Source organism: Phenylobacterium sp., from assembly GCF_030693625.1.
Classification (GTDB): Bacteria; Pseudomonadota; Alphaproteobacteria; order Caulobacterales; family Caulobacteraceae; genus Phenylobacterium; species Phenylobacterium ferrooxidans.
Map to the genome: position 1 here is coordinate 1 of NZ_JAUYAF010000035.1, position 55,305 is coordinate 55,305.

A 55,305-nucleotide genomic window follows, 5' to 3' on the forward strand; every position below is an offset into this window, starting at 1 on the left:
GCGCCGATCACACGCTCACGAAGATCAACTGACAGCGCCTTGCTCATAGGTGCCAGCCTCCGTCACCAGCACAGAGCTTGAATCAGAATCCGCGGGCCCTGGGAATCCCCAACGATTCAATCAGGTCGCAGAATGCTCTAGAGGCCGGAGAGGGATTGGCTGTCAGCAGCCTCGCCACCGCGCGCGGTGGCCTTAAAGCTGCTGATGTTTTGAACGGCCTGAAGGCTGGCGTTGAGCGGGGCCTTCTCAAAAATGGTCCCAACGGGTTTATAATGCTCACCGAAGCAGGCTTCGCCGAGCTCTGAGAACGGCGCTCAGGAAAAGAGCTACACAACACTGTGGGCGCCTCAGACGGGCAAGCTCCCGAACTCCTACACTGCGGCAAACAGCAAGCTGGACTCAAAAGGTTGGCTTCAGGCCGTCGACTATCTCCAAAGCTAAACGCGAGAGCACGCCGTCCGACCGGACGCCCCCCTTAACATTCAGCGGCGCTTCCCAGTCTTGGCCAGCGGGACCCGGCAGGCGCGCTGCGCCGTACCCATCCGGGGAGTGCCGCGGTTAGCGAGATTTGCGCGGCTTGCGAGCCCAACGTCCGACGACGCGTTGGATTGCGTCGTATCGATCCGTGGTGGGGTCGGCGATCGGATTGAACCTCGTCCCGAGGATGTCGAGGGCGTCGTGATGGCTCTCGTCAGCGGGGTCAGTGTAGGCCTGGACGAGATCGGCGTAGCCGAACGGCCCGCCGCAGTCTTCCGGCGGACATGGCCCCTTGGCGTAGGCCAGGAACGTTGCGTCGATGCCGGCGGGAAGGGTCTCGAACCGATCGAGCTTGACCGTGTGGCTCCAACCATCTCCGAAGTCGTAGAGGTAGGTGAACCGCTTGGCGCCCGTCTGGGTCAGCGCCTGCTGGAGCGTGGTCTTGCGGGCGTCGAGGGGACCATCCCCAAACAGATTGTCCGGGTCGGCCGGCCCCCATCCGAGATTACGGATTCGGATTTCCCACAGGTGGCTATTGGTCCATCCCATGGCCGCCTGCAGCACTTCATGGAGTCGATCCAGGCGGATCCTGAGAGGAACGACGATCCAGCGCTCAACCTTGGGCTCGACATCGTCGAGGGCGATCTTGAGGCGCGCGATCTTCTGGTCTGCGGTCATGCCGCCGTTTTAGCGCGCGCCTGGGCCGGGTCCCAGTCGCGGCAGGAGACTTTCTCGCGAACGGTCTGGATCACCTTCCACTGGCGCGGGATGACCTCCAGGGTCTCGGTGACGTCCTCGCCGAGCTTGCCTAGGCGCGCGCCGCCGCAGCAGGCGCAGGTCTTCGGCGCCTCGATCACCAATCGCTCGCGCGGCAGATGCCCTGGAAAGGGCTGGCGCGAGGGTGTCTTGCGGGTAAACGCCTTAACCGTGGTCGTGGCCCGAGCGGCGGCCTGCTCGGCGGCGAGTTCGTCCTGCGTGGCCGAGGCTTCCAGCTCCTGCAGCTGCAGCTCCAGCTGATCAAGCAGCCGGCTGGACCGCTCAGAAAACGTCCCGAACCGCTCGCGCTTGAGATTGAGCTTGGCGATCTGCAGCTTCAGATGGGCGATCAGCGCCTGGTCATCAGCGCGCTCGGCCTTGGCCGCGGCGACTTTAGCGATAGCTACGGCCGCATCCGCGCGGTCCAGATCACGATCGGCATGCGCCGCATCCAGCTCGGCCTGCATGCTGGCCAGCGCCGCCTTCAGCGCTTCGACATCCTCTGGAACCGGGGCGGCCGGCAACGATGGCGCTGCCCCCGAACGCCTCGTCCAAATCGCCAGCTTCTGCTCGTCGGTCCACGTCCGGCGGCGCTCGCCGGTCAGCAACGTGAGCTGGCTCATCCAGTGCTCTTACGCCCGCTCATACGACCGGCCATATGACCAGACTTAAACGCTCAGCATCGCCAACCGTCTCAGGCCGGCAAGGCGGCCCTCACCGGAGGGATACGCTGCGCCCCGCGCGGACCAAGGGAGAAGATGGGCGTCACTCAGAAGCGCGTGGATCATTTGGCATCGCTTAGCGACTTGGCACGTTGGCAGAACTCAGCAGCCTGCACCGCGTATCCGAGGTCCTATGTCAGACGAATCCACCCCCCCCCCGCAAAGCCGAAGGCCCGAAGGGGGTTTGCGGCGATGTCGCCCGAGCGGCGTCGGACAATCGCCATCAAGGGTGGGGCGTCTGTGCCAGCAGAAAAGCGCTCGTTCTCAATCAATCGGGACTTGGCGAAAGACGCTGGGCGCAAAGGCGGTTCAGCGGAAGCCAACAAGTACAAGCCGACCGACGAACCACCTAAGGAACCGACGCGGCGCAGACGCCCGTTCTAAGCTCACTACCGCGCGGTGAGTGGGCGCGCCTTTACGCCCAACCGGGATTTGTCTTCCATCCCCGCTAGCCGGGCGCCGCTGGAAATTGGGAGGAGAACGAGCGCCGCCCATTCCCTGTCAGCCGTCTATGAGTGATCTTCCCCCTAATTTGTGGACGGGGTTAAGCCGCTCTTCGTTCGGCGTCGGCTGGACTGATATATCCCAGTGCCGAGTGCAGGCGGCAGGGATTGTAGAAGCCCTCGATGTATTGGAACAGATCGCGCCGGGCCTGGTCGCGGGTGGCGTAGACCCGGTGATGGACCCGCTCGGTCTTGAGGGTGTGGAAGAAGCTCTCCATCGGGGCGTTGTCCCAGCAGTCGCCCTTGCGGCTCATCGACGGCGTGATCCCCTGTCGGGCAAGGGCTGAGCGATAGGCCTCGGCGGCGTACTGGATGCCGCGGTCGGAGTGGTGGATCAGGCCCGGAGCCGGCCTCTGGCGTTCGACAGCCATGTTCAACGCCTCCAGAGCGATCTCGGTGTGCAGGGTCTGGCGCATGGACCAGCCGACGATCTTGCGGGTGTGCGTGTCGAGGATCGCGGCCAGGTACAACCAGCCTTCGCCGGTGGGGATGTAGGTCAGGTCGGCGAGCCAGATCTGGTTGGGCACCGCTGCGGTGAAGTTACGGGCGAGCCTGTTCGGGGCGATCGGATAGCCATGACGGCTGTCTGTCGTCCGTGTCCGCCGCGGCAGGGCGGCCAGCCCGCGAAGCCCCGCGCGACGCATCAGCCGCTCGATGCGGCAGCGTCCGACGCGGCGTCCATGACCGCGAAGAATGGCGTGCACGCGCGGCGAGCCGTAGGTCCCGCTACTCTCGGCATGGATCAGGCGGATGTCGTCGAGCAGCGCCCGGTTGGCCGCTGCGCGCCGGCTCTCGGGCCTGCCCCGCCAGGCGTAATAGCGGCTGGCCGACAGCCCCAGGACCGCGCACATCACCCGAACCGGCCAGACCTTGCGATGCTCATCGACGAACCCGAATTTCATCGGGAGGTCGCTCCGAAGATGAGCGCGGCTTCTTTTAGGATGTCGCGCTCCATCCGCAGCCGGTCGTTCTCACGTCGGAGCTGGGCGTTCTCCGCGGCCAGATCAGACGGCGACGGGGCCACCGCCTGCGTGTTGGGGCGCCGCGAGGTCCCCGTCGCCTGCGCCCCGAACTGGGTCATCCATCGTCGAAGCACCGTCTCGTGCAAGCCCAACTCCCGGGCCACGGCGCCGACCGACAGGCCGCTGCTCCTCACACGATCCACTGCCTCCCGCTTGAAGGCCTCCGGAAAAGCCCGGCGCGTACCACTCATCAGACACTCCTCTCCAGCTCCGAAAAGCTAGCATGGGTGTCCACTGAAACGAGGGAGGATCAGAGCCAACCTCCTTCGGCCCAACGTTTCAGGCAGGACTCGCGCTCTTTGCGGCCCTGCCCGTGATCCCGCTCGCGGTCTGGTCAGCATGCCGCGTCGCCGCAGCTGTCCTGACGGTCGTGAAATAGCCGACACGCCACAGTCAGCCCCCCCCCGCCGGGCCTAAGCCTGTCGGCTTGGTAAGTGTCGCTGTCGTCCCGCAGGCGCGCCTCCCACAGAGTTTGCGGCGCTGGATTTCGGACCGCTTGCGCGGGAAAAGGCGGAGCCGTCAGGCCTTGGGTCCCTGCGGTGGTTTCCAGAGCAGGATGATAACCGACAACATCGTGGCCCATGCCCACAATTTCGCCGCGACGAACGTAGCTTGCGAAACTTCGGTGAGGTGACCGCGATTGTTGAGGAAGTAGCGCCCGAGCTCGAGTTTGCCCGTTAGGGCGTCCCCTGCCGTCAGCTGAACCACCATGAAGGAGATGATGTTAACCCAAATCGCGATGCGGAAGAATCGCCACCTGTTCATCGGGCCTCTCCCTTTCCTCAAGCGTCTACGACGTCCGGCTCGGGCAGACGGGTTTGTGAACGCAGTCTCGCCACAAAAGCCCGTTTTCGGCATGGCGGCGCTGACGCCGGCCCAAGCTGAATTCATTGATGGCGCGACTTGACCCGGCCTGCGCGCGCGAAGCAACCCAAGGGGTTCGGCTACTCAGCGGCTAATAGGTGGCGGACCACTCCGGCCTGGACAACGACGAGCAACAAACCGCACACGGCGACTAGGTTCACGGTCCTGAAAAGCCACACCGCGACGGGGTGCTCACTCCATTGAGCCTCCGCTGGCACGGCACGGCCTTGAATATCCCATTCTGACGTTGTCATGCTCGACCCTTCTGTTCGACGGAGGATCTGCTGCAATAAAGACGCCAGATAGGTGCAGCGTCTTGATGTCCAGCAATGGGGACCTGTTGGATCCGACACACAACAGGTGAGCGCTCCTTGCACCCGTCGAGCCACGAACAATAGAAAACGGCGCGGCCACAAGGCCGCGCCGTCCTCTACTTTAAGCCTCAGTCGGCTACCACTTGTAGCTCAAGCGGCCATAGACGAACCGGCCGTTGAAGCCGAAGGGCGAGTAGCCGGGGAAGCCGATCGATCCCGTGGCGCCGCTGATGCTGGTGGGGGTCGAGCGGGGGTACTCATCAAGGATGTTGTTGGCGCCAAGCGCCAGGGTCACCCCCATCGGGAAGGTGTAACGCCCCTCCAGGTCCACCAGGGTCGCCCGACCCGTGCCGATATCGAAGGCCGGATTGTTGCTCGGCGACAGGACACCGTCATAGTCGGTAACCTTGGTGCTGAGGGCCAGGTTGTTGCGAGTCCAATCAGCGCTAAACACCAGCTTACGTTCCGGCGTGCCCTCTTCGTAGGTCAGGCGATTGGCCCGGTCGAAGAGGAAGGCCGGCTGCGGTAGGGCCGACAGGGTCGGCAGAGCCGGGGTCTTGGTCACCTCCGTGGAATTGAAGTTCGCCGCCGCCGTCAGGTCCAGGCGGCTGTCACCCAGGTCCATACGGTAGCGAGCCACCACGTCGACGCCCTTTGTGGTGGTGTCCACGCCATTGATGAAGAAGCGCGCGGCGCTAACGCCGAAGGGGGCCAGCAGGGCGGTGATCGCCGCCGACGTCGCCGCAGGCGTGCTGGTGTTGGGCAAGTTCTCCGACAGGACGATGCGGTTTTCCAGATCGATCTGGTAGGCGTCGACGGTCAGCTCGAAGGCGCCCGCACGGTACACCATGCCTAGGGAGTAGTTGACCGAGGTTTCAGGCTCCAGCGGCTTGGCGCCAAGGGCGCGCGCCACGGGGCTGGACACCGGGAAGGTGCCCACCTCGATGAGCTGGAAGGTGGTGCCCACCAGCACGTTGTTGGTGGAGGTGTAGGTGAAGTACTGCTGCTGCAGGGCCGGAGCCTTGAAGCCCGAGGAGACCGCGCCACGCAGGGCGAAGGCCTCGTTGAAGTCGTAGCGCAGGGCAAGCTTCCCTGTGCCCTTGCCGCCGAAGTCCGAGTAGTCCTCGTAGCGGCCGGCGATGTCGAAGCCGAACTTCTCCGTAAGCTTGCCTTCCACGTCGACATAGACGGCGTAGTTGTGACGCGAGACGTCAACTTCGTTGGCGGGACGGAACCCGGGGAAGCCCTGGGAGACGCCAGCCTTGGTGGGGTCGGGACCCACCGTATAGGAGGCCGCCTCGCCCGCCCCGATCCCGAAGGACTCGTCACGGTACTCAAGGCCGCCCGCCACATTGAGCGGCTCCGCCAGGCCGACATCAAAGGTGCGCGACAGGTTCAGGTCGACGATCCACTGGGTGTACTCCAGGGAGCCGGCCCGGAAGGTTCTCGGCGAGGCCGCGCCATAGGAGGCGTTGATCGAGTTGACGACCGTGTATTCCAGCTCGTTCTTGCCGTAGTTGGCTGACAGATCGACCTTCCAGCCAGCGGTCTCACCCTTGATCCCGCCCTGCAGGGTGAGGTCGGCGATCTCGGTCTCGATCTGCGGCAGGAACCCGCCCGGATAGACCGCCGCCACGTTGTTGGCGTTGTTGTAGGCGCGCGCGGTGGCCGCGGCGTTGGTGTCGCGTTGCTGATAGCCCGCGAAACCGTAGACCGACCAGGTGTCGTTAAGCGGCAGGCCGGCATTGGCGAAGACCGTGTAGCTCTCAACCTTCGGATCGCCGTAGCGGCCGATGATGCGGCCGGGATTGTAGAGCGGAAGGGCGACGCGGTCGGCATAGTCGGAACGGTTGGTGGGGTTGCGCTTCACATACTCGCCCGACACCGTCAGGAAGCCGTCGTCGCCAAGGCCAAAGCCCTGCCAAGCCGCCAAGGACTGGGTGACGCCGTCCTTGGCGTCGCGCTTGCCCCGCGCTGTGCGCACCGTGGTGTTGTAGACGCCGTAGTTGTAGGTGGCGCCGCCACCGGAGGCGGCCTCGCGCAGGCGGATGTTCATGACACCAGCGATGGCGTCGGCGCCATACTGAGCCGAGGCCCCGTCTCGCAGAACCTCCACACGGTCAACGGTGACGGTGGGGATGGTGTTGAGGTCGAAGGCGGTGGAGCCGCGACCAATGGAGCCGTTCACCGCCACCAGGGCCGAGACGTGGCCGCGCATGCCGTTGACCAGCACCAGGGTCTGGTCAGGAGCCAGGCCGCGCAGGGTGGCCGGACGCACATGGTCGGTGCCGTCGGTGATAGCCGGACGCGGGAAGTCCAAGGCAGGCGTCAGGTTCGCCAAGGCCTGAGCCAACTCCGTAGATGCGCCTTGGCGCGAGATCGCCTCAGCGCCGATGACGTCGACAGGCGCCAGGGTGTCGAGACGCGAGCGGCCGACGGTGCGCGTGCCGGTGACAACCAGCTCGTCGACATTAACCTCCTCGGACGCGGACTGAGCGGCGGCCGCGCCGCTCCACAAAGTCATGGCGGAGGCGGCGGCGAAGAGAAGCGAGCGATAGCGCATGAGAGAACCCCAAGATCATCCGGACTCGGCGGATTGTTGTGCAGCTTCTAGTCCCTCTCGCCTCGCGCTAGGGGCGTATTTTTACAACAACTGCCAGAAACTTCGCAGTCGCATCGCATTCAAGTCAGGGCTTCCAGCGATCAACATTTCACTTTCTCCATGGTGACGCTTGTTTTGGCTTGGACAGATGCCCGCCGTTGGGCGGCGCCGCCCCGACCTGCGTAGACGTCATCAGGCCGGGCTATGCAGCTCGTGTTGGCGACTGGAGAACCAACAAAGCATCACGTGAAACAGCCCTGGCTGTTGCACGACCCCAGCCCGTCCGGGGGCTAGGTGTTCCCCCGAAATAGTGGACGGGGTTACGCCGCTCTACGTTCCTTCTCGGTTGGACTGATATAGCCCAGTGCCGAATGCACGCGCCGGGATTGTGGCCTCGGCCAACCAATGCATCCGGTCCGGATGCATTGGTCCGAGCGTGGACGGCCTCCTGGATCGCAGCCATGACGGAAGTCCGGAAAATCCGCATTTTACGGACTATGGAGGTCGCCATGATCGAAGTCCCTGCAACCGAGATCGCCAAGCGCTTCTCACGCTACCGCCAAGCGGCTCAACGAGAGCCCGTCGCTGTGACCCACCACAACCGCGTCACAGAGGTCTTGATGTCGAAACACGACTACGACGAGTTCGTACGGCTTAAGAGTCTGGCCACCCGCGCCCAATGGACCCACGAGTTGTCAGCGGAGTCGCTGGCGGCGCTCACCGAAGCGCGCGTCGACCCGGCGCATGAACACCTCGACGCCCTGCTGGACGAATAGGTCCCGTGGCCCTTCCGAAGCCAGAAATCGGCCTCGTGATCCGGTTCAACTATCTCTGGCGATGTGAATGCGACCAGGGACGTGACAACGCCCGCTACCCGCGCCCTTGCGCGATCACTCTGTCGCATCGGCGCGCCGCCGATGGGCTGATGATCGTCATGGTCGCGCCAATCACCCACTCCGCACCGACCGCCGACAGATCGGCCTTGGAGATTCCGCCGAGAGTGAAGGAACATCTGGAGCTGGACGATGCGCGATCTTGGGTGGTCGCCGAAGAAGTCAATGAGTTCGCCTGGCCCGGATTCGACCTAGAACCCAACCAGGATGGCGAGATCGCTTACGGCATCCTGCCTCCACGACTCTACAACAAGGTCAGAGACATGGTGATCGAGAGCGCTCGCTCCGGGAGCTTGGGTCGTATTCTTCGTTAGCGATGGCGGCGGCGATCGCCTCAGCGACGCTCGCCTGGTGCCGGCTCAGCTCCGCAATGGCGCAGATGATGTGGTAAAAGGAGCTGGCCGGTGCCGGCTCGTCGACGAAGGTCCCGTCGGGCCGGAGCTTGTCGTACCAGGCACCGGCGGCCGGGGTCTGCAGGTAGAGCCACAGGCCGTTCGCCGCCGCCAAGGCGTCGGCTTCCTGGCCCAAGGTCAGGGCGGCCTTCATATATTCGGTCTGGGGCCAGAGCCGGGCCTCCGGCTCGCAGACCATGAGGTTGTCCCACAGCGCGTTTACGGCGATGCCGCGGGCGTCGACGCCGCGCTTGCCGTGCTCGAACAACTTTCGGGCGGCGTCGAGGGCGTCCTGGCGGCACCGCAGCCGTCCCCAGCGCGACATCAGCCAGGACCACTCAAACTGATGGCCTGGCTCGACCCGCCGCCCGTCATCTCCGGCCGCAGGCTTCCAGTCCTCGTCGAAGAACTCCCGCAGGAAGCCGCCGTCCGCGTCGATGAAGGTGGAGAGCGCCATCTCGGCCATCTCGTCGGCGAGGCTGTCCCAGTCGCCCTCCCCCGCCTCGATCCAGGCCAGAGAGGCCTCCAGGACATGCATGTGGCAGTTGGACTGATTGGGATGGTCGTCGGTCTCGCGGAACCCGGCGTTCGGGTGGCGCAAGGCCTGCAGGCCCGAGCGGGTCCGGGCCGCTTCGGCCGGCAGGTCGCGGCCATAGCCGCCCGCCGCGTGCATCATCGCCATGCCCAGCAGGGCAAAGGCTTGGTCATAGACCGCCACACCGTCGTCCAGCGCCTGCCCATCGAGGGACACCAACTTGCGGACCAGACCATCTGGGCGTTGGAAGTGCTCGAAGGTGTAGTCCAGAGCGTGCCTCGCCGCCTGCTTCCAAGGCCCCGTCCAACCCAGGCTGCCGGCCGTCGTGAAGACATAGACCTGTCGGCCCTGCACCCGCCCGCGGCGCGGCGCGGGTGCAGGATCGCCCTGAACGGTGAGCGCTTCCAGGACGCCACCACGCTCATGGTCGACGCCGAGCCTCCACCAGAGCGGGAGAGCGGCGTCCTTCAGCCAGGCGTCGTAGGCGGCCAGGGCTTCGGAAAGCGTGTTGAAGGTCGCCACCTAGTCCTTCCCTCGCGCCGACTCGGCCTGATGCCAGCGCCACGCGGACTCTATGATGTCGTTGAGACGGTAGCGCGGGCTCCAGCCCAGGACCTCACGCGCCTTGCGGTTGTCGGCCACCAGGGCCGGCGCGTCGCCGGGACGGCGCGGCGCGGTCTGGGCATCGAAACCGCCGCCCGCCACACCCTGGATGGCGGCCACCAACTCGCGGACGCTGGTCCCCGTGCCGGTGCCCAGGTTGAACACATCACTCCCGCCGCCCGCCAACAGGTGGCGCAGCGCCAGGACGTGGGCATCCGCGAGGTCGAGCACATGAATATAGTCACGCACCGCCGTTCCGTCGGCGGTAGGATAGTCGTCGCCGAAAATCCTGAAGCCGTGGTTCGAGCCCATGGCCGCGCGGATCGCCAGGGGGATGGCGTGGGTCTCCGGCTCGTGTCGTTCGCCGATGCGCCCCTCGGGATCGCAACCGGCGGCGTTGAAATAGCGCAGGATCACCGAGCGGAAGCCAGAATAGCGGTCCAGATCGCGCAGGATCTGCTCCACCATCAGCTTGGAGTGGCCGTAGGGGTTGAGCGGCGCCTGGCGATGGCTCTCGTCCATCGGAACCTGCACCGGATCGCCATAGGTGGCGCAGGTCGATGAGAAGACCAGGGCGTTCACCCCGGCGCGACGGGCCGCCTCGATCAGGCTGACCGCGCCCGAGACATTGTTCTCATAGAAGCGGCCTGGATGCAGGACGCTCTCGCCAACCTCGATCAGGGCGGCGAAGTGGACGACAGCCGCGGGCTTGTAGAGGCTGAACACCTCGTCCAGACGCGCGGCGTCCCGGATGTCGCCCTCCTCCAGAGGTCCCCACTGGGCGAACGCCGCGTGGCCGTTAGACAGATTGTCGAACACCACGGGACGAAAGCCGGCTTCGGACAGCCTCAGGCAGGTATGCGAGCCGATATAGCCGGCGCCGCCGCTAACCAGGATTGTCTGCATCTCTCCCCCAGTCGCGGCGGCGATGACCGGCCTCTAGAAGAACCGTTCGGCGATCCGGATCGTGTCGCCCGGCGCAACCGGCGTGTTGGCGTCATATCAGAAGGTTTCGCGAAGTTCAGTGAAAATCAGACCTAAAAGTGAGCGGCCGTTCGCCTGACGAGCGAACCTTCACGCGCCCGCCAAGCCCACTGGGCAGGGCGTGTTTGCTTTAGTGGGGTTGTTGAGCGGCGTCCATCACGGCGTCCGGCAAGACGACCGAAGCGGCGCTTATGTGTTCATGCGCGCTCGACACAGCTTGGACTCCGGGTCATTTCGGGTCGCGGTCGCTACGCCCGTAGACAAATCGACCCAAAGCGGGACGCGCGCACCCCAATGCTATCGGTCCGCCCCGACCTAGGCCGGGATCTCGAGTTCCGCCACCTTCGCCACCCCGGCCGCCTCCAGCGCCGCGATCAGCTCCGCCACCGTCGCCTCCAGCTCCGCGGCGTCCCGCCCGCGCAGCACCAGGTTCGAGCCATAACCGCCCTCGCCGTAGAAGGGGTAGCTCCCCAGGCTCATGCCCGGGTGGGCCTTGGCCACCGCCTCCAGCGGCGCGGCGATGACACCTTCGCCCGAGCCTTCCACGCGCACCGTGCGGCTCAACACCACCGCCCCGCCCTTCAGCCGATGACCAACGTCCTCCAGCATGCCGCGCATGATCTGCGGCACGCCGGCCAGGACGAAGACATTGCCAATGGTGAAGCCAGGCGGGCCCTGGACCGGGTTCTTCACCAGGTCTCCGCCAACCGGCACCCGCGCCATGCGCCGGCGCGCGGCGTTGGGCTCGGCGCCCCACCGGGCGCTCATCATCGCGATGATGTCGGGGTGTTCGTAGAGCGCGACGCCGAAGGCCGCGGCCACGGCATCGGCGGTGATGTCGTCGTGGGTCGGACCAATACCCCCGGTGGTGATGACATAGTCGTAGCGGGTCCGCAGGGCGTCCAAGGCGGCGATGATGTCTTCATGCACGTCGGAGACGGTGCGGGCCTCCATCAGGTCCACCCCGTGGACGCCGAGATAGAGCGCGATGTCACGCAGGTTGGTGTCCTGGGTGCGGCCCGAGAGGATCTCGTCGCCGATGATCAGCACCGCGGCGGTCACCGCCCCCTGCCCCGCCGGACTACCCATCGCCGCTCTCCTCGCCTAGATCAGGCTTCCGCTTAGCGTATCGGACGAGCCGCGCCCATGGACTTCGACCAACCGCTCGTTCGTGGCCGCCTGGTCAGCCGTTACAAGCGCTTCTTCGCCGATGTGGTGCTGGACGACGGGACGGAGCTGACCACCCACTGTCCAAACCCCGGCGCCATGCTGGGGCTGAACACCCCGGGCTTCCCCGTGTGGATCTCGAAGTCGGACAATCCCAAGCGCAAGCTGGCCCACACCCTGGAGATCGTTGAGGTCGACGGCGGTTTGGTGGGGATCAACACCATGCACCCCAACCGGCTGGTGGCCGAGGCCCTGGACCTGGGCCTGATTCCGGAGTTGGCCGGCTACGCGTCGGTCCACCGCGAGGTGAACTACGGGGTCGCCAGCCGCATCGACTTCCTGCTGGAGAGCCCGGGTCGCCCGCCGTGCTGGCTGGAGGTGAAGAACAGTCACCTGAAGCGCGGCGGAACCCTCGCCGAGTTCCCCGACTGCGTGGCGGCGCGGTCGCTGAAGCATCTGGGAGAGTTGAAGGCCATGGCCGCCCAGGGCCACCGCGCGGTCATGCTGTTCGTGATCCAGCGCACCGACTGCGACGCCTTCGCCGCCTGCGCCGAACTCGACCCCAAATACGCCGCCGGCCTGATCGACGCGGCGAAGGCGGGGGTTGAGGTTTTGTGCTATGCTTGCCACATCGGTGCGGACGCGATCCGCATCACCCACGCCATCCCCTGGCGCGACGCCCCGGCCGTCGCGGAGTAACGAGCATGACCCTGACCGACGTCCTCGAGGCCGAGACCCGCACCGGCGAGATCCGCCTCCATGGCCCGGAAGGGTTTGATGGCATGCGCGCCGCCGGCAAGCTGGCCGCCGAGTGCCTGGACATGCTAACCCCGCACGTCGTGCCCGGCGCCGTCACCGACGACCTGGACCGGCTGGCCCGCGAGTTCATCCTCGATCACAAGGCCCTGCCCGCCTGCCTGGGCTATCGCGGCTACACCCGGACGGTCTGCATCTCGGTCAACCACGTGGTCTGCCACGGCATCCCCGGGGAGCGGCCCCTGCGCGAGGGCGACATCGCCAATATCGACGTCACCGTCATCGTCGACGGCTGGCACGGGGATCATAGTCGCATGTACGGCGTCGGCGCCATCGCCCCGCGCGCCAAGCGGCTGATCGACGTGACCTATGAGGCCATGCAGCACGGCCTGGACGCCGTGAAGCCCGGCGCCCGGACCGGCGACATCGGCTTTGCGATCCAGCAGTATGTCGAGGCCCAGCGCTGTTCGGTGGTGCGGGACTTCTGCGGCCACGGCCTGGGCCGGGTGTTCCACGATGCGCCCAACATCCTGCACTTCGGCCACAAGAACAGCGGTGAGCTGCTGCGGCCGGGCATGTTCTTCACCATCGAACCCATGGTGAACCTGGGCAAGCACCCAGTGAAGGTCCTCGCCGACGGCTGGACGGCGGTGACCCGCGACAAATCGCTGTCAGCCCAGTGCGAGCATTCGGTGGGTGTGACGGAGACCGGCTACGAGGTCTTCACCCTGTCGCCCATGGGCCTGTTCAAGCCGCCGGTTCAGGGCGACTGAGGCCTAGAAGAACATCGCCCGGGCGGCGGTGATCAGCAGGGCCCAGCCCGCGAGACTGCCCACGGTGATGAAGGCCAGGGACCGGCGCGGCGACCAGCGGCGGTCATCATCCTGGTGTTGAGAGAGACTGGCGGCCAGATCGGCCTGCAGCTGGCGGGCCGGACTGTCGATCGGATCAAAGGCGCCGTCCGCCAGGCGCACCGGCGATGGCGCGAGAACCCAGGCGTCGGCGGGAACCGGCGGAATGCCGAGGGCCTCATGGGCCGCTGCAACGCGTTTCTGTGGGCGGGCCATCGCTTGGATCTCCAAGAAGGACTCAACCTGACCACCTTGAGTCTAACAAATCATCTCCCTGCGTAGTTACTGAGCGGTTAGCTGCGTCGATCCGCCTCGCCCGCCCCGCGCCAATCTGGAACGAATAAGGAACATTACCCGGGCGAACCGTGGCGGAGCGGGTCCATGGCGGACGGTGGCGAACTTCAGGGCCTGGAGCGGGCGCCGACGTTCAGATGACCCGCGAGATCGTCGAGGCCGGTAAGACGCTGCGCATCGCCATCCATGACGACTTGGTAGTCGGCCGCGACGGGTGGCCAGCTTCAAGGGCGCTGGGATTGTTCTAGCGGTCGTTGCTCACCAACAGGTCGCCAAGCCGGGCCCAGTTCAGCGCAGAGTGCATCTGCGCGTAGATGGCGCTCATCCATCCCTGACGGCGCAGCAGCAGGAAGACCTCGTCGGGCAAGGCACGCAGCTTGGCCTCGTCGATGGTGGCGAAGCCCGCCATCTTCAGATCACCGCCGGTGGGTAGCTGGATGGTGGCCGCCCGACCCTCGAGAATGCCGCAGGCCACCAGCGCTTCGACGAAGGGCGCGGTGGCGAGGTCCGCCGCGCGCAGTGACTTGCAGAAGTCGAAAGCCGACTTGACGATCCGCGACGGCTCTCCGTCGGCGAACAGGGGCTGACCCGCACCCTGCACCAGGATCTCCGGATGATCCTCAATGCAAAGCTGAACGCCCCGCTCTTCGCCTTCGCCATACTCGGCCAGGATGAAGGGATAGCGGCGGACATAGGCCGGAACATAGGCGCCCTCCAGCCAGGCGCCCTTGGCGTCGACGAACAGGTTCTCGTCCTGCCGCAAACCCACCACGGCCACCGGCCGCGCGCCGCCCTCGGTAGTGAAGGCGATGGGATAGGACAGGGCGGCGATCGGAATCTCCGCCAGGCTGACGGGGATGGCGTTGGTCTTGCGCGCAAAGCCATAATCCAACGCCTCCGCCAGCCCCGCCGCGCCATGCGCGGTCGGGTGAAGGGCGACCGGATTCTGATAGAAAAGTGGTCTCATCACGTGACGAACAGCTCCCCCAAGCTATTCCGTCCGCAAACCTCAGGCGGCGGACGATTGCTCCTTTAATCATGGGTTAAGGACTGACGCCATCCCGCATGCCACAGCATGGGTAACAACGGTCGCCGACCACCCGGGCCGCGCTTCCGCCACCTTGGTAGGGACACCGGGAGTCGAACCCGGACGGGCTATGCCCAACGGATTTTAAATCCGGTGCGTCTACCAGTTCCGCCATGTCCCCGCGCCAGAAGCGCACTTACGAGCACGCAACAGACTGGAAAATCAGGCCTACAGCACGAAGCTTGCTGACGTCGAGAAGAACGATGCCGGCGACCTTACGGCAGGCCAGCCACCCGGGAACGATACCACAGCAAAAACAACAGACTGTCTGAAAATTCCGCTCGACTGCTCGGCCCTTCCTGAGCATCAATGTGCTTAGGACATGCCTTTGTTCGCGCCCCCGGGTTTTGGGGCTTCTGGCAGTGGGGCGCTCATCGCCGGCCAGGAGACGCTGCATGACGCAATTTCAGATCACTCAATCTCGAACCTGGGGCCACAACCTCACCGCGACGGTGCGCGAGAAGCCAAGACTGCTCGCCTTCCCCCCGCCCCTCGGGCAGGAAGAAATCCGCGAGATTCTTACCCTCCAGCAGGCCCTTGATCGGTGCCTCGCGCGCTGTCGTCTGAAGGGTCGATCCGAAGCCACGATCCAAGGCTACCAGGACGTCATCACCCGCCGCGGTCGCGATTTGGCTGGGCCGGACACTCGACGAGTTGGGGCGCCGTAGACGCGCCTTTGTCGCTTGTCATACCTAAGCTCAGCTCGGGCCCAACGACGGACACCAGTTCATGCGCGCCTTCCGGGCGATCTATCGGCGCGCGCGCAGGTTTGACACACATCTCTCGCCGCCGCCAACGGACGTGATCGAGTACAATCCCGGGCGTCGGCGTGAGAGATCATAACCGACCGCCCGGGTGGCTTGCGACGGTCGAAGGCAGAGGAACCCATCGTCAGAACCTGGTACCCTGCCCCCCCGCCCGCTACACCTATCTTAGATTGCTGCACAACTGCGCAACGCTGATCCCAAGAGCCTGAGCGAGCTTGAACATGCTCTTAATGCTAGCATTTCGCTCACCGCGCTCGACCAAGCCAACGTAGTTGCGGTGGAGATCGGCCCGCCCGGCCAGTTCCTCCTGGCTGATACCCTGCTGCTTCCGCCAATGGCGCAATGCTCGGCCAAATGCCTCAAGATCTGCGTCGCTAGTCACCCACCAAAGGTTGCTTTTCCGCGCACGCCGAACTACACACTGTGAGTGTGTATTTCACCACTTGGCAATTCAATGCACTCGGACTTCGGAAGGGCGCGCAATGAACGGAATGAGCGGCCATAGCTTGGAGACGGCGGGTATCACCGCAAGTTTCTTGCGGGAAGCCCAATGGCTCTCGCGCACCTTGCGTCAGCGTTTCAAGGTGCAGGGCGCTGAGGATATCGTGCAGGAGACCTACCTGAGGTTGGCCACTCAGACCGACGTCCAACACCCTCGCGCCCTCCTGCTCCGCGTGGCCGTCAACATCGCCCGCGATCAGCTACGACGGGCGATTGTGCGAGATCGTCACGCCGCTCAGGCTATTCGTTTCGGCGGCACTCTGTTGTCACCAGCCGATCAAGCTGAGACCCTACTGCTGAAACAGATCGTCCTCTCACTCCCCGCCGCGGATCGCGAAATCTTCGTTCTCAGTCGCTTCCGAGGTTTGACTTACGACGAGATTGCGCACCACTCTGGATTGTCCGTCAAAACGGTGGAGTGGCGGATGTCGCGATCGTTGGCGCATTGCGCAAAGCTGTTGCGGGACACCGACTAAGGCGACAGAGAGCGCGCCATGGACGAAACGGCCACGGACGACGCCCGCGCAACGAGTGAAGCAGCCGACTGGTTTGCTCGGCTTGGCGCGCGCTCCGTCACCAACAGCGACGTCGCGAACTTCGACATCTGGCGGCGAGATCCGCGCAATGATGCGGCATACGCCAGGATTGAAGCGCTGTGGCGAAAGGCCGACCGCCTGAAGGGCGATCCCGAGATCGAAGCGGTCGCCGAAATGGCGATCCGCCCTAAGGAGCCCCCTCCCCCTACAAAGCCTGTCTCCGGCTTGAAGCTCCCACCCGCTACGGTGAAGTGGACGGGCCTTACTGCCATGGCCTGTGCCGCCGTGGTGCTAGCGTCGCAGTCAATCTGGCGCGGCGAGCTCTACTCCACTGAAACCGGCGAACAGAGGGTCGTAAGCCTCAGCGACGGATCTCAGATCAAACTGGATACGCGCACGCGTTTGCGGGTGCGGTTCAGCAAGAGCGCGCGACAAATCGAACTCGAAGGCGGCCAAGCCTTGTTCACAGTGGCCCACGACGCCAAGCGCCCGTTCTTGGTGGACGCGGGGGATACGGTGGTTCGCGCCGTCGGCACCCGCTTCGACGTCCGCCGGGACAATCACGACGTGAGAGTTGTCCTCGTCCAAGGCGTAGTCGAGGTGCACGACGAGAAGGCGCCGGCGAGCGCGCCTGTACGGCTTCAGGCTGGAGAAATGCTGACGCCAAAGGCCACAGGCATGACCCCACGCGCCGCCGATATTGAGGCGGCTACGGGCTGGACCCAGGGCCGCATCGTGCTGCGCAGCGTGCCGCTTAGCCAGGCTGTCGCAGAGGTCAATCGCTACAGCCATGACCGGCTCGAGCTTGAACCCGGGCCGATCGGCGCGACGCAGGTGAGCGGTGTCTTCGACGCCGGCGACACCGAGGCGTTCCTGGCCGCGGTCAAGGACCTGCATGGCCTCGTGCCCGAGCGTCAATGGAACGGCGCCCTTCGTCTGCGGAGCCCGCCTCCGTCTAGCTAACCTTCAAGAGAATTCGTGGTGCGCTCCAGGGTCAAGCTCGAGCTGGCGCGTCTACCCCACTGATCCGACGCAAGAGCCGCCGCGATATCGCAGGCGCCGGCGGCGGCCAGAGGGGAAACCATCGTGCCAAACATGTCGCGTCGCCTGTCCCGAGTCCTTGCTCCCAGCCTGCTGCTGGCCCTTGCCGCGGCGCCGGTCGCCGCTGTGGCGGCGGAGCCAAGAATCGCTTTCAGCATTCCCGGCGGTGGCCTGGAGCAGGCCCTGGTTGCGTTTGGCGCGCAGTCACGACTGCAACTGCTCTATCCCTCCGAGCTGGTCCGCGGGCGCCGGACGAGCGCCTTGCAGGGCCTATTTACGGCCGAGGACGCCTTGGCGCACCTGCTGGCCGGCAGCGGCATCGTCGTTCGCCGCAGCCGGCCAGATGTCTTGGTGCTTAGAGAGCGAGGATCGGGCCTGAGTTCAGGAGACAGCCAGACCCGCCCAGTGCTCGCGAGCCTTGGCGCCCTTCCGACCGCGGCGGCGGCCGTGCCTGCGCTGACGGCTCCGGCCATTCTCGATGAAGTCGTGGTCACCGGCAGCCATATCCGCGGAAGTGGAGCTGGAGCCTCGCCGATCGTTGAGTTGAGCCGCGACTCTATCGACCGCTCGGGCTTTGCGACTGTGGCCGAGGCGCTGGGTGCGCTGCCGCAAGCCTTCGGTGGGGTCAGTTCTCCCACCAGCGCGATCACGGCGACCGACACGCTCGGCACCAATGGCGCGCTGTCCACGGGCGTCAATCTGCGCGGCTTGGGTAGCGACGCCACCCTGGTGCTGATCAACGGTCGTCGTATGGCCGGCACCGGCTCGCGCGGCGACTTCTCCGACGTCTCCGCTATCCCAACCGCGGCCATCGCCCGGGTCGACGTGCTGCTTGACGGCGCTTCAGCGCTCTATGGCTCCGACGCGGTGGGCGGCGTGGTCAACATCATCCTGCGCCGCGACTTCAAGGGCGCAGAGTCACGGTTCAGATTTGGTCACGCCGAGGGTGGCGCAGGCTCGGTGCAGTTTGGCCAAACCCTAGGGACCACCTGGTCCAGCGGCAGCGCCCTGCTCGCCTACGAATATGAGCAGCGGGAAGCCCTGCCCTATTCAGCCCGGGCCTACACGGCGACAGCTGACCTGCGAGGCTTTGGCGGGACCGACCACCGTACCTTCCTAGCACACCCCGGCAATGTCCTTGTGCTGGCGGGCGGCGCCTATCAACCGCGATACGCCATACCAGACGGGCAAGACGGCCGGGGGCTGACGGCGGCAAGCTTCTTGCCCGGCCAAGTCAATCTGGCCAATCCGAACGCCGGAATGGATTTGACGCCGCAACAGACCCGCCAGGGCTTGTACGGAAGTCTCACCCAGAGCCTGGGCGAGCATGTGGAGCTGGCCTTCGATGGCCGCTTCAGCCGCCGGGAGTTTGCTTACCGCGGCGCGCCATCCGTCAGCACCATCACCGTAACGCCCGCCAACCCCCACTTCGTTTCGCCGACCGGCGGAGCAAGCACGGTGGTCGGCTACTCCTTCTTCGATGAGCTGGGCGCGAGCCGTGGTGGCGGCACGGCGGAGAGCTTCGGCGTCACCGCTGGCGCCGACATCCGGCTGGCCGGATCCTGGCAAGCCCAGATCTATGGCGCGCTGGCGCAGGAGCACAGCCAGACCCGGACTCAGAACGTCATCAACAGCCTGCTGCTGCGTGAAGCGCTGGGCGCGACGCCCGACAATCCGGCGACCGCCTTCAACGCGCCGCGCGATGGCTACTTCAACCCGTTTGGCGCAAGCAGCGGCAACTCACGCGCCATCCTGGACTTCGTGGGGTCGGGTTACACCGCGCCAGAATTCCGCAGCCGGGTGACCACCCTGAGCGCCCAGGCCGATGGCGATCTCTTCACCCTACCGGCCGGCGTCGTGAAACTCGCCGTCGGAGCCCAGACCCGGCGCGAGACCTTCAAGCAGCACATCGTCACCTTCCGATCCACGGCGACCCCGCTCACCCTGGTGACGCCCGACACCAAACGGACCGTGAGCGCGCTCTTCGCCGAAGCGCGCGCGCCGTTGATCGGCCCGGCCGACAACGCCTCAGCCCCGCGCCTGGAGATTTCGCTGGCGGCGCGGTTTGAGCGCTATGACGACGTTGGTGACAGCACCAATCCTAAGATCGGGCTGATCTGGCGCCCAACCCCAGACCTCCGCCTGCGCGCCACCTATGGCACGTCGTTCCGCGCCCCCTCGCTCACGGAGGTCAATCAAGCCTATAGCGTGGGGCCGACCTTCCTCAACCAGGGGGCCGCTCGCATCCTGACCCTGATCCAGACCGGCGGGAACACCAGCCTCAGGCCCGAGAGCGCCACCTCCTGGACAGCCGGCGCCGACTACGCCCCGGCTGCAATCGCGGGCCTGTCCCTCGGCGCGACCCTCTTTGAGACGACCTTCAACGACCAGATCGGCCAGCCTGTTCTCGCCAACCTGGCAGGCGCCCTCAACGATCCGGCGCTCAGCGCCTTCGTCACGCCCCTGGACGCCAGTCGGCCAACCGACCTGGCTCTCATCAACGCCCTGATCAGCGACCCCAGCTACGGCGCCAGCACAACCTACCCGCCAGCGGCCTTCGGCGCGGTCCTGGACGCCCGTTTCGTCAACACCGCCAAGGTGCAGGTTCAGGGCCTGGATCTCAACGCGGGCCTCAGCCTTGACCGTGGCGCCGACCATTTCGATTTGGCGGCGAACGCGTCCTATCTCTTGGCCTATGCCCGCCAGCTGACGCCGACATCGGCCTCGAGAGACCTTCAAGCCGTAGCTGGCAATCCGGCGCGACTGCGGGCGCGGGCCAGCGGCGGATGGAGCCATGGCCCGTACGGCGCAACCCTTTCGGTCAACTATCTCGGCGATGCGAAGACCTCGAGTGGCGTGGCCATCGACAGCTGGACGACCGCGGACCTGCAGTTGCGCTGGGCTCCACAGAGCTCGAGCGGTCCTCTGGCCGGGCTGATGCTCTCGGCCAGCGTTCAGAACCTCTTCGACAACGACCCACCCTTTTACGATGCCCCCCAGGGCATCGGCTATGACCCGGCGAATGCCAACGCCATGGGTCGGGTCGTGTCCCTCCAGCTCACCAAGCGCTGGTAAGCGACCGGTCTCTCACGCCATTCGCCCGGGTCCCCACCTCGGCTCGGCGTGAGAGATCGGCATCGCGCTACCCACCATGTGGCAGCCCGTCAAACTCGTCTTACCCGTGCTTTCCCTGGCTCTGGCGACCCCGGTCATGGCGAGCCTCGATGTCGGTGGCTCTGGCATAGGCTCCCCTGCCCTGCCGGCGCGCCTGACAGCGGTCGACCACCGGCCAGGAGCGACCCGGGGCTGGACGCTCTCCGACATCGTGGAGGTGACCCGGATCACCAGCGTTGCGATTAGCGCTGATGGCGCGCGATGGGCTTTCGTCGTCAAACAACCGTCGCTCGATTTGGCTGAGAGCCGCTACGGCCTCTATGTCGGTACGGGGGACGGCCCTGCGCGCAAGGTGGCTGACAGCGCCTACCTGGCAGATCTGCAGCCGCGGCCAGGCCATAAGACCTGGACCCTACGGGGCGAGTTTGGTCACGGGGTGCAAGTCTACGACATCGACGATGCCGGCCGACGCACTCCCCGGCTGGTGCATCAACCTCTGTCGCAGGTGGGGGGCGACACCAGTCTTGCCCCAAGCGCTAGCGAACCTGCACGCGCCACAGGCGTCCTGGCCTTCGGCTGGAGCCCTGACGGTAAAGCCCTCTGGTACGCGACGCTGCGCCCCCGCTCGGCCAAACGGCAGCGGGCTTGGCGCGAAGAAGGTCTCGCCTATGTCGATGGCCGGACGACCGCGACAGACTTCTACGCTGAACCTCCCGCGGAGGCGGTAGAGCTCTGGGTGCGCGAGACACGGTCAGGTCGCGACCAGTTGGTTGCCCAATCACCCGGGGATCGCAGCACCGCCTCTGTGGCCTTCCGAGGCGGCTCGGTCTTCTGGGATGGCCCGCAGGGTCTGGTCTACCAGCGTCCCGGCCTCTCAGAGACTGGAGCACCAAACCAATCGTCCTGGCGCTTTGACGTAGCCACAGGCTCATCTGCACCTCAGCCGCAGAGCGGCGGTGTAAGAACCGCCTCAGGCCGGCTGAGGCTCACGCGGCTCGACGGCGGAAAATACGAGCTCTCCGAGGTTTCGTCCCTGGCGCGCGCGCTCACCTCCCTCGGGTCGGTAAGCTACAGCGGCATGGGCGGCGCGCTGGGGGTTTGGCGAAGCCCAGGCGGCCAAGTCCTATACGGTGTGCGGCAAGCCGATCGCCTTGGCTTGGCGGCTTACCCGGCGCAGACACCTCTCAGCCAGGTGAGGGAGAGTCTCCATCCCTGCGCATTCGACGAGAGCCTTCGGGTCGGGGTCTGCGGCCGCGAAAGCCTGACCCGCGCCCCGGAGTTGGTGAAGGTGGGGCCGTCCACCGGAGCTGTCCGTGTTCTTGCGCGGCCCAATGCGCGCTATGACACCATCTCGCCGCTAACCAGCGAGCCTGCGACGTGGACCAACCGTTTCGGCACGGTCAGCGGCGGCTACATAACTTACCCGCGCAACTACCAACCAGGGCGGCGCTACCCCGCCATTGTCATCACCCACGCGGCTGACGCCCGAAACCTGTTCGCCGCTGAGACTTTCCAGTGGGCCTTCCCGCTGCAAGTCCTGGCCGAGCGCGGCTATGTGGTGCTCTCCGTCAATGAGACGACCTCCGATCTGTCGGTCTCAGACGCCTATGGGTCGGCCCACAGCAATCTGTCTCCCGCCCGAATGCAACAGGGCATGGGGCTGGACGCCGTGGCCACGATGGAGGCTGCCGTGGCTGACGCTGTCGCCCGCGGTCTCGTGGACCCACAACGCGTCGGCATCGCCGGCTACAGCCGCGGCGGGATCGTCACGACCCTGGCGCTGAGCCAATCGAAGGTGTTCCGGGCCGGCATAAATGCAGACACATCCTTCTTCAGCGCCGGCGGCTTTTACCGGGGCGGCATGGTGCGAGAAATCTATCGCGGGCTGTTTGGTGGCCCTCCCCTCGATCCGAGATATGCCGCCGCTTATCGCGCCTTTTCACCCTCGGCGCGGGCGGACCGGTTCGCCGGCCCCCTCCTACAGTTGTTCACAGGCCGGTCTGCAGCCAGCGCCCTGGAGTTGGACCAAGCTCTTAAGGAGGCCAAGATCCCGACCAAGCTCATCGCCTATCCCGGCGAGACACACATTCTACATCGGCCACGCACCGCAATGGCGGCGATGAAGGCGAGCCTCACCTGGTTTGAAACGTGGCTCGCGGAAGGGGCAGATGGCCGTCAGGTTCTCCCGGTGGGGAGCGGGGCCGGCGACAAGGTGGCCTTCGACCTAAAACTTGAAGGCGGCGCGGGTGAGATCACCGCGATCACCAAACAGTAGGGTGCGATCGGGCTGGTTGGCGATGTGAGTTTGCCTGGAATGTCGCCAGCTTTAAGGCTCTGGGGTTGATCTAGCTGCGGCGGCCTTGATCACGGTCAGGGCGGCGGCGGTTCGGGCCGAAATCCCGGATAAACGAAGGCTCCCGATATCAGCTCGCAGTCGGGCGCGTTCACGCCGGCGCTGCGGGCGACATCGTACCACGTGCTCGCCACCCGCTGCTCCATGTCCGCGATGATGGCGGCAGCCTCGTCGGGCTTGAGCAGAAAGCGTGGGCTTTGTGAGATCAGGTTTTCCGCCGTGGCGATACGGCCAGCGTCTCCGATCACCAGCGCCAGATCACGGCGTTCCAGGCTGATCGGGGTCGATGGCGTCAGGTCGTAGGCCGGCGACAGCCGCCAATCCCTGGCCTTGGCGATCATCGCGTGATTGCGCGGGTGATCGTCGGCGTTGGAGATCAGCGCATTGAAGGCCATCCGGCGGAAAAGCTCGCGCGCATCCCTGGCGGGCTCGGCGCTGACCCGGCGCAGTTCCTCGGCCAGCAGCACATAGGACCATCGATCCCGCGCCCGATGGCTGTCCTCCGTCCGCAGGAGGGTCAGGGCGCTGATCATCCGGGCGCGGGTGTAGCCTGCCGCCACGCGGTCGCGGTCAAAGCGACGGACCATCAGAACGTCTCGCCGTCCCGCCAGCACGACCTTGCTGTCGGCGGCTTCCAGGCCGCAGGACCGGGCAAGCGTGAGCATGGCGTGTTCGACCCGGGCGCTGTTCCAGCGGTCATCCTGGCGATTGAACTTGGCGATCCATAGAGCGCCCTCGCCCTCGACGACGGCCTTGGGCCTGGCCCCGCCCATGGAGGTGCCGACCAGAAGCAGATCCTGAATCTGCTGGTTGGCGGCGTCGGGCGCCAGCTCTTCGTCGGCGATCAGGGCGTCGGCGATCCGCTGCAGCTTCTCCAGTGCGACGGTCTGGTTGAAGTCGCGGCGCGGCGCCGGGGGCTCCGCATTGAGGCCGAAACCCAGGGCGCCGGCGCGGTCGTCGGCGGAGTGCAGCAGGTAGTCGATTTCTGCGAGTTGCGGCTTGCCGGCATGTTTGTCGATGACGCGGCGGCCCCAATAGTCAGGGCTGGCGTCGCGCAGGGCGCCGAACACGCCGCCGAGCGCGGCGGTCTCGTAGGTGCGGGGTGCGAGCTTCAGCTCGACCGGATCGATTTCAACCGCTTCAGGATGCGCCAGGTAGCGTCGGCCATAGACGAAGCGTCCGACGGACGTGCCGGTCCTGTCGGTCTCCATGACAAAGCGACCGGCGGTGATCGGCTCAACTGCCCCTGGAAGGGTGATATGGACAAAGGCCTCTGGCATCGGCCTTAGAAGTCGTTGTCTAAGGCTTCACCGCGCCGCGCGCGGATCCGGGCCTTGGAGCGTGCAAGAACCTGTCCTTCCTGGTCGCGAGCTGGGTCGGCCAGGCTGTGCATGTCGGCCAGAAGGTCGAAGGCCCAAAGCAGGGCGGCATAGATCGCGACACTGGTTGTTGGCTTGCCACGTTCGGCGTCCGACACGGCGCGGCGACCCGCTCCAATCTTCTGAGCGACCTCCTCTACGGTCAGGTTTCGACGCAGGCGCGCTGTCCGCAGGTTCGCCCCGAGTTCTGTCAGGGCAAGCGCCACGGGATAGGGCGGCGCGAGGAGCAGCATGTTGCGGGCAGGCATGGGCGTTCAAGAGCCAGTTAGGAGACTTGTTGTGCGTCGAAACGCAAACCACAATTCCGCAGAGCTTGCAAGGCGCACGCTCTTGAACGTGCTTAACGCCGCCTATCGGGCTTTCAAGAGCGCATTACGAGTGATGGCCATAGGAGCGGGCCTTTTTTGGAGCGGGTCGCGGATGTCGGCGAGGGGAGCCCGCGCGGCCGGCGTTGTGATTGGCCCGGTCAGCTGGACTCCTAGGTCAGCGCGGGCATGGACGGGCACGTGGCCAAGCCGATAGATGCGGCAGTACTCTATGCGGCCATGGAAGCCGCGCTTGAACCGGCGGCAGGGCTAGAAGAGGCGACGTGAGTCGGCCGTAGCCGTGGCAGGCTCTGCAACCGCCGGTGAATAGGGGAGGCCCTTGCCGAAAGCGGTATCGGGATGTCCGCCTTGGGCGGATTGTGCAGGTACGTGGCCCTCGAGTGAAAACTTGTAGGACAGCGCCGCCTGATCGATCCGATCGATCACCCATCATGGCCGACTTTCCTTCCCGCAAAGGAAGTGAATCAGCGCCGCATCACGGCTTCAACCCGCCTTTTTCAACACAATCGGTGGATTGCCGCCCTTAGGCGTCGGTCCGGAGGCGCCGTTGCCGGCGCTGCGCATCCTTATGGCCGAGGACTCGCCCGATAACTGCACGATCGCGCTCGCCTATCTTGAGGACACGCCCTACATCGTCGACGTGGCTGAGACCGGCGTGCTGGCGTGCCAGATGTTCAAGGCCGGGCGCTACGACCTGGTGCTGATGGACCGCCAGATGCCGGCCATGGACGGCCTGACCGCCACGCGGACCATTCGAGCGTGGGAACAGGCGAACGATCGGCCGCCCACACCCATTATCGCCCTGACGGCGTCAGCGTTGAAGGGGGATCGAGAAACCTGCCTGGCGGCCGGATGCACGGCCTATTTGACCGAGATGTTGGCGTTTGCGGTGCCCGGGATTGTCTGGACAGGAATCTCCGCTGGCTAAGTGGGATCTCTGCCGGTTGTGTTTCGCCGGGGTTGGTGCGTCCCGCAGGGAGGGCCTAGCTCGACTGGAGTGACGCTCCAACCCCGGCGGCGAAAGGCTCATGCCGCCAGGGCCCTGGGGCTGGCGGTCGAAATTGGCCTGGTCCGGGGTGCGGGCGCCCAGGCTCGAATGTGGGCGCTTGCGGTTGTAGAACTCCAGATAGCGGCCGCTCGAGGCGCGGGCCTCGGCGACGCTGTCATAGGCCTTCAGATAGACTTCCTCATACTTGACCGATCGCCAGAGCCGCTCGACGAATACGGTGTCGCGGCCGGCGCCCATGATCAGTGGAATGCGCATTGAACACCTCCAGACTAGCGCTGACGATGGGCCGTTGACGCTTGTGGTTGTGTAAAAAAGTTGGTTAGCCTCGGGTGGCCAGATCGCTGCAAGCCGCCTCCCAGCGTCCAACCCAGGCCTCAAGGACAGCTGCAAATAGGATGGAGACGTAGTCCGCGCCCCAAGCCAACTGCTCAGGTGTAAGCACCGCCTCGAGCCTGTCGCGGTCAATAATCCTCTGCCCCGCCAACCGCCCGTCGAGCAGGAAGCCGCGTAGAAAAGGCAGGCTCGCGCTCACCCACCGACCGTAGTGGCTGGTCATATCTCCCTTAGACCTGCGGTGCAGCAAGGCGTCCGGCAGTCGCGAGGCGAAGGCTCCACGCGCAAGAGCACGGTCACGTTTAAGCCCGGTCAGTACGTCGATTGGAATGTTTAGGCAGAACTCCACCAGCGGCTGAGAGAGCAGCGGGTGAATGAGATCAGCCTCCCGCGACCTTCGGCAGTCGCCAGTCACCAACTGAGCTTGCGCCAGCCGCTCGATCTGCTGGCGCTTGCCAGGAGGCGTTTGGTCCTGCGCGCAAAGCCAAGGATGGACCTCCACCTGGGCGCGCCGCGCGCCATCGGTCATGAAGCTTGGCCCATTGCCCTCTTTGGCGGGCGCCCGCCGCGAACCTCCGGCCAGCGCTTGGCCCAAGACAGTCCACGCTGAGCTGCCGGTCCAGTCGGCGAGATCGCGCACGCTGCCTAGCCGCAAACTTCCCAGGCCCTCGCGGCGCAGATGGTCGGTGAGCGCCAGGGCCGTGAGCCTCTGGCCAAAGACCGCGTCTCCACCCTGGCCCGTGAAAATCGCGCTTGCGCCCGCGAGGCGGCGCCGCTCGGCCACGTCGGCGTCTCGAAGGTAATCAAGTCCGATCAGCGAAGGCCGTAGGGCGCCGGCGTTTATCGCAAGGCCCTGCGCATCAATAGGCAGGAACGGCTTGGCCACGCTTGTGATCGAGAAGCCATGCAAGGCGCCTAGCGCGTTCGCGTAGACCCGTTCGTCGCTCTCGGCGCCGTGGGAATAGTAGTTCAGCCACTGCCTGACCTCCACGTCGGTCCGCCTGGCGAGCGCCGCGGCGACAATCGCCGAATCCAGGCCACCCGACACCTCGGCGAGCACAGGGCCACGGCCGCTCGCCAAGGCGCCCACGACTTGGTCGGTAAGCCTCACCAGGCGCCCCTGGAGGATCGCAGGAGGTTCGTGATCGCCGGTGACAAAGGCGTCGGGCCGCCAGATGGTTGTGCGCACAAACTGGCTGCCCGCCTGCTGCAGCAACTCGCCAGGCGCGACGGCCGTGATCCCCCGCAGCGCGAGAGGTCCGCTCAGGCTGGTCGGCACAGCCAGGTAACCGGCGATGCGATCCCAATCGAGGGTCATCGGCGGGGCGAGCAGGTCGACCAGGTCAGCTGGGAGGCTAGAGGCGATCACCGTTAGTCCAGAGCGCGTCCAGGTGAACGCCTCCAACCCGCCCGACGGATCTCGTAAAATCGCTGGCCTGTCACCATCAGCCAGGATCGCCACATAGCGGCCCCAGATTCCCGCGCAAAGCGCACGGACCTGGGCTTCGAGAGAAGGACTGGCCAGCAGCTTGGGGAGGTCGAGCTCAGTGTCACCACCGCGGGTCCAAGCCTCGCCCACCAAGAGGCCGCGGCCATCGGGGAGCACTCGTGTGACCGGCGCCCTTTGGGTTCTAACCAGGACCGCTGCGCTCGACGTCTTCGTCGCCCAGGTCCAGCGGCCCGACGACGCCTCAGTCAGCGCCATCACAAGGATTGTGGCAGGCTCTGTGCTGAGATCTCCCCAAAGAGCGACATAGTCTGACATGCGACTAGGCGGTCATCAGCGGCTGATAGGCCGCCAAACCCGTCAAAGGATCGTCCAACACCGTGCTGCCAATCTGAAGCCAGCAATGGGCCTCAAACGGATAGGTGCGCACGCCAAAAACCCAAGCCGCGTCACACCCCGCCTGGCGCAGTTGGGTTAGAAGCAGAAAGGCGCGGTGTAGGCAGAGACCGCGACCCACGGCCCAGGGCCAGCGTCGCTGAAAGCTGCTCACGACCGCGATGGCCCGCTTGCAAGGTATGGCGCTGGGATCAGGCGCGCCCGAAGGCCGGCGACCCGCCCAACTGACCAGCTCGGAAAATGGCAGCCCGTAGCGACGTGCAGGCGCCGTCGCCCAAGTCATCATCAATCCGCTGAGGATATCGCCGCCCGACACCGGGCGTTCCTGCCGTTCTAGGGCTCGGTCTGCCGGCGGCGCCATCTGGCGGGCGAATATGACGTCGCCGGTCAACCCGGCCTGTCCAAGGGCCTCGCCGAGGGCAGGCTGCAGAATTTCGATCTGGGAGCCCCCATTACAGAGGCGCCCCGCCTCGGCCGCCCCCGCGAGGCAGACATAGGCGTCACGCGCCACATCGAGGAAGACAAGGTCGGCGCCGACCCTTGCCGCATGGATCGAAGCCGCCAATGGCGTCATCATGTTGAGGTCTCTTCAATTTTGCGCGGGAAGTTGGCGCCGGCTGTCGCCGGCGCCGGGCCTTCAGCCGAAGTAGAGCAGGCCTTCGTCTTCGACCTTGTTCCCCTCGATCTCGCCTTGCGTGAGACGCTTGGCGCTGCCGAGCCGAATGAGCTTGAAGATGGACATGGGAATGTCTCCTGTGGGCCGCCGGAATGACGGTCTCTCAAGCTGAGTGGCTCGAGCAGACATCTACAACCTATATCTGCACAATACTGTCACGCGATCCCAGGTCGCGCAGAACGCGCGCGATGAGTTCGGCGCCGTCGCGCCGTCTACGATGAAATCCAGCCACCGCGCGAGCCTGCTCACCGGGGTCGGTAGCTCTCGTAAGATTTTCTATGAGCCCGCGCGCTTCAGCCTCGACATCCCCAAACACCACCGCTTCGGCGCGCCGCGCCCATGTCAGGCGCTGGGCCAGACTGCGACGCCAGGCGAGTAAGACGTGGTTTCCGCAAGCTCGGACCAGGGCGTCGAAGGCGGCTTCGGTCAGCGCCAGAACATCGCCATCCTGGTCTTGCGCACTGACCACGGCGACACCGCGCGCCGGCTCGTTCACCAGCAGTCGCAAACCCGACAACAGGGCGCACAGATGAGCCTCGTAGAGGTCAGCCAAGTCTACAGCGTCGGCTGGCCAGAGACGGTAGCCGCCGCCCTGTCGCACCTCGATCAAACCCTCTCCCGCCAGTCTGGCTAAGGCTTCCCGGATCGGCGTGGGGCTGAGCTTCAGCTCAGCGGCGATGTCCTGAATGATGAGGGGCTGACCAGGCCAGACCGCCCCCGTCGCAAGCTGCTGGCGAAGATAGCCGATGGCCAAACCAAAAGGATCTCGACGCAAACTCAAAGCCGTCCCGCCACCAACCTTAGCGCCTCCCAAGCGATGAGACGGAAGGTTAGGCGGGGAGAACAGCCGACCGCTCATATATCTGGGAAATAGGTGCACTGCACCGCCAAGCCCTTGCGGGCCGTGTCTCAACCGACCGATCTTCCGCACATCCAGGTTGTAGACGCTTTGAGATAACGCCGCTCTCCGCGGACCCGGCGCGCGCCACCTCGCCCCCAACTCCTCCGCAACAATCTTGCGGAGTTCACTGACCCGCCTTGCAGGCGTAGCGGTTTGACCTTGCCGATGTGCAACGCCCCAGCGATCAGCGGCCTGGAACAACCGCAACTCGGCTTCAGAGAAAAAACACTCTAGGATTGTTCTGTCGCAGTATGATGCTTCTTTCGCCCAAGACCCTCTCGGCCGCCCTCAAGAGCGTTCGACGCCACCGCAGGCTCACCGTCCAGCAGGTGGCCGATCGGATGGGGCTCGCCAAGCGGACGTACGAGTATTTTGAATCTGATAAGGGCGGCTTGCGTCTTGATCACCTCGACGCCTTCGCCGAGGCCACCGACAGCGACGCGCGCGCCATTCTCGTCGCGGCCCTGAGCGGCGCGCCCGACTTTGCCTCCGCCTGCGCCGACACAAAGGCGATGGCGATCCTGTTCTCCACCGTGGCCCGGGTCGAACCCTACTTCACGAGCGCATTGGCGCATCTCACCACGCGCGACCTGGCCGGCGTTTTCAGTGCAGCCTTCGCCGACTTGATCGGCACCGGCCAGGAACGGCGGGACCAAACCGCGCCGACCACAGTCACGCCACAGACCCAATGTCCCGACGACCCACCTCCATCGCCCCCGCAACCCCCAGATCCAGATCGGAGCCGATCATGACCCCCTCTGGCCCGCCGCCACCCTACCTGCCGCAAACCTGGCCACGGGTGAGCACCCGCCAACTTCAGTGCCTGTTTTGGGTTCAGGAGGGCAAAAGCGCCAATGACATCGGCGCCATCCTAGGCATCTCAGGCCGCACCGTAGAGGGGCATCTGCAGCAGGCTTGCGAGTTGCTTGGCGTCCGGACGCGCTTCCAAGCCGTACTGCGCGCCCGGGATCTGGGTCTCCTGGCGCCTGAACATGGCTAGTGAGATGCGCCCATTGGCGCAGCTCGCTCTTCACGAGCCCCCGCCCTGGGCTGGCACACGACTATGGCCTCTCCTGCAGGCGCGACAACTGGCGCCCGGTCCCTGAAATCAACCAGCGGCGCGCTTGAGCGCTGCAAGCAAGCCCGTTCGCAGGAACCTCATTGCACCATAAACAGTGCCTTATCTGTCTTTAAGCGCTTTTTTTAGTGCGCATCTACGTTAGTCGGCTTGTAGGAAGCGGGATTGCACCATAAATGTTGCATTATCCTCATTAAGGCTCCTGTTTTGGTGCAATCATGAAGTCTTCCAAGGCCCAATCTGCTCTGCCATTGCCAGTTCGCCGCGCCCTGGCGAACCTCGGCCGTGATATCTCCACAGCGCGCCGCCGTCGCAGCATGACCATAGCCACCCTGGCCGAACGCGCCTTTGTCGGCCGCAACACCATCACCCGCGTTGAGAGAGGCGACCCAGGCGTGGGCCTCGGCATCTACGCGACGGTTCTGTTTGTCCTGGGCCTGGCTGATCGGCTCGGCGCCTTGGCCGATCCCGCTACCGACCAAGTCGGCCTGACATTGGCGGCGGAGCAATTGCCACAACGGGTTCGCACCGCGGCGAAGGTCCGCTGACGATGGACCGCGAGATCGACGTTCACATCGACTGGGCAGGCGCCACCCGACCCGTGGGCCGCCTCTGGGCGCGCGCCAGAGGCGCGCGTCAGACCTGCTCGTTCGCTTACGACCCTGCCTGGCTGGCCCTTGGTGGCGCCTTTCCGCTCGACCCAAACCTCCCCCTGGTGCGCGGTGACGCCCATTGGGACGGCGGGCTGTTCAACGCTCTCAGCGACCCAGCGCCCGACCGCTGGGGCCGAAATCTAATGGGCCGTCGTGAGCGTGCCGCAGCTGCCGCCGAAGGCCGGGCGCCCCGCACTCTTCTAGAGGCCGACTTCCTCATGTTGGTGGAGGACCAGACGCGCCTCGGCGCCCTACGCTTCCGTGATAAGGACGCCCAAGCTTTCCAGGCGGCAGGCACCTCTCCCGTGCCACCGCTTATCGCACTGCCCAAACTGCTCGGAGCAACGCGCCGGATCCTCGACGATAAGGAGACCGATGACGATCTGCGCTTGCTGTTGGCCCCCGGCAGCTCGCTGGGCGGCGCCCGGCCCAAGGCTTCTGTGCTTGGAACCGACGGCCAACTGCTGATGGCCAAGTTCCCCAGTCAGACTGACGACTGGCCCATCCCGACCTGGGAGTCGGTGGCCCTGACCCTGGCCAGACAGGCTGGCGTCCTTGTTCCCACCTTCCAGCTGCGTCAGGTGGCCAAGCGGCCGGTGCTCATGATGGCCCGCTTTGACCGTGCGCCGGACGGCCGCCGGCCGTTCTGCTCGGCGCTCACAGCGCTCGGCGCCGCCGACGGCGAAACACGTAGCTATATGGAACTTGTCGATTTCCTTCGGCAGGACGGTGAGGACGCCCCAGGCGACGCCGCTCAGCTTTGGCGGCGGATGGTGTTCAACATTCTTATCTCCAACACCGACGATCACCTGCGAAACCACGGCTTCTTACGCGAGAAGGGCGGATGGCGGCTATCGCCTGCCTACGATCTGAACCCCATGCCCACGGACGTAAAACCCAGGGTGCACGCCCTGGCTCTCAATGAGACCGATCAGGACGCCTCACTCGACACAGCTTTCAGCGTCGCCAGCCACTTCAGGCTTAGCAAGGCAGAGGCGAGCACGATCGCAAAGAGCGTCGGCCAGGTGGTGGCGAGGTGGCGCGATACGGCGGCCCAGCATAACCTTACCGTCAACCAGATCGAGCGGATGGCCAGCGCCTTCGAACACGACGATCTGGAGGCCGCCACAGTCTGACTTGGCCAAGAGCGGCGCCTCGGTTCGTCATCGCCGCCCGCACACTAAATCCCTACACGTTCATCGGTCTGACGCCTCCTTCGATCAGCAATGATGGCAGGTTGGCCGAGCCCCTATGACCTGGCAAAATCTAGCAGAGGGCCGATGTCATGGTTGTCGGCTGCGCGAACGGCTGCGATGTAGCGTTTTCGCAACTGATCGGCAGCGATCAGGCCGCCGCCGCCCCAGCTGAATCTGTCGCCGCCGAGTTGAACCGATAACAGGTCGGCCGCGAGACGGGCGTGTCGACCGTTGCCGTTCGGAAATGGATGGATCCAGGTAAGTTGTGCGTGAAAGCGAAGGGCTATCTCATCACGTGGGAAGGTCTCGTGCTCGATCCAATAGCCAACGTCATCGAGTAGCCGTCGCAGCTCGACGGCGATCATGTAGGCCGGCACTCCGATGTTGCGCTCCGTGACCCTGAAGGCGCCGGCCCACTTCCAAACGGCGTGAAACATCGTCCTGTGGAGTTGGAGGAGGAAGCGTTCGTCGAGCGCATCACGTTTGCGGCTGAAAGCCCAGCGGTCCGCCTCAGCGATGCCGAGTTGCTCAATCTCGTTCAGTTCGTCCCGATTGGTGATGTAGCTTGGGATGAGGTCATGTCGCTCCTCTGGATCGAGGGGCGTTGAAGCGTCGTCCTCCGCATCGATCAGCGGGTCGATCATAGATCCGCCCAGAGGCGCCGATCACTACGCAATAGTTCGCCCGCCAGCGCTTCGCGCGCGCGTTCCATGCGCTGCTTGCTCACCCCTTGATTCTCAAGGTGCATCGTGTGGCTGGTGCGCTCGAGCTGCAGCTGAGCGACATATCGCGCGCGGTCTTTCACAACGTCCTCAAGGGGTTTTCGAGGAACGATCGCATAGACGAAGTCGCAATCGAGCGCCTCGGCCGCCTGGCGCAAGCTTTTGAGGGTCACCACTTCATTGGCTTCGGCGCGCTCAAGCGCAGCGACGCGTGGCTGCGAGACGCCTAATCGCGATGCGAATTGACCCGTCGTCATTCCGATAGCTTCTCGAATGGCGCGAATCCAACCGCGGTCAGGCCGAATAGGGGGCTTTATGTCCCGCATTGGCTTGAGCTGGACGTCTATCGCCCAGCGCGCGAGCGGGTTCGAACTACGCCTCGCAGAACTCATAGATTATACCTTTCGGGATATTTTATAATCTATGAGTTCCAATAATGCAATTCAAATTGAATCTGTAAGTTATAGCCCTAGTCCGCAATTGGCTTGAAATGACGCTTTACACACCGTCGCAGAGCGCGAGCACCTAATCAAAATGAAGGCTGCAAAGGGCCTACTCGAAGAGCAGACGGGACGCTCCGCCCGATGGCATCGGCTGGGCTCTTGGCCTTGGGTCATTTGGGCACTGTTAAAGCTCAGCGGACCCGGCTTCGGTGAGCATTACGAACCCATTGGGGCCATTTTTGAACAAGCCGCGCTCCATTCCAGCCTTCAGCCCAATGAGGATACCAGAGGTTCTGAGGCCTTGCTGGCTGTTGAGCAGCATTCCCTCTCCGGGCTGCAATTTGCGAGCCTTGAAGATATCAAGGACCATTCGCAATCCTTCGTCGGCGGTGGGCAGCTCAGCCATTTACTCCTCCATGCTAAGAGCAAGCATACAGGAGCCGATCCCGGCGAGCGAGCAATAGCCTCGTCAAGCCGGCCCCATTTCAACTGAGACACCACCCGGTGGGCAGCTTCGACCTCGGCGCAGAACCGAGATCAGGCCAGCCGCAAATTTCGCTCCATTGAGTAAGGCAACGATCGGGGCATCGAGGTAGTGAAGCGCAGAGGGCAAGCGGTGCGAGGTCCGCCTCCCCGCCTCGAGGTGACATCAGCCATCGCTGAAGGTTTCTCACAAACCATCGCCCAGTCCGTCATCATCCGCAGCGCTACTAGAACAGGTCCCGCGCCGATAGGCCGCCCCCACCTTTCGCCAATAGTGCGCGATCACCATCTCGACCGCGTCACGTGGAACAGTTGGTTGGCTCCATAGGCGAATCCCGATCACCCGGAACGGTCCAGACACCTGCCGTTAGGGCAATCTCACCTATCGCGCTCGACCTCGCCCGAACGTGCGGCGGTGTGACTGCGCGTGAAACGCCGGACATCAACGATTCATCCGCCACACGCCCGCATCAGTGAGTCCGAAGCGAGGGAGCACCGTAAGTCTACCCGGCCTAGGCGCGTAGGCTTACGCCTGTCGTCGCGCGGCCACACCACCAAGAATGTCGAGACCCGCCGCCCTTGAGCGGCCCAAGGCCGACAGACGCCATGATCTTGCCTCTACCCATCTACCTAAGTCTCGCAGCCACCTGCGCGCCCCATGTGGCGCCCGACGTGCTCCAGGCGATCATCCAGGTTGAAAGCGGCTTTGACACCCTAGCGATCGGGGTCAACGGAAAACCTCGCCTTGAGGTGCGCGCAAGGAGCCCCCAGGACGCCGCCATCCAAGCTCGCGCCCTGATCAAGCAAGGGCGAAGCGTCGATATGGGATTGGGCCAGATCAACAGCGCCAACCTCGATAGGCTCGGCCTCTCTGTCGAGCAGGTCTTCGAGCCCTGCCTCAACTTGACGGCCGCAGGCCGCATCCTGGCCGATGGCTATGCCTGGGCGCGCCCGCGCCAGTCCGATGACCAGGCAGGGCTACGAGCGGCACTTTCTATCTACAACACGGGCAGCCCGACACGGGGCCTGCACAATGGCTACGTGGCGAAGGTGCTACGCGCCGCGCAGCAGCCCGTCGATGCGCAACAAGCACCTCGTCAAGAGCCCGCCAGCTGGGACGTCTTTGGCCGCGGCCAGCCCCCCGGCGTCTTCCTCATCACCCTTTCAGCGCCCCAGCCGGCAGTAGCGGCAGAGACACCATGAAAAAGCACCCTCGGCTCACCGGCCGACTTCTGATCCTCAGCCTGGCGGCGTTCGCCCTGGCCACACCGGCCTTAGCCCAGAGCTCGTCGGTCGGAGGCAACATTGGGGCCTTCATCGAAAACATAATTGAGCTGCTCAACTCCAGCGTCATCCGGGGATTGGCCATCATCGCCATCATAATCACCGGCATCGCATGGATGTTCGGGCACCTCGACATGCGCCGCGCCGGCACGGTCGTCATCGGCATCATTGTAATCTTCAGCGCCACGGCGATCGTCGATCTCATCGTGGGCGGCGGAGGCTAGGCGCATGCAAGAACGCCTTACCGAAGACACGCTATTCCTGGCCTGCACTCGGCCCGCCACCGTAGCCGGCGCGCCAATGGAGGCGATGGGTATCAACCTCATCGTCTCGGCCACCCTCTTCCTAGCCGCCGGCAGCCTCCTCTATCTCCTGGTCGCTCCCGCGCTGCACATGGTCTTCCGCGAGATCTGTCGCCACGATCCGAACGCCTTCCGGGTCCTCTGGTTGTACCTGGTCACCAAGGGTCGCTGCCGCACCCGAAAGGCTTGGGGCGGGAGCTCCAGCACACCCCTGCCCCTTCGCCGCCGTTACGTCGAACTGGAACTAAGCCGTGGCTGAGCATGTCGGGGCTGTGAGCCGCCTCGCCCGGCTAGAGCAGGATCCTCGCCCCAACCTGCCCTATGCGCGGCACGTGACAGAGCAGGTCGTGGCCCTCGATAGTCAGGCTCTGATGCTCTGCTTCCAGCTGGACGGCGTCAGCTTTGAAACAGCCGACGTCTCAGACTTGAACGACTGGCATCGCAGGCTGAACAACGCTTGGCGCAACATCGCGAGTGAACAACTCGCCATCTGGCATCACCTGGTCCGCCGCGAACATCATGGCTACCCCACTGGCGCCTTCCGATCGGCTTTCGCCGCACGGCTCGACGCCCGCTACCAGGCTCGGCTGGGCGCGCAGCGGATGTTCGTCAACGACCTCTTCCTGACCCTTGTCCTGCATCCCGCCCGCCACGCGGCCGATCGGCTGGGCGCCTGGGCTGCACGCCGCGACCGTCCCACCGCGTCGCTGGGCTGGGAAGACCACCAGGTGCGACTGCTGGAGGACGCTGGGCGTGACCTTGCGCAGCATCTCGGCCGCTACGGCCTGCGTCCCTTAGGCCTCTACCAGCACGGCGGTCTCTGGTTCTCCGAGCCCCTGGAAATGCTGAAGCTGGTGCTGACTGGCGAACCCGAGCGTGTCCCTCTCGTCCGCGGCCATCTTGGTTGCGCGCTGTGCGATGTACGCCTCATCTTTGGCCGTGAAGCCTTCGAGATCCGGGGCGCGGCGCAAGCCCGCTACGGCGCAATGTTTGGGCTCAAGGAGTACCCCGCGACGACGCAACCGGGCCTCTGGAACGGTCTGCTCTCGACCCCCTTCCCCCTCGTCGTCAGCCAGTCCTTCAGCTTCCTCTCCAAGCCCGCGGCCCGAGCCGTGATGGAGCGTAAGCAAAATCAGATGGTCTCAGCACGCGACCGGGCCGTCTCTCAGATCGCCGCGCTGAACGAGGGGCTTGATGACCTGATCTCCAACCGGTTTGTCATGGGCGACCACCAAGCCTCAGTCCTCGTCTATGGTGAGACGCCAAGCGATCTGGCCAACCATCTCTCCAAGGCCCGCGCCATCCTGGCGGAGTCAGGACTGGTGACCGCCCGCGAAGACCTGGCGCTCGAGGCTGCCTTCTGGGCCCAGTTCCCCGGCAACTTCGCCCACCGCGTGCGGCCCGCGGCAATCACGTCACGCAATTTCGCAGCCCTCGCCCCCTTCCACACCCATCCCGCCGGCAAGGCTGAAGGCAACCACTGGGGTTCGGCGGTCGCCCTGCTGCGCACATCGGCCGGATCGCCCTTTCACTTCAACTTCCACGTCGCTGACCTTGGCCACACCTTCATCTGCGGCCCCTCAGGTTCAGGCAAGACGGTCGTGCAGAACTTCATGCTGGCCCAGATGGAGAAGTTCGCGGCCCAGCAGGTCTTCATCGACAAAGACCGTGGCGCCGAGATCTTCGTCCGCGCCTGCGGCGGGACCTACCTGACGCTTCGCAACGGCCAACCAACGGGGTTCGCACCCCTAAAGGTCCTAGGCGCCAGCGCCGCGGACCGCGTCTTCCTGGGCCAGCTCATAAGACGGCTCGTCCAAGCGTCCGACCGGAGTCTTTCGCCTCAGGATGAGCGCGCCATCGATGAAGCCATTGCGGCCTTGTCAGCGCTGCCGCCTGCGCAACGTTCCGTCTCAGCCCTGCGTGTCTTGCTGGGTCAGCGCGACGCTGCGGGCATAGGGGCCCGCCTGGACAAATGGCGTCAGGGCGGCTCGCACGGTTGGGTGCTGGATAATGAGGTCGACGTCTTGGCCTTCGCACCCCGGTTCGTCGGGTTCGACATCACCCAGGTGCTCGACAATGACGAAGTTCGCACCCCGGTGATGATGTACCTGTTTCATCGCCTGCTCAGCCTGGTGGACGGACGCCGGCTGGTGATCGACATCGACGAGTTCTGGAAAGCGCTCGGCGACGAGGCTTTCCGGGGCCTGGCGCAGGACGGCCTAAAGACCTTCCGCAAGCAAAACGCGATGATGGTGTTTGGCACTCAGTCGCCGGCCGACGTGCTGAACTCTCCCATCGCCCACACGATCCTGGAGCAGTGCGCCACCAAGATCTTTCTGCCCAACCCACACGCAAACCCGCAGCACTATGTGGACGGCTTTGGCCTGAGCCATCGCGAGTTCGAGCTGGTCCGCGAAGGCCTGACGCCGGAATCCCGGCGTTTCCTCATCAAGCAAGGCCTCAACGCCGTGGTGGCCGAACTGGCCCTGGACGGCCTGGACGACGATCTAGCGATCCTCTCAGGTCGCACTGAAACCAGCGACCTGCTCGACCAGGTCCGCGCCGTCCATGGCGATGATCCGACCGACTGGATGGCCCCCTTCCAAGCTCAGCGTAGGCGGCTCACATTAGACCTCTGCTTTTGACGGCCATCCTCATCGGCCTGGCTCCCGCCGCCCAGGCCCAGACCATCGTCCATGACCCCACCAGCTACGCAAAGCTGCTGGAGCAGGCCCGAACCTCGCTAGAGCAGCTGCAAAGGCTGCAGACCCAGGTCGAACAGGGTCAGACCTTGCTCAAGAGCCTCAACGAGGCCTCGAACCTTGGCAGCTTGGCCGCGGCCCTAGAAAGCCCCGTCCTGCAAAACGCCCTCCCGGATGCTGCCGCCTTTGTCGGCGCAACACCCTCCGATGTGGCCGCGCTCGGCGGGTTGGGCCAGCGCGCCCAGGCGTTGCGGGACGCGGCGCGCATCTACGCACCTGCTAAGCCCAATCCGGTTGACCGCGATCTGGAGGCCAGCGGCCTACGAAGCGCGCGCGACTTGGCGCTTGGCGAGGCGGTCAGCCAAGCTGGCCTCCAGCGCCAGCTTGGCCTGCAAGCTCTGCGGGACGCCATTGACGCCGCGCCCACCGCCCGCGCTGTCCTGGATCTCCAGGCTCGGCTGGCTGCTGAGCAGGCGATGGTCGCCAACGACCAGATGCGCCTGCAGGGGCTGGCCATCACCCAGGCGGCGCAGGCCCATCAGCAGGCCCAGCGCCAACGCGAGCAGGCCGCGGCCGCGCGCGCGGCGCGCATGGACTATTACCGCCGGGGATTTGAGTGATGGGCGCGGCAAAGAGCTGCAGAAAACCCAAGCCCTGCGACCATGGAAGCCTCAGCCATGGATGATCGCCTCCAGATCTTCCAGCAGACCTATCAATTCGTCGACGCCAAGCTGGACACGTTCCTAGACGATCGCGCCGGGGCGATGATCGCAGAGATCTCGGGGCCACTGCGTGCTGCCCTTGTGCTCTATGTGCTGCTCTATGGGTTTGCGATCCTGCGTGGCGCGATCAGTGAGCCGGTGCTCGACTTCGCGGTGCGCAGCATCAAGCTCAGCCTGATCTTCCTGCTGGCGAGTACGCCTGCCTATTCCAGCTTCGTCGGCGACGCTCTGCTCCACGGCCTGCCAGACAGCCTAGCGCGCGCCGTCAGCGGAGCCGCAGCGCCCGATGTCGGAGCCGCCTTCGACGCCTTTTTCTCGCGCGCGGCCTATCTGGCCGAAAAGATCGCCGAGGAGGCCAATTTTCAAAACCCGCTACCCTGGCTGCTGTCTGCCTGCGTCTTCGTGATCGGAGCCTTGGCTGCCGCCATGGGCTTCGGCGTGGTCATGATCGCCAAGGTGGCGCTCGCGATGCTTGTCGCGCTGGGGCCGATCTTCATCGCCTGCGCGCTGTTCGACGCCAGCCGCCGCTTCTTCTTCGGCTGGCTGGCCCAGGCGGTGAACTACGTCGTCCTCTTTGGCTTGATCATTGTGATCTTCCAGCTGGTCCTTTCATTGGTCGACCAGCAGTGGGGGCAGATCGACGGACAGGACCCCATCGCGGGCGGCCTGATCTTCATCGCCCTTTGCTGCCTTGGGATGATCTTCTTCCTGCAGACGCCCGCCATCGCCGCAGGCATCGCCGGCGGCGCCAGTGTCGGCCTCTCCGACTTTGCGAACGCGATCACACCCAAGGCGAGCGCGTCGCGCCGCAATGGGCCGCAAGAGGCTGAGCGCGCGCCGCCAAGTTCGGGCGCCGATCGCCGACCCGCCTCAGGAGCCACAGCATGATCGCGCGACACTGCCCCTGGTTGGCCTTGCTGGCGCTCTCGGCCTGCGCTCACCTGGTGACCAGCGAGAGGGCACCGATCTGCGACGGTCGCGAACGTCGACCCGCCAACCCCCATGGCTCGGTTCTGACGGCCAGCCCAACAGCAGGCGCCGGCACAGGCGTCACGGCCAGCGAGGACCCGACGGGCGGGCCTCCTGGCGGGTTTGCGAGCTGTCCATGACCGGCGCGCCGGGCCCCGACCTCCAGGTCTATTTCGGGGAAGCCCAAAGCTGGGACGCTGATCGGTTGCGTACCGCTGAGCGATCGCGCCGGCTGGCCTGGATCGCCGCAGGGGCGGCGGGGTTTGTCGCCGCCGCCGCGGTTGGCGCCGTTGCGGCGCTCACACCCCTTAAGACCGTCGTCCCCTACGTGGTGCGCGTCGACCGCAGCACCGGGGCGGTGGAGGTGATGACGGCGCTCACCTCCACACAGCCGGTCACCTATGACGAGGCGGTGACCAAGCATTTCCTGGCCCAATACGTGCGGGCTCGAGAGGGCTGGTTGCCTCCGGCGGCTGAGGCCAATTTTCGCCAAGTCTCGATCATGTCGAGCCCCGCTGAACAGCAGCGCTGGGCGCAGGACTTCCGGCCCAGCAATCCGCAAAGCCCCCAGATAAGGCTGGGCGCGGACGGCGAAGCCCAGGTGGAGGTGCGCGCCATCAGCTTCATCAGTCCGGGCGTGGCCAATGTGCGCTTCCACCAGTCGCTGCGGCGCGGGGCGCAAATGGAGTCGGCAGACGCCATCGCCACCCTGGCCTTCACCTATTCTCGAGCGCCGATGGCCGAGGCCGATCGCCTCCTCAATCCCCTCGGGTTCCAAGTCACCAGCTATCGTTCCGATCCGGAGGTGGTCCGATGATCGCCCGCGCCTTGTTCATCGCACTGGTCCTGACTGGCGGGGTCGCCCAAGCCGCACAGATTCCCAAGCCTGGGCCCGCTGATCCTCGGGTGCGATCTGTGGACTACGACCCCTGGCAGGTTGTCAGGGTCAATGGAGCTTTGCGGACCGCCACCCAGGTCCTGTTTGGGCCCGGCGAGGTGATCGCCAATGTGGCGGTCGGCGACAGCTCCGGTTGGGAGGTGGCCGCAGAGGGGGCGAGCCTATTCCTCAAGCCGCGAGCACCCAGCGCCCCGACCAATCTGATTGTCACGACCCGGCGCGGGGCGGAAACTCGTCACTACGCCTTCGCCCTCACCGTCGGCCCGGCCGCGAAAGCCACCGAGGTGTTCGTGGTGCGCTTTCGTTATCCGCAGGATGAGCGAGCCCTCTTGGCCGCAGCGCTGGCGGCGCAGTCCAAGCTCCTGGAGCGTCGGCTCATCGACCTGAAGCTCGATCACGCTGTCGTCGACGGCGCCCGAAACCTTGCCTACGAGGCGCAAGGCGCCAGCGACCTGCAACCTTCAGAAGTCTCCGACAACGGGCGCTTCACCCTTCTGCGCTTTCCCGCCAACCAACCCATGCCGTCGATCTATCAAGTCGACGCCAGAGGCGTCGAAAGCCTGGCCAGTTTCGACGTGCGCGGTGAGTTCGTGGTCCTCCACACGGTCGCGCCCCAATGGCGATTGCGCCGCGGCCGCGGCGTGCTGTGCCTCTACAACCAAGCCTACAATCCCTACGGCGTCTCGACAGGGACTGGCACCACCTCGGCCGATGTGACGCGCGTTGAAAAGGCGCCGACGCCGTGAGTGAGACCCCACTCCCGGCCGGCCCCGACGCACCGCCTCTGCAAAGGACCATTTCGCCGGTCTCCGGCAGACTTGCTCCGGCCCGCCTAGGCGCCTTGGTGGTGCTCGCGGGGGCAGTGCTGGGTTGCGGTGTGCTCATCATGGCCACTTGGCGACCTGGCTCCCAGAGCTCGAGCCCGCCGTCGGACCAAGCGGCGCGACAGGTCGTGGCGTTTGAGGCGGCGCCCACAAAGGGCCCCACCTTGAATACGCCAAGTCCGCAGGCGCCAAGTTTGAGCGATCAGCCCCAGACGACCGTCCCAGCCTTGCAGCCAAACCCTCAGCCGCCAAGCCACGCTCAGACACCAGCAGCCGCACCCCTGATCGCCTACAGCCAGGGCTCGCCCCCCGGGGCGGCACGCCCGAGCGGCGCAGAGCCCACGCCGCCTGCGCCCACAGAGCTCGACGCCCTTCGGCGAAGCTCAGCCATCAACCTCGCCCGCGCGACGCGCCTACCCAACCGTGACTTTCTGACCCTGGCGGGCTCCACCCTGCCCTGCATTCTGCAAACCGCCATGAGCAGCGCCACGCCAGGCTATGTCAGCTGCGTGATCCCCCGCGATGTGCTGTCAGAGACCGGGCGGGTCGTCCTTCTGGAGAAGGGGACCAAGGTCATGGGCGAGTATCGCGCCACCCTGCGTCAGGGCCAGAGGCGGATGTTTGTGCTTTGGACCCGCGCGGTGACACCGACCGGGATCTCCGTACCGCTCGCCTCACCCGCCGCCGACGCCCTTGGTCGCGCTGGCTTTGACGGCGTGATCGATACTCATTTTTGGGATCGTTTCGGCGCCGCCCTCCTCCTGAGTCTGGTCGATAGCGACGCTCGCGACGTAAGCCAAAATAGGTCGAGTCAAGCCGAGCGACTGCCCTCGGACGCGGCGGGCGTGGCTCTTGAAGCCGCCGTCGACATTCCACCAACCCTGACCAAGCCTCAGGGCGGTGAGGTCTCGATCTTTGTGGCCCAGGACCTCGACTTTTCCAGCGTCTACGAGTTGGCGGGCCGCTGAATGGTCCAGGACAGCACTGTCCTGCAGCACTATCTGCAGCCGCTGCAGGGTCTGCTCGATCCCCCAGACGTCACCGATCTGGTGATCAACCGTCCTGGCGAGATCGCCGTGGAGCAGGCGGGCCACTGGCGCTGGTTTGAAGCGCCTGACCTGACGCCGGCCTGGCTATCGACGCTGGCCATCGCAGCCGCGGCCTTCACCGCCCAGGACATCACGCCCCAGACGCCGATCTGCTCCACCGTCCTGCCACGCGGCGAACGCTGCCAAATCGTCCTGCCTCCTGCCGCCGAGCACCTATCGATGACGATCCGCCGCCCCGCCGCGGTAGATCTCAGTCTCGACGACTTGGCCGGCCGCGGCCTGTTTGAGGCCGTCCGACGCACCTCGTCTGAAGCTGAAGGGCAAGAGAGCGAGCTCTTGGCGCTGCACGGCGCCGGCGCCTGGCAGTCCTTTCTCCGACTGGCGGTCCAAGCCAAGCGCAACATCCTGATCTCGGGCGCGACGGGCTCGGGAAAGACCACCTTGGCCAAGGCCCTCGTGCGCCTCATTCCGGCTGAGGAGCGGTTGCTCACGATCGAAGACACGCGGGAATTGACGACACCGCAGCGCAACGTCGTCCACCTGCTCTACGCAAAGGACGGCCAGGGCATGGCCAAGGTCGACGCGACCGCGCTCTTGGAGTGCGCGCTTCGCATGCGACCCGACCGCATCCTTCTCCAAGAGCTACGAGACGCCTCGGCCTTCACCTACCTACGGTCGGCCAATTCAGGCCACCCCGGCTCCATCACCACCGTCCATGCCGACAGCGCCATGCTGGCCTTCGAACAGGTCGCGCTCCTGATCAAAGAGTCCGACGGCGGCCGAGACATGAGCCGAGACGAGATTGGCCACTTGCTGCGCTTGCTCGTCGACATCGTGGTCCAAGTCCGGCGTGTCGAGGGACGTTTTCGGGTCACTGAGGTTTGGTATGAGCCGGTTCGGCGACGCCCCATGGTGGCTTAAGTCCGCCTACCTCCTGGGTCTGGGAAGCCTGGCCGCTGGAGCCTTGCTGACGCTCACCGTGCTGGTCGCCTTGGCGGGGCTAGGTCGCCTCTCCGTGGATCTTCAACTGGCCGAAGCGCCAGCCTGGCTCTGGTATTTTCGGGCAGACCCTCAGGTGCGCCGCTGGGTCGCGATTGGTCTGATGAGCGGGGTCATGACAGGCCTGCTGACGGGAGTCGGCGTCGCCAAGAGCCGGCGCCCTCCCCTGCATGGCGCGGCGCGCTGGGCCTCGGAGGCGGACCTTCATCGAGGGGGACTGCGCGCAACTCAAGGGGTGCTCCTGGGCCGCAAGAACGGACGGCTTCTGGTTTCCGGGGGCGAAGAGCACGTCATGCTCTATGCCCCGACGCGAAGCGGCAAAGGGGTTAGCGTGGTGATCCCCAACCTGCTGAACTGGCCAGACTCCACCGTGGTGCTCGACGTCAAACGCGAGAATTGGCAGGCGACTGCGGGCTTTCGGGCTCAACACGGACAGCAGGTCTTCCTGTTTGATCCGCTGGCCCCCGACGGTCGCACAGCGCGCTACAATCCCTTGGGCCATATCGATCGCCACGATCCGATTGTGGTGATGGACGAGCTGCAGAAGCTTGCCGTCATGCTGTTTCCCACAACGCCCCGGGCCGACCCCTTCTGGTCTGAAGCCGCGCGCACAGGGTTTATTGGCGTCGGCGCCTTTGTCGCAGGTAGCGACATGCCCTTCAGCCTTGGCGCCATCTACGGCGAACTCACCAATGGAGATCCACGCACGCGCCTTCCTGCGGAAATCCAGGTCCGACAAGCGGCAGGAAACCCCGTAAGCGCCCTCTGCGCCCGGGCTCTAGCGGACTTTTGCTCGACGTCCGATGGCACCTTCGCCGGGATCAAGCAGACCCTGACATCCAGGATGAACCTCTTCCTCAATCCGCGGGTCTGCGCCGCCACCGAGACCAGCGATTTCAACCTCGCCGACCTGCGCGACCGGCGGATCTCGATCTATCTCGGGGTCTCTCCAGACAACCTTGCGCGGGTGGCGCCCCTCTATAGCCTCTTCTTCCAGCAGCTGATCGAGATCAGCTCGCGAACCATGCCGGCCGGCGACCGCCACCAGGTGAAGGTCTTGGTGGTGCTCGACGAGTTCGCGCGCCTAGGCCACGCCGAAGCCGTCGCCCGCGGCTTCTCCTATATCGCGGGATACGGCCTGCGCCTTCTCCCGGTCCTGCAAAGCCCCGCCCAGTTGCGCGGCGAGTACGGCGCTGACCTGGCCCAGGACATCATCAGCAACTGCGGCGTGGAGATCGCCTTTGGGCTCAAGGAGCTTCATGTGGCCCAAGAGCTCTCCGAACGCCTGGGCTACTACACGACCACCGGCCGCGCGCGCAGCAGACCCGCTCTCCTGTCGCGTGGCAACCGCAGCCTGACGGAGTCCGATCAGCGCCGGGCATTGATGCTGCCGCAGGAGCTGATGCAGATGCCAAGCGATCAGCTCCTGGTTCTGCGCGCATCGATGCCGCCCGTTCTTGGTCGGAAGATCACCTACTGGAAGGAACGCGCCTTTCGCCAGCGTGTCGCCCCACCCCCCTCCCTGCCAGAGGCGATCAGTCTCTCCCCGGCAAGCCATCCAGCGCCGCCGGGCGACGGCTCTGAGGCGCAAGCCTCCAGCCAGCCCGACCGCCTTCGCTTGCATCTCGCGCCAGGCGTGACCGACCCCGAAAAGATAGATCCTGCCACCGCGACGCCTGAGGAGCGGCGACGCTGGGTCAAGGCCCAACTGGATCGAGGCGCCCTCAAAGCGCCGGTCGGCAAGGGCAGGACCAAGGGGCGCGCGCAATAGCCGAAGTCACCGCAACATCGCCCGATGGTGTTTGGCCCGCTCCTTCAGCACTTCGGCCAGTTCGCGCAGCTGACGCGCGATTTCCAGGCGCCGCGTGTCGGGAGGCGGCATGGCGGCGACGAAAGTCCGCAGTCCCTCGGCCTGGCGTTGATCGCCAGGATCGTGCGACCGCGCCAGGACTTCAGCCTGCCGCAGATATAGCCCCCGCACGTTTGACTGGGTTTGGACAATCCTCAGCTCCCAGGGCCGCGTCGTGTCACCGGGATCGAAGGCGGCGTCGGCGGCCTCCACGTAGGCTGCCTCCAAGGTCCGCGGCATAGGCCCCTCCCCACGTTCATATTGCTCGCGCATCTTGCGGATTGCGATGGGCTCAGCCTTCCGCGTGACCCCACGAGAAACCCGTGATGTCGCCTCCGCCGCGACACCGCGGTCGCGCAGCGCCTCGGAAAAGCTCTCGCGCGTCTGCCTCAGGTCGGCTCTATCGGGGGTGTAGCGCTCGCCCTGCGCGCCCAATGCGCGGATCACGAGGTGAGCATGGGGATGGGAGGTGTCTGCGTGACGCACCCATGCGTACTCAAACCGCTCACGCCACAGCTGGATGGCGGTCTCCCTCACCGCGTCTTCCAAAGCCTTCGGGTCTGTTCCAGGCGGCATCGAAAACACCATCGTGCGCCCAATTGGACTGTTGGGACGCCGCAAGCTGTCGACAGCCGCAAGGCCTGCCCAGTCCTCGGTGAGCTCCTTGGTCGCCTCGCGCCCGCTCAGCCAATGGCCGTCCTGATCCTCCAGTTGAAGGGCGCCATGGCGGGTGATGTAGTCGAGGTGGCGAGCCAGCTGCGGGCGGCTATGCACAGCCCCGGTCACCATGAACATCACCTCCCGAGCACCGGCGACAACGCGACTTAGGCGCTCAGCCGGCATTGGAAATTCAAGGCTCGGACGCTGCAGGGTTTGCGGAGTTCTCCGCCCCCGGGCTGGCCTGGAGCGCCAGTCATCCTCAAAACCACGCGCTCGGCCAAGGTCACTCACGAGGCGCCATTCCAGTTGTCCAGATTGCCCTGGAAGGCCGCCCGAAGGCGCGCGAGCTGGAGGCGGATTTCGCCGGCTTGCTCACGGAGCTGACGCAGATGGTCGGGATTGGCGCCCGCGGTCTCCTGGATCGCGTTCAGCACATGATGGATGTGCACGCCGATACGCCTCAGTTCGACCTGCACCTCGATGAAGGCCAGTTCGTCGGGCCGGCTCAGCGTCTGCGCATGAAGAAGACGGCCGCGAATCAGGGCCTCGATCCATCGCGATGGGACCATGTCCATCGACTTGGCCTGCAGTTCCAGCGCGACAGCCAATTCGGCTCCGATCTTCACCGAGACCCGCTCTGGCCAGCCTTGAATGCGATGACTGGCCCGCTTGGAGGCGGAGCCAGACGACGAGGCCGACCTATTCATCAACGGCGCCCCCAGGTCGCCAATGGCAGGACGCCCTCGCCCACCCGTGACCCCACATGGCCGTCCCAACTCGGTCTCCACCGCGAGGGCAACCCATTGTCGGTCTCCATAGAAAGCTAGGCGGGCGAGTAGTTCAAACCTCGCCGGCCGCGCTGACAACACGCAAGTCTACGTGCTCGGGCGTCCGCCCTGATGGCGCCTGGCTCGCCTGCATGTCGAGCTCGGCCCGCATTGGCTGAGACCTACGGTGAGCGGCAGTCGGTTCGGGGGCGCCTGCTGCTGGCCCTGGCGGTTGCTAGGGGCGCTACGCCATCACAGCAAACCGGTTTGCTCCGCCTGGCGACCGATGAGAGTGTTGTGGGATGCAAGAGCGATATCACGTGCGCAATGATGGCCCGGACTGGGAAGTCTATGACAAGTTCACGGGTGAAACCGTGGCCATCGCGACCGTCCAGCAGGCCGGGCTATGCTACTCGGATGCTGTGGCCCTTGCGCACATGCTCAACACCCGCGCCCAGCGCGCCGTCCTTCAATAGCCAAGGCTGATGGGCCCCGTTGGGGGACCAGAAGCCCCCAGAGACATGGGTTCACGGCGCGCCGTATTCGAGCCGAAACCTTCGCGAACCTGCCAAACGGCGCCGGCGAGACAGGCGTTTGCTAGCTCAGGAGATCGTGATCCGCAGCGGCTCACGCCGCCGGGCGATAGCTGCAGCGATGTCCTTGAAGGCTAGGGGCAGCAGGCCCCAGGGCTCAAGGCAGTAGCGCGCGAACATCCGACGCGGCTCCTGGGCCAGTCGGAAAGCCCATACCAGGCCAGCGTCGCTCATCCAGGGCGGCGGGGCGATTTGGACGTCGGCCTCATAGTCGAAGGCCGCCCCCACCGGCATGATCACGCAGTCGGGCAAAGCCTCGAGATTGGCATCGATCCACAGCTCCTGGCGCGGCATGCCCATGCCGACGAAGAGGATGTCAGGCTTGAAGGCCGCGATCTCCTCCAGGGCCTCCGTATTGCCGGCCGAGCCGGGCGTGGCGTCAAAATAGCCGTCGCGGCCGCCGATCACCGCGCCCGGATACTTGGCCATCAGCCGCTCCGAGGCCGTCTCCACCACCCCCGACGCGCCGCCGATGTAGAAGACGCGGTAGCCCTTGGCCGCCACCATGCTCCAGAACAGCGGACGGAAGTCCACATAGCTGCAGCGGTGGAATGTGCGGCTGGGCATCCCCAGCAGGCGGGCGAAGAAGATCACCGGGGTGGAGTCCATCTCGATGATGTCGGCCTTGGCGAAGAAGCTGGCCAGCTCGGGGCGCGTCTTCAGCAGGTACAGGCTATGGCTGTTGTGGTTGGCGATGATCGCCTTGCGGCCCGCGGCGATGAACCGCCCGATGTGATGCATCACCTCCTGCGGCCGCATCAGGTCGATGTCGCCCCCCAGGATGCGGATGCGTTCCGTCGTCCGGCGGGCGGTGCGGAATGGGGCAGGCTGGGCGCCGTCCATGGCGTATGGGCTTCCGTCAGTGGCGTTCAGAGGCGAGAGACTAGGGCGATGGCGCTTAACAAAGGGCTGAGGGTCCGAATCGAACGGGTGTTGGCGGCGACGGGGCGGCCCGGCGGCAGGGCGCCGACCCTCGTCGGCCACGGCCAATCGGGCGACCTGGTGGCCCGCTGCGGCGACGCCTTCGTCAAGGTCACCCAACGGTCCCACGTCTGGAACAGCCAGGCGCTGGAGCGAGAAGCCGAAGTCCTGCGCTGGTTGGCCGGAAGGGCGCCGGTTCCGAGGGTGCTGTGGTTTGGCCAGGTCGATGACGATCTGGCCCTGGTCACGCTGACCGCGCCGGGAACCGCGGTCTCCCACGTCGGGGAGCCTGAGGCTGAAGCCGCGCTTGTGGCCACCATCGCCACCCTGGCCGCCCTGCACGCCACGCCCATTGCCGACTGCCCCTTCGACCTGCGGCTTTCGATCAAGCTGGCGGAGGCCCAGGCCCGCGTGGAGGGCGGCGCGGTGGACGAGACCGACTTTGATCCCGAACGGCTGGGCCTGACCGTCCAGCAGGCCTGGGACCAGCTCACCGCTACGCTCCCCGTCACGGAGGACCCCGTCCTGGCCCACGGCGACGCCAGCCTGCCCAACTTCGTCTGGAACGGCGGGGCGCAGGTCACCCTCATCGATGTCGGCCGCTTCGGGGTCGCCGACCGCTATCAGGACCTTTCGCTGTTCCTACGCTCGGCCAGGCGCAACCATCCCCACGTCGACGCCGTACATCTGCTGGCGCGCCACTATCGCCTGGCCGATCTGGACCAGGCGCGCCTCGACTTCTACCGGTTCCTCGACGAGTTCTTCTGATGTCCCCACCGATCATCGTCTGGTTCCGCCGCGACCTGCGCCTGGCCGACAACCCGGCTCTGGAGGCCGCGATGCGCGCCGGCGGGCCGGTCATCCCGCTCTATGTGCTGGACGAAACCCCGGGCCTGCGCGCCCCGGGCGCCGCCTCCCTGTGGTGGCTGGACAAGTCCCTGGCCTCGCTGGCTGCAGATCTGGAAGCCGCCGGATCGCGGCTGGTCCTGCGGCGCGGGGTCGCCGCCGACATCGTCCTGCAGCTCGCGCGCGAGACCGGCGCCGCCGAGGTGCTCTGGAACGCGACCTTCGACCCTGGCCACGGCGAGCGCGACAAGGCCCTGGCCGGGGCCCTGAAGCGCGAGGGCGCCGAGTCCCGACGCTTCAACGGCGGCCATCTGGTCAACCTCGATGAGGTGAAGACCAAGGCGGGCGGCGACTTCAGCGTCTTCACCCCCTTCTGGCGCACGGCCCGCCAGGCGGTCATCGACGGCGGGTCGATCCCGGCGTCCTCGGCCCTGGCCGCCCCCGCCGCCTGGCCCGCCTCCGAACAGCTGTCGGACTGGCGCCTGCACCCCACGGCGCCGGACTGGTCCGGCGGCTTCAGCGATTGGCGGCCCGGCGAGGCCGGCGCCCACGACGCCCTGGAGGCCTTCACCGCCCAGGCCCTGAAGACCTATTCCACCGGGCGCGACCGGCCGGCCATCAATGGCACCTCACGCCTCTCCCCCCACCTGCACCTTGGCGAGATCAGTCCCAAGGCCTGCTGGCGCGCCGCCCAGGTCGCCGCCCATCACGGTCAGGCCAGCGACGGGGAGGCCGAGAAATTCCTGGCTGAGCTGGGCTGGCGGGAGTTCAACGCCGCCATCGCCCGCGGCGCCGATCTCGCCAAGACCAACTTCGACCGCAAGTTCGACGCCTTCCCCTGGCGCGACGATCCTCAAGGCCTGGAGGCGTGGAAGCATGGCGTCACCGGTTACCCCATTGTCGACGCCGGCATGCGCCAGCTCTGGTCAACCGGCTGGATGCACAACCGCGTCCGCATGATCACGGCCTCCTTCCTCACCAAGCACCTGCTGATTGACTGGCGGTTGGGAGAGCAGTGGTTCTGGGACACCCTGGTGGACGCCGATCACGCCTCCAACGCCGGCAACTGGCAGTGGGTGGCGGGGTCGGGCGCCGATGCGTCGCCCTATTTCCGCATCTTCAACCCCATGCTCCAGAGTGAGAAGTTCGATCCGCCCGGCGATTATATACGCCGCTGGGTTCCCGAACTCGCGCGGCTGCCGGCCAAGCTGATCCACGCGCCGTGGACCGCGACCGCCCCTGTGCTGGCGGGATCGGGAGTGCGGCTGGGCCACACTTACCCCCGGCCCATCGTCGACCACGCCTTCGCCCGACAGCGGGCCCTGGACGCCTATGCCGTGATCCGGGCCGGTCCAGGACCGGCGAACACTGAAGCCTGATCCTGCGGGCTTTTTCGACGCGGCGCCGGCGACCAGCTGGCGCTTGGCGCGGTAGCGGTCACTTTCCCTGACGAAGCCCGCCGTCAAGTCAGTCAACTGCGGCGAAAAATCTGCATTGATCTGAGGCCCTCCTTGCGAATGGCATCCGCAAGAGCTCAACAGTCCCAACTCGGTTGTATCCGCGAGGCGAACCCTCGGAGCCCGCGCAGCGGCGGGTCCGAGCACCCCCTACGACAGTTGTCGTTCCGATCTCCTATAGAAGCGACGCTCATGAATGGCGCTATTTGGACAATTATCTTGCGAGAATGCAAATAAGTGTCCATATATGGACAGTGCTACAAACCCCGGTCGAAATCCTTCATGAGCTTGCGAGTCGCATCAAGGCGCGGCGCGTCGCCCTGGGCTGGCCGCAGCTTGAAGCCGCCCAACGCGCCGGCGTCGCCTATCGAACCTGGCGGCGGCTGGAGACCGAAGGTCAGGCGTCGCTGGAGGATATGGTCAAGGCCGCCGTCGCCCTGCGCTGCGAGGAAGGCCTGGCCGTCCTCTTTCCACCTCCCGCAGCCAGCAGTCTCGATGATCTCCTGGCGCAGCAAGCCGCCAAAGCAGCGACGCGCCCGATGAGGTTACGGGCGCCGCGGTCACGCCCACCTAAGGCGCATCGCCCGTGAAGCTCGTGCCTGGGACGCCGCTGGCTGCCAGCCTGGCCTTTGACGAGGACAAAGCCGCCTTACCCGTCGGCCGCCTGGCCATGGCCAGCGGCTTGGCGCAACTGGAATGGGCCCCCGAGCTGGTCGCGGCGCCCCTGCCGGTCTCGGCCCTGCTCTACCCGCCTGAACCGGGCCTGCATCCCGCGCGCAGCCATGATTTTGAGGGTCTGCACGGCTTTCTCTCCGACAGCCTGCCGGAAGGCTGGGGCTATCTGGTCATGCGGCGGCGCTTGAGCAAGCTTGGCGTCGGCATCGAGACCCTGAGCCCTCTCGACCAACTGGCGCTGGTCGGTGACCACGGCCGCGGCGCCCTCACCTATCGGCCGGCGACCGCGCCGCCGCCGGAGGTCGAAAGCCTCGACCTCGACGCGCTGGCCGCCGAGTCCATGGCGATCCTGGCCGGCCACGAGGGCAAGCTTGCCGACACCTTGGCCGCCCTGGCTGGAGGCTCGGGCGGCGCGCGGCCCAAGGTTCATGTCGGGTTCGACGCCGAGGGTCGGGTCTCAGTCTCAGAGTGCCAAGCCGCCGCCGGCCACGAAGCCTGGATCGTCAAGTTCGCCGCGACCAACGATCCGCCTGACATCGGCCCTATCGAGGCGGCCTACGCAGCCATGGCCATGGCCGCTGGTTTGGACATGGCGCCCTATCGCCTGCTGCCATCCAAGTCAGGCGCCGGATACTTCGCAACCCGCCGGTTTGACCGGCCTCGCCCCGGCCAGCGCCTGCACATGGTCTCGCTGAGCGGCGCGGTCGAAGCCCCCTGGCGCACTCCGGCAAGTTACGACCTCTTCCTGCGGGCGACCCAGGCCATCACGCGCCATGCCGACGACTTGCACGCCGCCTTCCGACGCATGGTCTTCAACGTGCTGGCCAGCAATCGTGACGATCACACCCGCCAGCACAGCTACCTGATGGACGACCACGGCCAATGGCGACTGGCCCCTGCCTATGACCTGACCTATTCGGCCGGCCCGGGCGGTGAGCACTATCTCGACGTCGAGGGGGAGGGCAAAAATCCGACCCACAAACAGGTCAGCGCCTTGGGGCGCCGCCATGGCCTGCCAGACCGCTTGATCGAAGCCATCATCGATGAGGTCCGCGCAGCCGTGTCGGATTGGACCCGCTTCGCCGATGAGGCCGGAGTCACCAAGGCGTCGCGCGCGGAGATCCTAGTCGCCCACCAGGCTGTGGCCGCCCGCTTCCGGGCCAGAGCCTAGGCGGGCCGCACGACGTATTCGCCCGCCGGCGGGCAATGGCCCGAACCTCTATCGCCTGAGCGTATGTATGCTGGAGGTCCTGGTGCGAGGCATGGCCCCGGTTGGTGAGCTGTCTCGGAACCCCGCAGTCGGGCGATGGAGCGGTTCCGAAGAATGAAGACCCTTCAGAAATTCGTGGCCGTACTCGGCACCGATTCGAGACGTCCGTCGTAAACCGCCGGCGAGATGAAGCGGCACACCGCGGGGTGCATCCGGCGCGTGACCGGCAGGAACACGCCCCGCTCGGGCGGCGCCGTGGACGCGCCTCGCAGAAGATGGTCTAGCGTCGAACACCCCGAGCCCCCGGGGTGGACGCCCTGGATCGGCTGGGAAAGCTGCATCTGGTCACCCACCCGCAACCAGGTTGCGGGCGCTCAGCCTATCGCCACCACGTTCGTGAGACTCAACCTAGGTGAACGCTCAGTAAGGCGGCGAGCTACTACGTGGGTCTAAGTTCGAGTTGATGCCGAAGAGCTGACCTTGCCAAGGTCAGCTCCCGGCAGGGGTCCATAGTGGCTAAACATTTCTGAACCAGGTCCATGAACCTGTCGATGCGTGGATTGCTGCACAGGTTCGTGGACCGACGCACGCATTGCGCTTCGACTATGCCGCCATGATCCATCCTGCAGGGAGGCTTGAGGCCGTGACGCCGACCAAGATCATGCGATCCCCGGCTCCTAGATCCACCACGGTGTCAGCACCCACTTGGATGATCGTGTAGGTGCCGGAGTCGACCACCACGCGGTCGCCCTCGGTGAAGAGGAAGTCCGTCACACGATCGAGACCTGCGCCGCTGAAGGTGTGGAAGGTATCAGCGCCAGATCCGCCCGTGATCGTGTCATCGCCGCGATCACCCCAGAGCAGGTCCGCCCCCCCACCGCCGTGGACCACGTCATTGGCCTGGCCACCTCGGACCCAGTCGTCGCCGTCGCCCCCGAAACAACTGTCCTCACCAAGGTTTCCGTAAACGATGTCCCCGCCGGCATCTCCGTAGAGGAGGTCCCCATCCTTGCCGCCGACCACCCAGTCGTTTCCGTCACTACCGTGCGCGGTGTCATTGCCCATGTTGCCGTTGATGTCGTCAAATCCAGAGCCGCCGGCAATCTGATCGTTGCCCTCGTCGCCGCGCAGGTAGTTTGCGCCGCCACCCCCCGAGATTGAATCGTCTCCTGCTCCACCAAATATCTGATTGGCCAGGTCGTTGCCGTTCATTGTGTCTCGACCCGCGCCTCCAAGCGCATTCTCAATGTCCGCTCCGACCGCGATCGACACGTTCGCCACCAGTCCGCCGACATCCGAAAAGGCGCCCTGGCGCAGGTCTATGAGCTGGTTTTGGTTGTAACCCGAGACATCAAGAAGGTCGGTTCCGCCCGCATCCCAAATGGAGAAAACGACGCGATCGGTTGCTGAGCCGATCGAATACCAGACCCGATCTGCGTTCGAGTGGAAGCCGTAAACCGTGTCGCCAAGGCGGGTGGACATATTGGCCCCGTAGAGACGCTGCGCGGCGCCTATATCATCGAGCTGCGGGGCCATTGGATTGGTGGGCCAGAACGCACCACCCGTCTGGTCCTCCCCCCAATAGGTCATCACCGTATACTGCTTGCTGTCCTCAAAGTATTCCGCTGCACCGGAATAGGTGAGACCATCTCCATTATAATCACCGGGGTGCGCGAGACCGATCGCGTGACCGATCTCATGAATCATGTTTCTTGGTCCAAAGACGAAATTCTGAGGTGACGTGTTGGCGGTGTTTCCGCCGTTTATCCACACATCGCCCGCGGAGGACGAGGCCGCGCGGCTTCCCGGATAGAACGCTTGGCCGTCTGGCCCGGAACCGTAGTTTCCGAACAGCATCGTCGCATCGTCAGAATAGGCCGATGGACCAGACGTTCCTGCTCCAACACGGACAAAGGTGATGTTGGCGACGTCCGACCACGCTTGGAGCAGCAGATCCGTAAGCTGGATCTGGGCTGCGTTGAACTGGCCAAATGGACCAGTGTTGCTCGGCATGGGGTCCGCAGCGGTTGCACGAAAAGCGTATGTGACGCTCGCCGCCTGCCCCAGACCGGGGGACCAGGATAGATTGATGCGAGTGAGCTGCTGCGCTGCCTCCGCAACGGTCAGCGAGTCCTTGCCATTGGGGGCCACCCCACCGCGCTCAAGCGCATCGAATCCAGAAGAACTCGCAAGCACCTGACCAACAGCAAGTTCAGCCATCAGACTGCTCCCCGTATTTGGCGAAGTTAGTTCAAAATTCGGTAAGCAAGGACGCTCTTCAACGAATTTTGCGGAACTGAGCAGATCGCTTAGACCACATCAACATCGCCTTGTCGCCTGAGGACAGTCGCTCCCCGATCTTCTCCAGGGAACCTTGGTGCGCGCCGCAGTTGCCCATCCCG

54 protein-coding genes, 1 tRNA gene and 2 pseudogenes are annotated in these 55,305 nt (G+C 65.3%); 31 read left to right on the top strand and 26 right to left on the bottom strand.

The window, feature by feature from the left end; translation table 11 throughout:
- Nucleotides 1-558 precede the first annotated feature (558 nt).
- Both Q8N10_RS07485 and Q8N10_RS07490 read right to left on the bottom strand, forming a co-directional pair.
- A complete protein-coding gene (locus Q8N10_RS07485) occupies nt 559-1,155 on the bottom strand; it encodes a plasmid pRiA4b ORF-3 family protein (RefSeq protein ID WP_304782586.1) in 597 nt (198 codons plus the stop codon).
- Nucleotides 1,156-1,190: 35 nt separating this feature from the next.
- Nucleotides 1,191-1,757 (bottom strand): annotated as a pseudogene (locus Q8N10_RS07490) (IS66 family transposase zinc-finger binding domain-containing protein); the annotation flags it as partial.
- A gap of 390 nt (nt 1,758-2,147) precedes the next feature.
- Here Q8N10_RS07490 and Q8N10_RS07495 point away from each other — a divergent pair.
- On the top strand, nt 2,148-2,339 hold the full coding sequence (locus tag Q8N10_RS07495; RefSeq protein ID WP_304782583.1) for a stress-induced protein: 192 nt from the start codon (nt 2,148-2,150) through the stop codon (nt 2,337-2,339).
- A 160-nt stretch (nt 2,340-2,499) separates the two neighbouring features.
- Here Q8N10_RS07495 and Q8N10_RS07500 read toward each other — a convergent pair.
- From Q8N10_RS07500 to Q8N10_RS07510, 3 genes are all read right to left on the bottom strand, one after another.
- A protein-coding gene (locus Q8N10_RS07500) for an IS3 family transposase (RefSeq protein WP_304782580.1) occupies nt 2,500-3,671 on the bottom strand; the annotation gives its coding sequence in 2 pieces (ribosomal slippage) (nt 2,500-3,392 and nt 3,392-3,671; 1,173 coding nt in all).
- Nucleotides 3,672-3,999: 328 nt separating this feature from the next.
- A complete protein-coding gene (locus Q8N10_RS07505; protein ID WP_304782574.1) occupies nt 4,000-4,245 on the bottom strand; it encodes a hypothetical protein in 246 nt (81 codons plus the stop codon).
- A gap of 549 nt (nt 4,246-4,794) precedes the next feature.
- Nucleotides 4,795-7,221 carry a TonB-dependent siderophore receptor gene (locus Q8N10_RS07510; protein ID WP_304782571.1) on the bottom strand — a complete coding sequence of 809 codons (2,427 nt, stop codon included), beginning with the start codon at nt 7,219-7,221 and terminating at the stop codon, nt 4,795-4,797.
- Nucleotides 7,222-7,769: 548 nt separating this feature from the next.
- Here Q8N10_RS07510 and Q8N10_RS07515 point away from each other — a divergent pair.
- On the top strand, nt 7,770-8,036 hold the full coding sequence (locus tag Q8N10_RS07515; RefSeq protein ID WP_304782568.1) for a type II toxin-antitoxin system Phd/YefM family antitoxin: 267 nt from the start codon (nt 7,770-7,772) through the stop codon (nt 8,034-8,036).
- A 5-nt stretch (nt 8,037-8,041) separates the two neighbouring features.
- The gene (locus Q8N10_RS07520) at nt 8,042-8,467 is read left to right on the top strand and encodes a growth inhibitor PemK (RefSeq protein ID WP_304782565.1); all 426 of its coding nucleotides are present in this window, start codon (nt 8,042-8,044) and stop codon (nt 8,465-8,467) included.
- Here the strand turns inward: Q8N10_RS07520 and Q8N10_RS07525 are convergent.
- From Q8N10_RS07525 to Q8N10_RS07535, 3 genes are all read right to left on the bottom strand, one after another.
- The gene (locus Q8N10_RS07525) at nt 8,409-9,602 is read right to left on the bottom strand and encodes an AGE family epimerase/isomerase (protein WP_304782562.1); all 1,194 of its coding nucleotides are present in this window, start codon (nt 9,600-9,602) and stop codon (nt 8,409-8,411) included. The genes Q8N10_RS07520 and Q8N10_RS07525 overlap by 59 nt on opposite strands.
- A complete protein-coding gene (galE, locus tag Q8N10_RS07530; RefSeq protein WP_304782559.1) occupies nt 9,603-10,589 on the bottom strand; it encodes a UDP-glucose 4-epimerase GalE in 987 nt (328 codons plus the stop codon).
- A 393-nt stretch (nt 10,590-10,982) separates the two neighbouring features.
- Nucleotides 10,983-11,756 carry a molybdopterin-binding protein gene (locus Q8N10_RS07535; RefSeq protein ID WP_304782556.1) on the bottom strand — a complete coding sequence of 258 codons (774 nt, stop codon included), beginning with the start codon at nt 11,754-11,756 and terminating at the stop codon, nt 10,983-10,985.
- A 57-nt stretch (nt 11,757-11,813) separates the two neighbouring features.
- On the opposite strand from Q8N10_RS07535, the gene sfsA reads away from it, so the two are divergent.
- Together sfsA and map are read left to right on the top strand one after the other, a co-directional pair.
- On the top strand, nt 11,814-12,533 hold the full coding sequence (gene sfsA / locus Q8N10_RS07540; protein ID WP_304782552.1) for a DNA/RNA nuclease SfsA: 720 nt from the start codon (nt 11,814-11,816) through the stop codon (nt 12,531-12,533).
- Between the two features lie 5 nt (nt 12,534-12,538).
- On the top strand, nt 12,539-13,363 hold the full coding sequence (gene map / locus Q8N10_RS07545) for a type I methionyl aminopeptidase (RefSeq protein ID WP_304782549.1): 825 nt from the start codon (nt 12,539-12,541) through the stop codon (nt 13,361-13,363).
- Nucleotides 13,364-13,366: 3 nt separating this feature from the next.
- Here the strand turns inward: map and Q8N10_RS07550 are convergent, their stop codons facing one another.
- The gene (locus Q8N10_RS07550; RefSeq protein WP_304782546.1) at nt 13,367-13,657 is read right to left on the bottom strand and encodes a hypothetical protein; all 291 of its coding nucleotides are present in this window, start codon (nt 13,655-13,657) and stop codon (nt 13,367-13,369) included.
- Nucleotides 13,658-13,872: 215 nt separating this feature from the next.
- Between Q8N10_RS07550 and Q8N10_RS07555 the strand changes: the two genes are divergently transcribed.
- Entirely contained in the window at nt 13,873-13,983 is a 111-nt protein-coding gene (locus Q8N10_RS07555) for a hypothetical protein (protein WP_304782543.1), read from the top strand.
- Here Q8N10_RS07555 and Q8N10_RS07560 read toward each other — a convergent pair.
- Nucleotides 13,980-14,702 (bottom strand): SapC family protein, encoded by a 723-nt coding sequence (locus tag Q8N10_RS07560; protein ID WP_304782610.1) that lies wholly within the window; start codon nt 14,700-14,702, stop codon nt 13,980-13,982. The genes Q8N10_RS07555 and Q8N10_RS07560 overlap by 4 nt on opposite strands.
- A gap of 155 nt (nt 14,703-14,857) precedes the next feature.
- Nucleotides 14,858-14,943 (bottom strand) — tRNA-Leu (locus Q8N10_RS07565).
- A gap of 274 nt (nt 14,944-15,217) precedes the next feature.
- On the opposite strand from Q8N10_RS07565, the gene Q8N10_RS07570 reads away from it, so the two are divergent.
- The gene (locus Q8N10_RS07570) at nt 15,218-15,490 is read left to right on the top strand and encodes a hypothetical protein (protein ID WP_304782540.1); all 273 of its coding nucleotides are present in this window, start codon (nt 15,218-15,220) and stop codon (nt 15,488-15,490) included.
- A 259-nt stretch (nt 15,491-15,749) separates the two neighbouring features.
- On the opposite strand, the gene Q8N10_RS07575 is transcribed toward Q8N10_RS07570, so the two are convergent.
- Nucleotides 15,750-15,971, bottom strand: a complete 222-nt coding sequence (locus Q8N10_RS07575) for a helix-turn-helix domain-containing protein (protein ID WP_304782536.1) — start codon at nt 15,969-15,971, stop codon at nt 15,750-15,752.
- Nucleotides 15,972-16,071: 100 nt separating this feature from the next.
- On the opposite strand from Q8N10_RS07575, the gene Q8N10_RS07580 reads away from it, so the two are divergent.
- The 4 genes from Q8N10_RS07580 to Q8N10_RS07595 all read left to right on the top strand — a co-directional run bounded on the left by Q8N10_RS07580 (nt 16,072) and on the right by Q8N10_RS07595 (nt 23,056).
- Nucleotides 16,072-16,566: an RNA polymerase sigma factor gene (locus Q8N10_RS07580; protein WP_304782531.1), complete on the top strand. Its 495-nt coding sequence runs from the start codon at nt 16,072-16,074 to the stop codon at nt 16,564-16,566.
- 18 nt (nt 16,567-16,584) lie between these two features.
- The gene (locus tag Q8N10_RS07585; RefSeq protein ID WP_304782526.1) at nt 16,585-17,589 is read left to right on the top strand and encodes a FecR domain-containing protein; all 1,005 of its coding nucleotides are present in this window, start codon (nt 16,585-16,587) and stop codon (nt 17,587-17,589) included.
- Between the two features lie 132 nt (nt 17,590-17,721).
- Entirely contained in the window at nt 17,722-20,742 is a 3,021-nt protein-coding gene (locus tag Q8N10_RS07590; RefSeq protein ID WP_304782523.1) for a TonB-dependent receptor, read from the top strand.
- Nucleotides 20,743-20,878: 136 nt separating this feature from the next.
- The gene (locus Q8N10_RS07595) at nt 20,879-23,056 is read left to right on the top strand and encodes a S9 family peptidase (protein WP_304782520.1); all 2,178 of its coding nucleotides are present in this window, start codon (nt 20,879-20,881) and stop codon (nt 23,054-23,056) included.
- Nucleotides 23,057-23,151: 95 nt separating this feature from the next.
- Here the strand turns inward: Q8N10_RS07595 and Q8N10_RS07600 are convergent, their stop codons facing one another.
- Nucleotides 23,152-24,345, bottom strand: coding sequence for a type II toxin-antitoxin system HipA family toxin (locus Q8N10_RS07600; RefSeq protein ID WP_304782517.1), 1,194 nt, complete (start codon nt 24,343-24,345; stop codon nt 23,152-23,154).
- Nucleotides 24,346-24,419: 74 nt separating this feature from the next.
- Nucleotides 24,420-24,761 carry a helix-turn-helix transcriptional regulator gene (locus Q8N10_RS07605; RefSeq protein ID WP_304782514.1) on the bottom strand — a complete coding sequence of 114 codons (342 nt, stop codon included), beginning with the start codon at nt 24,759-24,761 and terminating at the stop codon, nt 24,420-24,422.
- Nucleotides 24,762-25,386: 625 nt separating this feature from the next.
- On the opposite strand from Q8N10_RS07605, the gene Q8N10_RS07610 reads away from it, so the two are divergent.
- A complete protein-coding gene (locus tag Q8N10_RS07610) occupies nt 25,387-25,767 on the top strand; it encodes a response regulator (RefSeq protein WP_304782511.1) in 381 nt (126 codons plus the stop codon).
- Between the two features lie 126 nt (nt 25,768-25,893).
- On the opposite strand, the pseudogene Q8N10_RS07615 reads toward Q8N10_RS07610, so the two are convergent.
- From Q8N10_RS07615 to Q8N10_RS07630, 4 genes and pseudogenes are all read right to left on the bottom strand, one after another.
- Nucleotides 25,894-26,082, bottom strand: a pseudogene (locus tag Q8N10_RS07615) (integrase core domain-containing protein); the annotation flags it as partial.
- 85 nt (nt 26,083-26,167) lie between these two features.
- Nucleotides 26,168-27,886: an asparagine synthase C-terminal domain-containing protein gene (locus Q8N10_RS07620; protein WP_304782507.1), complete on the bottom strand. Its 1,719-nt coding sequence runs from the start codon at nt 27,884-27,886 to the stop codon at nt 26,168-26,170.
- A 64-nt stretch (nt 27,887-27,950) separates the two neighbouring features.
- Nucleotides 27,951-28,601 (bottom strand): lasso peptide biosynthesis B2 protein, encoded by a 651-nt coding sequence (locus Q8N10_RS07625; RefSeq protein ID WP_304782504.1) that lies wholly within the window; start codon nt 28,599-28,601, stop codon nt 27,951-27,953.
- Nucleotides 28,602-28,836: 235 nt separating this feature from the next.
- Nucleotides 28,837-29,454 (bottom strand): GntR family transcriptional regulator, encoded by a 618-nt coding sequence (locus tag Q8N10_RS07630; RefSeq protein WP_304782501.1) that lies wholly within the window; start codon nt 29,452-29,454, stop codon nt 28,837-28,839.
- 398 nt (nt 29,455-29,852) lie between these two features.
- Between Q8N10_RS07630 and Q8N10_RS07635 the strand changes: the two genes are divergently transcribed.
- The 4 genes from Q8N10_RS07635 (at nt 29,853) to Q8N10_RS07650 (ending at nt 32,468) form a co-directional block, all read left to right on the top strand.
- A complete protein-coding gene (locus Q8N10_RS07635) occupies nt 29,853-30,353 on the top strand; it encodes a helix-turn-helix domain-containing protein (RefSeq protein WP_304782498.1) in 501 nt (166 codons plus the stop codon).
- A complete protein-coding gene (locus tag Q8N10_RS07640; RefSeq protein WP_304782496.1) occupies nt 30,350-30,601 on the top strand; it encodes a helix-turn-helix transcriptional regulator in 252 nt (83 codons plus the stop codon). Before Q8N10_RS07635 ends, Q8N10_RS07640 begins: the two co-directional genes overlap by 4 nt.
- 296 nt (nt 30,602-30,897) lie before the next feature.
- The gene (locus Q8N10_RS07645; RefSeq protein ID WP_304782493.1) at nt 30,898-31,227 is read left to right on the top strand and encodes a helix-turn-helix transcriptional regulator; all 330 of its coding nucleotides are present in this window, start codon (nt 30,898-30,900) and stop codon (nt 31,225-31,227) included.
- Nucleotides 31,228-31,229: 2 nt separating this feature from the next.
- Complete coding sequence (locus Q8N10_RS07650; protein ID WP_304782490.1) at nt 31,230-32,468, top strand: type II toxin-antitoxin system HipA family toxin; 1,239 nt, start codon at nt 31,230-31,232, stop codon at nt 32,466-32,468.
- A 113-nt stretch (nt 32,469-32,581) separates the two neighbouring features.
- On the opposite strand, the gene Q8N10_RS07655 is transcribed toward Q8N10_RS07650, so the two are convergent.
- The 3 genes from Q8N10_RS07655 to Q8N10_RS07665 all read right to left on the bottom strand — a co-directional run bounded on the left by Q8N10_RS07655 (nt 32,582) and on the right by Q8N10_RS07665 (nt 34,099).
- Entirely contained in the window at nt 32,582-33,172 is a 591-nt protein-coding gene (locus Q8N10_RS07655) for a mobile mystery protein B (RefSeq protein ID WP_304782488.1), read from the bottom strand.
- Nucleotides 33,169-33,642 carry a mobile mystery protein A gene (locus tag Q8N10_RS07660; protein WP_304782485.1) on the bottom strand — a complete coding sequence of 158 codons (474 nt, stop codon included), beginning with the start codon at nt 33,640-33,642 and terminating at the stop codon, nt 33,169-33,171. The genes Q8N10_RS07655 and Q8N10_RS07660 overlap by 4 nt, the downstream gene beginning before the upstream one ends.
- 235 nt (nt 33,643-33,877) lie before the next feature.
- Nucleotides 33,878-34,099, bottom strand: a complete 222-nt coding sequence (locus Q8N10_RS07665; protein ID WP_304782482.1) for a hypothetical protein — start codon at nt 34,097-34,099, stop codon at nt 33,878-33,880.
- A 683-nt stretch (nt 34,100-34,782) separates the two neighbouring features.
- Here Q8N10_RS07665 and Q8N10_RS07670 point away from each other — a divergent pair.
- From Q8N10_RS07670 to Q8N10_RS07720, 11 genes are all read left to right on the top strand, one after another.
- Nucleotides 34,783-35,379: a lytic transglycosylase domain-containing protein gene (locus Q8N10_RS07670; protein ID WP_304782479.1), complete on the top strand. Its 597-nt coding sequence runs from the start codon at nt 34,783-34,785 to the stop codon at nt 35,377-35,379.
- Nucleotides 35,376-35,684, top strand: coding sequence for a TrbC/VirB2 family protein (locus tag Q8N10_RS07675; protein ID WP_304782474.1), 309 nt, complete (start codon nt 35,376-35,378; stop codon nt 35,682-35,684). The genes Q8N10_RS07670 and Q8N10_RS07675 overlap by 4 nt, the downstream gene beginning before the upstream one ends.
- Nucleotides 35,685-35,688: 4 nt before the next feature.
- Nucleotides 35,689-36,021 (top strand): type IV secretion system protein VirB3, encoded by a 333-nt coding sequence (locus Q8N10_RS07680; RefSeq protein WP_304782472.1) that lies wholly within the window; start codon nt 35,689-35,691, stop codon nt 36,019-36,021.
- Nucleotides 36,014-38,407, top strand: coding sequence for a VirB4 family type IV secretion/conjugal transfer ATPase (locus tag Q8N10_RS07685; RefSeq protein WP_304782469.1), 2,394 nt, complete (start codon nt 36,014-36,016; stop codon nt 38,405-38,407). Before Q8N10_RS07680 ends, Q8N10_RS07685 begins: the two co-directional genes overlap by 8 nt.
- Complete coding sequence (locus Q8N10_RS07690; RefSeq protein ID WP_304782466.1) at nt 38,404-39,084, top strand: type IV secretion system protein; 681 nt, start codon at nt 38,404-38,406, stop codon at nt 39,082-39,084. The genes Q8N10_RS07685 and Q8N10_RS07690 overlap by 4 nt, the downstream gene beginning before the upstream one ends.
- Nucleotides 39,085-39,141: 57 nt before the next feature.
- Nucleotides 39,142-40,074: a type IV secretion system protein gene (locus Q8N10_RS07695; protein ID WP_304782463.1), complete on the top strand. Its 933-nt coding sequence runs from the start codon at nt 39,142-39,144 to the stop codon at nt 40,072-40,074.
- A 217-nt stretch (nt 40,075-40,291) separates the two neighbouring features.
- Nucleotides 40,292-40,972, top strand: coding sequence for a virB8 family protein (locus Q8N10_RS07700; RefSeq protein ID WP_304782460.1), 681 nt, complete (start codon nt 40,292-40,294; stop codon nt 40,970-40,972).
- Nucleotides 40,969-41,799, top strand: a complete 831-nt coding sequence (locus Q8N10_RS07705) for a TrbG/VirB9 family P-type conjugative transfer protein (protein WP_304782457.1) — start codon at nt 40,969-40,971, stop codon at nt 41,797-41,799. The genes Q8N10_RS07700 and Q8N10_RS07705 overlap by 4 nt, the downstream gene beginning before the upstream one ends.
- 140 nt (nt 41,800-41,939) lie before the next feature.
- Nucleotides 41,940-42,845: a type IV secretion system protein VirB10 gene (gene virB10 / locus Q8N10_RS07710; RefSeq protein WP_304782607.1), complete on the top strand. Its 906-nt coding sequence runs from the start codon at nt 41,940-41,942 to the stop codon at nt 42,843-42,845.
- Nucleotides 42,846-43,847: a P-type DNA transfer ATPase VirB11 gene (gene virB11, locus Q8N10_RS07715; protein WP_304782454.1), complete on the top strand. Its 1,002-nt coding sequence runs from the start codon at nt 42,846-42,848 to the stop codon at nt 43,845-43,847.
- A 43-nt stretch (nt 43,848-43,890) separates the two neighbouring features.
- Nucleotides 43,891-45,696: a type IV secretory system conjugative DNA transfer family protein gene (locus Q8N10_RS07720; protein ID WP_304782451.1), complete on the top strand. Its 1,806-nt coding sequence runs from the start codon at nt 43,891-43,893 to the stop codon at nt 45,694-45,696.
- A gap of 6 nt (nt 45,697-45,702) precedes the next feature.
- Here Q8N10_RS07720 and Q8N10_RS07725 read toward each other — a convergent pair whose 3' ends face one another.
- Nucleotides 45,703-46,569 (bottom strand): relaxase/mobilization nuclease domain-containing protein, encoded by an 867-nt coding sequence (locus tag Q8N10_RS07725; RefSeq protein ID WP_304782448.1) that lies wholly within the window; start codon nt 46,567-46,569, stop codon nt 45,703-45,705.
- Between the two features lie 152 nt (nt 46,570-46,721).
- A complete protein-coding gene (locus tag Q8N10_RS07730; protein WP_305663887.1) occupies nt 46,722-47,042 on the bottom strand; it encodes a hypothetical protein in 321 nt (106 codons plus the stop codon).
- A 461-nt stretch (nt 47,043-47,503) separates the two neighbouring features.
- On the opposite strand from Q8N10_RS07730, the gene Q8N10_RS07735 reads away from it, so the two are divergent.
- Entirely contained in the window at nt 47,504-47,677 is a 174-nt protein-coding gene (locus Q8N10_RS07735) for a hypothetical protein (RefSeq protein ID WP_304782443.1), read from the top strand.
- A 126-nt stretch (nt 47,678-47,803) separates the two neighbouring features.
- Here the strand turns inward: Q8N10_RS07735 and Q8N10_RS07740 are convergent, their stop codons facing one another.
- Nucleotides 47,804-48,637 carry a WecB/TagA/CpsF family glycosyltransferase gene (locus tag Q8N10_RS07740; protein ID WP_304782441.1) on the bottom strand — a complete coding sequence of 278 codons (834 nt, stop codon included), beginning with the start codon at nt 48,635-48,637 and terminating at the stop codon, nt 47,804-47,806.
- 48 nt (nt 48,638-48,685) lie between these two features.
- On the opposite strand from Q8N10_RS07740, the gene Q8N10_RS07745 reads away from it, so the two are divergent.
- Together Q8N10_RS07745 and Q8N10_RS07750 are read left to right on the top strand one after the other, a co-directional pair.
- Nucleotides 48,686-49,483, top strand: a complete 798-nt coding sequence (locus tag Q8N10_RS07745; protein ID WP_304782438.1) for an APH(3') family aminoglycoside O-phosphotransferase — start codon at nt 48,686-48,688, stop codon at nt 49,481-49,483.
- Nucleotides 49,483-50,940 (top strand): deoxyribodipyrimidine photo-lyase, encoded by a 1,458-nt coding sequence (locus tag Q8N10_RS07750; RefSeq protein WP_304782436.1) that lies wholly within the window; start codon nt 49,483-49,485, stop codon nt 50,938-50,940. Before Q8N10_RS07745 ends, Q8N10_RS07750 begins: the two co-directional genes overlap by 1 nt.
- Before the next feature lie 335 nt (nt 50,941-51,275).
- On the opposite strand, the gene Q8N10_RS07755 is transcribed toward Q8N10_RS07750, so the two are convergent.
- On the bottom strand, nt 51,276-51,533 hold the full coding sequence (locus Q8N10_RS07755) for a hypothetical protein (RefSeq protein WP_304782433.1): 258 nt from the start codon (nt 51,531-51,533) through the stop codon (nt 51,276-51,278).
- 71 nt (nt 51,534-51,604) lie between these two features.
- Between Q8N10_RS07755 and Q8N10_RS07760 the strand changes: the two genes are divergently transcribed.
- Nucleotides 51,605-52,864, top strand: a complete 1,260-nt coding sequence (locus Q8N10_RS07760; RefSeq protein WP_304782431.1) for a type II toxin-antitoxin system HipA family toxin — start codon at nt 51,605-51,607, stop codon at nt 52,862-52,864.
- 642 nt (nt 52,865-53,506) lie between these two features.
- Here Q8N10_RS07760 and Q8N10_RS07765 read toward each other — a convergent pair.
- Nucleotides 53,507-55,123 (bottom strand): M10 family metallopeptidase C-terminal domain-containing protein, encoded by a 1,617-nt coding sequence (locus tag Q8N10_RS07765; RefSeq protein WP_304782428.1) that lies wholly within the window; start codon nt 55,121-55,123, stop codon nt 53,507-53,509.
- Nucleotides 55,124-55,305 lie beyond the last annotated feature (182 nt).

Excerpts from the sequence above, each read along its gene's own strand:
- Q8N10_RS07485 (WP_304782586.1), bottom strand. The coding sequence starts at position 1,155 with ATGACCGCAGACCAGAAGATCGCGCGCCTCAAGATCGCCCTCGACGAT.
- Q8N10_RS07495 (WP_304782583.1), top strand. The coding sequence starts at position 2,148 with ATGTCGCCCGAGCGGCGTCGGACAATCGCCATCAAGGGTGGGGCGTCT.
- Q8N10_RS07505 (WP_304782574.1), bottom strand. The coding sequence starts at position 4,245 with ATGAACAGGTGGCGATTCTTCCGCATCGCGATTTGGGTTAACATCATC.
- Q8N10_RS07510 (WP_304782571.1), bottom strand. The coding sequence starts at position 7,221 with ATGCGCTATCGCTCGCTTCTCTTCGCCGCCGCCTCCGCCATGACTTTG.
- Q8N10_RS07515 (WP_304782568.1), top strand. The coding sequence starts at position 7,770 with ATGATCGAAGTCCCTGCAACCGAGATCGCCAAGCGCTTCTCACGCTAC.
- galE (WP_304782559.1), bottom strand. The coding sequence starts at position 10,589 with ATGCAGACAATCCTGGTTAGCGGCGGCGCCGGCTATATCGGCTCGCAT.
- Q8N10_RS07535 (WP_304782556.1), bottom strand. The coding sequence starts at position 11,756 with ATGGGTAGTCCGGCGGGGCAGGGGGCGGTGACCGCCGCGGTGCTGATC.
- sfsA (WP_304782552.1), top strand. The coding sequence starts at position 11,814 with ATGGACTTCGACCAACCGCTCGTTCGTGGCCGCCTGGTCAGCCGTTAC.
- map (WP_304782549.1), top strand. The coding sequence starts at position 12,539 with ATGACCCTGACCGACGTCCTCGAGGCCGAGACCCGCACCGGCGAGATC.
- Q8N10_RS07550 (WP_304782546.1), bottom strand. The coding sequence starts at position 13,657 with ATGGCCCGCCCACAGAAACGCGTTGCAGCGGCCCATGAGGCCCTCGGC.
- Q8N10_RS07555 (WP_304782543.1), top strand. The coding sequence starts at position 13,873 with ATGACCCGCGAGATCGTCGAGGCCGGTAAGACGCTGCGCATCGCCATC.
- Q8N10_RS07560 (WP_304782610.1), bottom strand. The coding sequence starts at position 14,702 with ATGAGACCACTTTTCTATCAGAATCCGGTCGCCCTTCACCCGACCGCG.
- Q8N10_RS07570 (WP_304782540.1), top strand. The coding sequence starts at position 15,218 with ATGACGCAATTTCAGATCACTCAATCTCGAACCTGGGGCCACAACCTC.
- Q8N10_RS07580 (WP_304782531.1), top strand. The coding sequence starts at position 16,072 with ATGAACGGAATGAGCGGCCATAGCTTGGAGACGGCGGGTATCACCGCA.
- Q8N10_RS07585 (WP_304782526.1), top strand. The coding sequence starts at position 16,585 with ATGGACGAAACGGCCACGGACGACGCCCGCGCAACGAGTGAAGCAGCC.
- Q8N10_RS07590 (WP_304782523.1), top strand. The coding sequence starts at position 17,722 with ATGTCGCGTCGCCTGTCCCGAGTCCTTGCTCCCAGCCTGCTGCTGGCC.
- Q8N10_RS07595 (WP_304782520.1), top strand. The coding sequence starts at position 20,879 with ATGGCGAGCCTCGATGTCGGTGGCTCTGGCATAGGCTCCCCTGCCCTG.
- Q8N10_RS07600 (WP_304782517.1), bottom strand. The coding sequence starts at position 24,345 with ATGGAGACCGACAGGACCGGCACGTCCGTCGGACGCTTCGTCTATGGC.
- Q8N10_RS07605 (WP_304782514.1), bottom strand. The coding sequence starts at position 24,761 with ATGCCTGCCCGCAACATGCTGCTCCTCGCGCCGCCCTATCCCGTGGCG.
- Q8N10_RS07620 (WP_304782507.1), bottom strand. The coding sequence starts at position 27,886 with ATGGCGCTGACTGAGGCGTCGTCGGGCCGCTGGACCTGGGCGACGAAG.
- Q8N10_RS07625 (WP_304782504.1), bottom strand. The coding sequence starts at position 28,601 with ATGATGACGCCATTGGCGGCTTCGATCCATGCGGCAAGGGTCGGCGCC.
- Q8N10_RS07635 (WP_304782498.1), top strand. The coding sequence starts at position 29,853 with ATGATGCTTCTTTCGCCCAAGACCCTCTCGGCCGCCCTCAAGAGCGTT.
- Q8N10_RS07640 (WP_304782496.1), top strand. The coding sequence starts at position 30,350 with ATGACCCCCTCTGGCCCGCCGCCACCCTACCTGCCGCAAACCTGGCCA.
- Q8N10_RS07645 (WP_304782493.1), top strand. The coding sequence starts at position 30,898 with ATGAAGTCTTCCAAGGCCCAATCTGCTCTGCCATTGCCAGTTCGCCGC.
- Q8N10_RS07650 (WP_304782490.1), top strand. The coding sequence starts at position 31,230 with ATGGACCGCGAGATCGACGTTCACATCGACTGGGCAGGCGCCACCCGA.
- Q8N10_RS07655 (WP_304782488.1), bottom strand. The coding sequence starts at position 33,172 with ATGATCGACCCGCTGATCGATGCGGAGGACGACGCTTCAACGCCCCTC.
- Q8N10_RS07660 (WP_304782485.1), bottom strand. The coding sequence starts at position 33,642 with ATGAGTTCTGCGAGGCGTAGTTCGAACCCGCTCGCGCGCTGGGCGATA.
- Q8N10_RS07665 (WP_304782482.1), bottom strand. The coding sequence starts at position 34,099 with ATGGCTGAGCTGCCCACCGCCGACGAAGGATTGCGAATGGTCCTTGAT.
- Q8N10_RS07670 (WP_304782479.1), top strand. The coding sequence starts at position 34,783 with ATGATCTTGCCTCTACCCATCTACCTAAGTCTCGCAGCCACCTGCGCG.
- Q8N10_RS07675 (WP_304782474.1), top strand. The coding sequence starts at position 35,376 with ATGAAAAAGCACCCTCGGCTCACCGGCCGACTTCTGATCCTCAGCCTG.
- Q8N10_RS07680 (WP_304782472.1), top strand. The coding sequence starts at position 35,689 with ATGCAAGAACGCCTTACCGAAGACACGCTATTCCTGGCCTGCACTCGG.
- Q8N10_RS07695 (WP_304782463.1), top strand. The coding sequence starts at position 39,142 with ATGGATGATCGCCTCCAGATCTTCCAGCAGACCTATCAATTCGTCGAC.
- Q8N10_RS07700 (WP_304782460.1), top strand. The coding sequence starts at position 40,292 with ATGACCGGCGCGCCGGGCCCCGACCTCCAGGTCTATTTCGGGGAAGCC.
- Q8N10_RS07705 (WP_304782457.1), top strand. The coding sequence starts at position 40,969 with ATGATCGCCCGCGCCTTGTTCATCGCACTGGTCCTGACTGGCGGGGTC.
- virB10 (WP_304782607.1), top strand. The coding sequence starts at position 41,940 with ATGGCCACTTGGCGACCTGGCTCCCAGAGCTCGAGCCCGCCGTCGGAC.
- virB11 (WP_304782454.1), top strand. The coding sequence starts at position 42,846 with ATGGTCCAGGACAGCACTGTCCTGCAGCACTATCTGCAGCCGCTGCAG.
- Q8N10_RS07725 (WP_304782448.1), bottom strand. The coding sequence starts at position 46,569 with ATGTTCATGGTGACCGGGGCTGTGCATAGCCGCCCGCAGCTGGCTCGC.
- Q8N10_RS07735 (WP_304782443.1), top strand. The coding sequence starts at position 47,504 with ATGCAAGAGCGATATCACGTGCGCAATGATGGCCCGGACTGGGAAGTC.
- Q8N10_RS07740 (WP_304782441.1), bottom strand. The coding sequence starts at position 48,637 with ATGGACGGCGCCCAGCCTGCCCCATTCCGCACCGCCCGCCGGACGACG.
- Q8N10_RS07745 (WP_304782438.1), top strand. The coding sequence starts at position 48,686 with ATGGCGCTTAACAAAGGGCTGAGGGTCCGAATCGAACGGGTGTTGGCG.
- Q8N10_RS07750 (WP_304782436.1), top strand. The coding sequence starts at position 49,483 with ATGTCCCCACCGATCATCGTCTGGTTCCGCCGCGACCTGCGCCTGGCC.
- Q8N10_RS07765 (WP_304782428.1), bottom strand. The coding sequence starts at position 55,123 with ATGGCTGAACTTGCTGTTGGTCAGGTGCTTGCGAGTTCTTCTGGATTC.